Raw genomic sequence first — 55,184 nt, 5'->3', positions numbered from 1 at the left:
CCAGCGTGCCGGCCGCGCGGTCGATCCAGATGATCTGGCCGCCGCCGAGCGGCAGGGCTGCCCGGAGCACGGGGTGGCCGCGCTCCGCCAGCCCCGCCATCACCGCGTCGGGGATGCCGGCCTCCAGCTCCAGGCCGCCGCCGTAGGCGAAGCTGCGGGGGGCGTCGAGGGCCTCCTGCACGTCGAGGCCGCGGTCGAGGATCCCCGACAGGAGTTCCACGTGGCCCATCGCCTGATAGTGGCCGCCCATCACGCCGAACGGCGCCACCGCCCGGCCGTCGCGCATCAGCATGCCGGGGATGATGGTGTGCATCGGCCGCTTGCCCGGGCCGATGCTGTTGGGGTGGCCGCCCTCCGTGCGGAACGACAGGCCGCGGTTGTGCAGCAGCACCCCGCTCTCCGGCGCCAGGATCCCGGAGCCGAAGCCCTGGAAGATCGAATTGATCAGCGACAGCGCGTTGCCGTCCTGGTCGACCACGCAGAGATAGACGGTGTCGCGGTGGGCCACCGCCTCGGCCGCCTCGGGGTAGAGCACCGGTCCGCGCGCCCGGGTCATGTCGATGTCGCCCCGCGCCGCCGCGTGCCACGCGTCCGACAGGAGGTGCGAGACCGGCACCCGCGCGAGGTCGGCGTCGCCGAACAGGGCGTCGCGGTGGTGGTAGGCCTGCTTGCACGCCTCGGCGAACAGGTGGATCCGGTCGAGGTCCGACAGGGCGCCGACATCGTAGGGCTGGAGCACGTTGAGCATCATCAGCGCCGCGAGCCCCTGGCCGGCGGGCGGGCACTCGTAGACGTCGTAGCCGCGGTAGCGGGTGGCGATCGGCGTCACCGTGTCGGCACGCGCCGCGGCGAAGTCGGCGGGCGTGTGCAGGCCGCCGAGCCGGCTGAGTTTTTCGACCATGTCGGCGGCGACCGGCCCCTCGTAGAACCCCCGCGGCCCCTCTTCCGCGATCCGGCGCAGGGTGGCGGCGAGCCGCGGCAGCCGGAACAGGTTGCCCGCGGCGGGCGCGCGCCCCTCCGGCAGGTAGAGGGCGGCGGCGTCCGCGTCGGCCCTGACGCGGGGGGCGCAGCGCGCCCAGTCCCAGGCGACCCGCGACTGGATCGCGAAGCCCTCTTCCGCGTAGCGGATCGCGGGTTGCAGCAAGTCGCCCAGCGGGCGGGTGCCGTGCGCGCGCACCAGCCGGTCCCAGGCCGCGACCGCACCCGGCACGGTGACGGCGTGGGGCGACGTGGCCTCGATCCCGACCCCGTGCTCCGCGTACCAGTCCGGCGTCGCGGCGGCGGGCGCGCGGCCCGAGCCGTCGAGGGCGATCGGCACGGCCGCGCCCGCGGGGGCGTAGAGGGCGAAGCAGTCGCCGCCGATTCCGGTCATCAGCGGGTCGACGACACACTGAACAGCGACGGCGGCGATCCCGGCATCGACCGCGTTGCCGCCGCCGCGCAGCACCTCGATCGCCGCGAGCGTCGAGAGCGGGTGCGAGGTCGCGACCGCGGCGTTGGCGGCATAGACGGGCGAGCGTCCGGGGCGGGAGAAATCTCTCAACGGTCGATCCTCACGGGGTCTGTCCTCACGGGCGCCCGGGGCCGGGCCCGGCGGCCTCGGCCGGCGCGCGCACCTTAATCCCGACGCTCCGCCGCTTCGAGAGGCTTGCCGCCGCCCTCTCGCTCCGCCGCGGGAACGGCGCTACATCCGGGCTCCAGACCCACCGGAGCCCGTCGATGAAGCGTCTCCTCCCCCTCGCCGCCGCGCTGCTCCTGCTGCCGCAGGCCGCCCTCGCCCATCCCGGCCACGGCGCCGCCACGGGGGCGGAGGCCGGCTTCCTGCACCCCTTGCTCGGGGCCGACCACGTGCTGGCGATGGTGGCGGTCGGGCTGCTCGCGGCCCTGCGCGGCGGGCGGGCGCTCTGGGCGCTGCCGGCCGCGTTCCTCACCCTCATGACCGTCGGCGCCGGCCTCGGCATGGCGGGGGTCGCTCTGCCCTACGCCGAGACCGGCATCGCCCTGTCGATCGTCGCCTTCGGCCTCGCGGCGATGGTCGGCTTGCGCGCACCGGTGGCGGCGCTCGCCGCCCTCGTCGGCGGGTTCGCCCTGTTCCACGGCCACGCCCACGGCGCCGAGATGCCGGAGACCGCCTCCGGCCTCGCCTACGGGCTCGGGTTCCTGGCGGCCACCGCGGGGCTGCACGCCGCCGGGATCGGGCTCGGCCTCGCGGGGGCGCGGCTCGGCACGTCCCGGGCGGCGCCCGCGCTCGGGGCCGGCGTCGCGGCCGCGGGCCTCGCGCTGATGGCGCTGCCGGCCTGAACCGGCCCGCCATGGGCGCGGCCGAGGCGACCGGTCTCCCGCGCCTGAGCCTGCGGGTCGATCTCGGGCCCGACCACCGGCTCGGCCCCGGCAAGGTGCGGCTCCTCGAAGGGATCGCCGCGCACGGCTCGATCGCGGCCGCGGGGCGGGCGCTCGGCATGTCCTATCGCCGGGCGTGGTGTCTCGTGGAGGCGATGAACGCCGGCTTCGGCCGGCCGGTGGTCGAGGCGCAGGTCGGCGGCCGGGCCGGCGGCGGCGCCCGCCTCTCCCCCTTCGGCGCCGAGGTGGTGGCGCAGTACCGGGCGGCCGAAGCCGCGGCGTCGGCGGCCGCGGCCCCGTTCCTCGCCCGGCTCGTGGATCTCGGCGATTGACGCGTCCGCTGGGCTGGCCCGGCGCAGTGCCAAACCGGGATCCGCTTCGGCGAGGATCGCCCCAGACCACTGGAATCGCAAAAAACATCCTTCGCGGATGCCGGTCCCCGGTTCTGCGCATCGCGCCCTAATGGAGCGGATACCGGCTCAGCAGATCCGCGGTGCGCTGGACGGTCCTGTCGTAGCGGCAGGCGTACTGCGCGCCGGTGGCGCCGCTGCCGCTCGCCCACTCGCTGAGGATAAGGTCGCCGCAATCCGCGTCCCGGAATGCGATCCAGGCGCGCTGCGCCGCGGCGAGCTGGGCCTTCCAGGCGGCCTTCGCCGCCGCGTCCATCCCGCGGTCGTCGCCGTCGATCACCGCGAGCGCCTTCCGGTAAGCGGCGTTGAGCCGCGCGTCGGCCTCGTCGAGGGCCCGGTGCAGGCAGGCCTGGGTCGCGGGCGTCGAGGTCTCGTTCAGGCACAGCTTGGCCGAGGGCTGCTCGGCCGACGCGGCGAAGGCGGCGACGCTCCAGGCCGCGCACGCGCCCAGGAGGCGGCGGCGGGCGCGGCGGGAGGTGTGCAGGCGGGATGGATGCAAGCGGGAAAAGTGCGAGCGGGCGGCGTGCAGGTTGGCGGGCATGCTGGTCCGTCCTCGATCGGGCTGGCGTCCGGCGGGGCGCCGCGGTGTCCCGCGGGTCGGCCGGCGCGGGGGACCCTAGCGACGCTCCCGGAATCTCCCGTTACCGCGCATCCGCCTCCACACCGGCGGGACGGCGGTCGCTTCGGAGGCCGGCGGTGCCCGTCGCGGGGAGGGCGGAACCGATCGGGGCCCGCGGCGTACACGGGGGCACCCGCACAGGCCCGCGCCGCCCAACAGGCCCGCGCCGCCCGGAGGACCGGATCCCATGACACGCATCCCGACGATCGCCCTGACTGTCATGCTCGCGCTCCCCGTGACCGCGCGGGCAGCGCCGCAGGTCGAACGCCTGCGCGGCACGATCGCCGCGGTCGAGGGCGCCACGGTCACCCTCAGGACCGCGGACGGCCGCGAGGACCGCTTCACCGTGGCCCCGGACGCCCGTATCTCCTGGGTGGTGCCGTCGAGCCTCGACGCGATCCGGGACGGGGTGTTCATCGGCACCGCTACCCGGGACGAGCCGCCGGTGGCGCTGGAGGTGGTGCTGTTCCCCGAATCGATGCGCGGCACCGGCGAAGGCCGCTACCCGTGGGACGCCATCGCCGATCCCACGGCGGGGGGAGCGCGGGTGAGGAGCACGATGACGAACGGCCAAGTGACGGCGGACGTGCGCTCCACCGCCCCCGACATCGCGCCGGAGGCGGGCCCGCGGGTGAAGAGCACCATGACGAACGGCACCGTCACGGCGCGCGGCGGCGGGGCGGAGCGCACGCTGACCGTCGATTACGGCAAGGGGCAGTCGATCCAGATCCTCGTTCCGCCGGGGGCGCCGGTGGTGACGTTCGAGCCGGCCGATCGCGGGGCGATCACCGCGGGCGCGAAGGCATTCGTCGTCGTGGCGCGCGAGGACGGGCGTGCGACGGCCAGGCGCATCGCCGTCGGGAAGGACGGCCTGACGCCGCCGATGTGAGCCGCTCCGGCGGGCTGGGAAACCGTCCGCCCGGCCCGCGGAGCGGCGGGTCCGGCGATTCGCCCGACCGCCCGCGGCCGGACGGTTTTGCACAATGCATCGGAAGCATTCGGCCCACCGCCGCGACCTTTCCACCGCTTTCACAGGACGGCGGCGGCTATAGGCCGTGCAATTGTTGCGGCCCGGCAACATCGCATCGGAACCGCCGCGCATCCCGCAAATCTGCGTTGCCCCGCGAAACCCGTTCGCACATGGTGAGCGTGCACGGGGGCATCTCCAAACAGAGAGCCCGCATGAGCCTGCCGCCAAGACGCAGGCCGCAAAACGGAATGCGCGGCGAGACTCGGACCAACCGGGCACGACCGCACTCACGGGTCTCGAAGCTTTGGAGAATTCGATGAAGCTCTTGAGGAGCTCGCTGCTCGGTTCGGCCGCCGCCTTCGCCGCGGTCGGAGCAGCCCACGCCGCCGACCTGCCCGTCAAGAAGGCGGTGCCGATCGAGTACGTCCGCATCTGCACCGCCTACGGCGCCGGCTTCTTCTACATCCCCGGCACCGACACCTGCATCCGCCTCTCCGGCCGCGCCCGGTTCGAGGGCGGCTACCAGACCGCCTACACCCGGCAGTTCGGCCAGGGCGGCGACACCGCCGGCTACCGCGGCCTCGCCCGCATCAACGTCGATGCCCGCACCCAGACCGGCTACGGCACCCTGCGCGCCTTCCTGCGCATCGAGGTCGCCTCCCGCACCGGCGGCCCGTACGGCGGCGGCACGTCCGGCACCCAGCAGCGCATCGCGCAGGCCTTCCCGGGCCTCGGCGTCGATCAGTTCGGCCGCTCGCAGATGTACGTGAACGCCGACAAGGCGTTCGTGCAGTTCGCCGGCATCACCGCCGGCCGCGCGTCCTCGTTCTTCGACTTCTACGCCCACGACTTCGAGTTCACCGCCGCCACCGCCGGCTCGGACATCGCCTCCACCAACCTGCTGGCCTACACCGCCACGCTGGGCAACGGCTTCTCCGCCACGCTCTCGGTCGAAGACCCGGTCTTCCGCCGCAGCGGCCTGTTCTCGCCGACCGTCAACGCGAACGCCGTCGCGACCAACGCCGCAGTCGCGAACTTCGGCATCACGAGCTCGCCGATCCCGGTGATCACCGGCTACAACGCCGCCGGGTTCCCGTCGCGCTTCAACTTCGTCGACGGCATCGAGAAGAGCCGCCTGCCCGACTTCGTCGGCGCCCTGCGCTACGACAGCGCCTGGGGCTCGGCCCAGCTCTCGGCCGCGGTGCACGAGCTGAACGCCAACAACGTCCAGAACAACGTCCTGGGCTTCGTCCCCGGAGCGGGCCTCGGAACCGCCGCCACCGCGGCCAACGGGTCTCAGCTCGCCTTCCCGCACACCCGCACCGATTACGGCTGGGCGGTGCAGGGCGGCCTGAAGGTCAACGCGCCGTTCATCGCCCCGGGCGACACCTTCTACCTCCAGGCGGCCTACGGCGAAGGCGCGCAGCTCTACACCGGCTACTCCTCGTACTCGGGTGGCTACATCCAGAACTCCGCGACCATCCAGGGCCAGAAGTTCCAGCAGTACTTCGCGGACGCGACGGTCAACCCGATCACCGGGCAGATCCAGAAGTCGAACTCCTTCACGGTGTCGGCGGCCTACCTGCACTACTGGGCTCCGGAGTGGCGCTCGGCGGTGTTCGGCAGCTACGGCGAGATGGACTTCGGGGCCGGGGCCCGCGCGGCCCAGGGCCTGGTCTTCAACGTCATTAACCCGAACAACTCGTTCGCCGCGAACGGCATCGGCTTGCCCGGCACGCGGTTCTACCAGCTCAGCCAGGCGCTGCGCGACACCTACCAGTTCGTGGCGGGCGCCAACCTGATCTGGTCGCCGGTCAAGGACCTCGATATCGGTGTGGAAGGCCTCTACACGCAGATCGGCGTGCAGCGCGGCCGGGTGATCGACCTCGACAAGGATCCGACCGCCTACAGCCGCGTCGCCGCGATCAACGCCGGCGGCCTCGTGCGCACCGCCACCAACGACGGCGTCAGCCAGGTCCGCATCCGCGTCCAGCGCGACTTCTGATCGCCGAAGCGGCCCCGGGCACGAAGCTCCGGGGCCCGAAGCGACCTCCGTCCCTCGCGGACCTCAAGGGCCCGGCCTCAGCGCCGGGCCTTTTTCGTGCTCCGGACCGCACATCCGCGCGGGCAGAGGCGGGGGCAGACCGGCGGCTGATGCAGGCCCGGTGCGCGGACCGACGAAAACGTGAAGCCGCCGACCCTACAGCCGGGGGCCTTTGTCCCGCGCCTCGCGTTGCCGCCGTCCGGATGCACTGATACCCCGGGCGCGAGATCACTCTATCGCCGGCCGCACCCGCCCGGAGGACAGGGCGGGACCGTTCCCGCCAGCCCCGGGCGGTGCGTCGACCAGGACTGAGCGGCCCGCGAGAGGCCGCCCCGGGAGGACGTCGATGACCAGCTCCGCCTCGACGACGGGTGCAACGCCCCCGGACGCCGTCCCCGCCGAGCCGCGGGCGCGCCGCTTCTGGCCCGAGGGCTGGTGGCGCCTGATTGACACCAAGATCGGCATCATCCCGCTGCCGATCTACGTCATCGTCGCCATCCTGATCACCGTCCTCGTCCAGGAGGGCGAGATCAAGCCCGACGGCCCGACGATGATCGCGGTGCTGATCATGGGCGGCTTCACCTGCGCCGAGATCGGCAAGCGGATCCCGATCCTGAAGAACATCGGCGCGGGCGCGATCTTCGCGACCTTCATCCCGTCGGCACTCGTCTACTACAAGCTCGTGCCGCCGCAGATGGAGAAGGCGATCATCGACTTCACCAAGTTCACGAACTTCCTCTACATCTACATCGCCACGATCATCGTCGGCTCGATCCTCGGCATGGACCGCGAGGTGCTGATCAAGGGCTTCCTCAAGATCTTCGCGCCGCTGGCGATCGGCTCGGTGGCGGCGGGCATCGTCGGCACCCTGGTCGGGACCCTGCTCGGGATCGGCGCCTACAAGACCTTCTTCTTCATCGTCGTGCCGATCATGGCCGGCGGCGTCGGCGAGGGCGCGATCCCGCTGTCGATCGGCTACGCGACGATCCTCGGCTCGCAGCAGGGCGTGGTGTTCGCCCAGGTGCTGCCGCCGGTGATGCTGGGCTCGCTCACCGCGATCGTCCTCTCCGGCACCCTGAACTACGTCGGCAAGAAGGTTCCGCACCTCACCGGCAACGGGAAGCTGCAACCCGATTCCGAGGAGATGAAGTCGAGCGACGCGCAGGCCAAGGCCGAGGCCGCCCGCGGCCAGATCGACCCGGCGACCGTCGGCGCGGCGGGGCTGACCGCGATCACGCTCTATCTGCTGGGCGTGATGTGCCACCACATCTTCGGCCTGCCGGCGCCGGTGGCGATGCTGTTCCTGGCCGTGTTCGCCAAGCTCGCCAGCGCCGTCTCGCCCCACCTCCAGGCCGGCGGCTTCGTGGTCTACAAGTTCGTGCAGATCAGCATGACCTACCCGCTGCTGTTCGCGATCGGCGTGGCGCTGACCCCGTGGGCCGAGCTGATGGCCGCGTTCACGCTGGTGAACCTGATCACCATCGTCGCCACGGTCTCGACCCTGATGACGGTGGGCTTCTTCGTCGGGCGCGCCATGGGCATGTACCCGATCGAGACCGCGATCGTGAACGCCTGCCACAGCGGTCAGGGCGGCACCGGCGACGTGGCGATCCTCACCGCCGCCGACCGCATGGCGCTGATGCCCTTCGCCCAGATCGCCACCCGCATCGGCGGCGCGCTGACCGTGACCGGCACGCTGATCGTCATGAAGTGGATCGGCGCCTGAGCGGCGGGGCACCTGCTCCGGTGCCCCAGCCCCTCAGGCCTCGCCGCTACCGGAGGCTCCGAGCCCGCCTCGCTCCCTGATGCGCGATGCAGGACGCGCCGCGCCGCCGGGCAATCGCCCGGACGGAGCCTTCGCATGCGCGTCGTCCGGACCATCGGTGCCGCACCACGGGTCGGCCGCCGCACCACGGGTCAGCCGCCGCACCACGGGTCAGCCGCCGCACCAAGCGTCTCGCCGACCGCCCTCGGCCTCGCCATCACCTGGGCCTTCGTCGAGGCGATGGGCGGAACCTTCACGGCGGCCAAGCGGGACGACCGCGCCGGGGCCCGCGTCACCGTCGCCCTTCGGTCCCGGCCGGTGACGCGCTTTCGAAGGCTGCCTGAATCCGCGTGGCCGGACGCCGGCTTCGGGTGAAGCCGCGCGTTCTCCGCCCTGTCACCGGAGAGGCATCGCGCCCTATTTCAACTGAAAATTGGATCAATCACAAAGACAATCTTTGGTTAAAATATCGTCAACGAAGATTTAAGATGTCGATTTTAGAACTAAACTGACCTTAGCAGTCATCATGAGGTGGTCATGTTCCTTGCAACCCGAAAGAAAAGCGACCGCATCGCCACCGAGTCGGCCGGCACTGTGGACTTCGAAGCCGTGCTCGACGCGCTTCCGGTCAATGTCCTCGTCCTCGATCCGGTCACGGCCACCGTGACCTACGCCAATCGGCACAGCGTGCAGACGCTGCGCGGGCTTCAGGCCTTCCTGCCGTCGACCGTCCGGCCCGACGCCATGGTCGGGACTTCGATGGACGTGTTCCACAAGAATCCGAACCATCAGCGCGGGATCGTCTCCGACCCGTCGCGTCTGCCCTGGCGGACCAAGATCCGGCTCGGGCCCAAGACACTCGACCTGCACGTGTCGGCGGTCCACGCCGCGAGCGGCGCCTACGTGGCTGCCGTACTGTCCTGGGCCGAGGTCACGGCGCTGGCGGACGCGATCACCGCCTTCGACACGACGATCCAGGGGGCCTTCGATCAGTCGGCGCGAGCGACGCAGGGGATGCGCGGAGCGGTGCAGACCGTGCGCGAGAGCACCGACGAGACCTCCACGGCGGCGGCCGGCGCCACATCCGGCGCGGGATCCACGAGCGACAATGTGCAGTCCGTCGCCGCCGCCGTGGAAGAGATGACGGCGGCCAACAACGAGATCTCGCGCCAGATGGCGGAGACCAGCCAAGCCACCCAGCGTGCCGTGGTCGAGGCCGCTCAGGCGCGCACCAGCGTGCAGGCCCTCGCCGACATCTCCCAGAAGATCGGCACCGTCGTCAGCATGATCTCGGCGATCGCCAGCCAGACGAACCTGCTCGCGCTCAACGCGACGATCGAGGCGGCCCGGGCGGGCGCGGCGGGACGCGGCTTCGCGGTGGTCGCCGCCGAGGTCAAGGAACTCGCCAGCCAGACGACCCGGGCGACCGCCGAGATCTCTCAGCACATCGCCGGGGTGCAGGGCGCGACGGCGGGCACGGTCCAGGCGATCGACCGCATCGCCGACGCGATCGGCATGGTCGATCACAGCGCGGCGGCGGTGGCGGCCGCCTCCGAGCAGCAGGGTGCGACCGTCGCGGAGATCGGCCGCAACGCGCGCTCGGCCTCGGACCAGACCGCCGTCGTCGGCCAGAATATCGGTGCGGTTGCGACCTGTGCGCGGCGCGCCTCCGACTCCGCTGAGGATGCGCTCGCGGCCACCGCGCGCCTCGAAGCGCAGATGGAGGCGATCACCGCGGCCGTGGGCGCCTTCATGATCGAAGTCAAGAAGATCTGAGCAGGCTCGCGTCTGCACGCCAACGCTTCACCCACTTGGATCTTTGGCGCGTCGCAGGTTTTCGACGTCGAACCGGCGACCACTTCGGCGAAACCTGCTTGGATGCTCTCCGCCGAGGCGGTTACCGGTTCGGCGAAAGAGCGCGCGTCGGAGCGAGGGCTTATACCGACGGCGGCTTACGCCGACACGTTCGCCCATGTGCGCGCTGTGATGGCGGTGACGGTGTCTGGCGTGGCGATGAGGCAGTTCCACGTCTCGCAGCACGCCTCGACGATGTCCTCGTCGGTTTCGTAGAGGCGATGGGCGAGCGTGTTGCGACGCAGATACTGCCAGATCCTCTCGACCGGATTGAGTTCGGGCGCATACGGCGACCCCTTCCGCGTTGTAGCAGTGCACCCGGTCCCGCAGCGTCTGTCGCGGCATCCCGGTACGCTCGGCCGCCTGCGTGGGCGTGCAGCCCTGTAGACTGGCGGCGATCGCCAGACGGCGCCGGGCTCGGGCAACGGTGCGACCGGAACGCGCCGCCCGGTGCAGATCCGCGGCCGTCCGGTCCGGGCGTGTGATCGCGAGGGGCATCGCATCGCTCCCGCCGCTCAGCAGGACAAAGCCAATCCCGGCAGACCCAGCGCCTCACCTCAAACGAGCCACACCCAGCCGCCTTGGGTATCTGGTGCCAGCCACGTGGGACCGGTGCGCGGGCTGACCATGCTGGACCCGGGCAGCTTGGCCCGCAGAGGACAGTATCTTTATCCTATCGTATCGACAGCATGAGTCGTCAAGCTGCTTTCATGCTACAATCACCGTGTCAGACAGGGATTTGAATAAAGCATCAACGAGCGCTCTTTTGGCGCCTTGGCGATACAAAATTCCTATATCACGCATGAAACAGGTTTTGCTTACAATAATCTTGCGGATTGGCCTTTGATCGTTGGTGTAGAACCCATAATCAGGCAGGAGTGAAATTCCAAGGCCCTGGGACACCAACATGACGATGGTTTCCTGCGCGTCCATCTCGAACAGTTCCACAGGCGATATGCCAACGTGATCCAAAAAATCTGTCACGATCGTTCCTGTCGCCGAATTTCTGTCCATTCGGATCAAGGGTTTGGATGAGAAATAGTCTGTAACATTCTCGAAATCGATATCATGCGGGCTGATCAATGTGAGCGGCTCGCGCCGAACGAGGTGCCATCCGACGCCCTTAGTCAATAGAAGTCGCGGCTTGACCGTGATGGCGCAATCGATCTCGTTCAGTTCCAGCATGCGCTGAAGGTGCGAAGATGTGCCGGGCACAATATTGATGGCGATTTCGGGATAATGCTCTGCCATCATTCGCAATCCAGACGGGACGATTGAGATCAGCGCCGTAGAAATCGATCCGATTCGCAAGCTGCCGCGTAGCTGATTGAGCTGCACGACCTGCTTGAGATCGGACACCCGAGCCAGAATATCTCTCCCCGCACCTACGACTGCGAATCCCTCGCTCGTGAGCGCCACGGATCGCCCCTGTCGTTGGATCAGGCGCACCCCAAGCTCCCGCTCCAGGGCCCGGATCTGCTCCGTCACCGCGGCATTCGACAGGTTCAGCGCTCGAGCTGCGGCGGCCAGCGATCCCGTGTCGGCGACGGCGCAGAGCGTCGCTAGAAAGCGCGTGTTCAAACGTCGGATTTCCCTTCATCTGAAGAAGGAAAAGCGCGGGTTTTCCTAAATTCGCAAGTCGGTAAGTTGCCCCTGCAAACCCACAGAGCGGAAATCATGCATCTTACGATGGTCGCTCAGAGTGCCTGCCGGGTCGCGCTGATCAATTCGATCGGGAATCTCGGCGGGTTCATTGGCCCCTACGTGGTCGGCTGGATCCGGCAGGAGACGCACAGCTTCGAGGCCGGCTTTCCTACTTCGGTGGTCTCGCGCTCGTCGCCGCGGTGGTGACGCGGATCGTCGTGAACGCCCGCTTCGGCGAAGCCCGCAGGATCGCGGCGCAAATCCGAGCCGCATGAGACCCGATGCTCAGTGAGGCCGGCCTTGGCGATCCTTGCGCAAGGGCCGACCCGTCCAGCCGACCCGAAGCTCCAAACCCGTAGAGAGAGAGCGAGACCATGACGATGTTGTCAGGTGTGATCGCCGCCGCGACGACACCCATCGACGCGCGCGGGGAGATCGACCCGGATCGGCTGGTCGGGCATTGCGGATGGCTCCTCGAAACCGGAGGCTGCGACGCGGTCAACCTGTTGGGGACGACCGGCGAGGCGACCTCCTTCTCGGTGCGGCAACGGCTGGCCGCGATGACGACGATCTCGCAGTCCGGCTTGCCGATGGATCGCTTCATGGTCGGGACGGGCGCGGCCGCCATCGCCGACGCGATCGCCCTGACCCAGGCGGCCGACGATCTGGGTTTCGCTGGCGCGCTCCTGGTTCCGCCCTTCTACTACAAGGGGGTGGGGGAGGGCGCGTTGATCGGCTACGTCCAACGGATCATCGACGCGGTCCGACCCGGCAAGGCAGGGCTCTACCTGTACCATATCCCGCAATTCTCCGGCGTCCCTTACCCCATCGATGCCGTGGAACGCTTGGCGGACGGGAACCCGGACATCCTGCGGGGGGTGAAGGACTCGTCCGGCGACCTGTCCTACGCCAGGGAACTGGCGCGCCGCGTTCCCAAGATCGCGGTGTTCCCCTCGTCCGAAGGCACCCTGGCGTCCGCGGACGAGCACGGATTTGCCGGGTGCATCTCCGCGACGACCAACGTGAACGGCGCACTGGCGCAGGTGGCGTGGCGGTCGCGGGGGACGGCGGCGGGCCGCGAGGCCGGCGCCGAGGCCCTGGCCGTCCGCGAGACCCTCTCGAAGTTTCCCCTGGTCCCCGCGGTGAAGTGGGCCGTTTCGACCATTCATCATGACCCGGTCTGGAAGCAGCCGCAGCCACCGCTGGTCTCCCTCACGCCCGATCAGGGGAGCGATCTGGAACGTGCTCTGTCGGCGTTGAAGTAGTCGTATCGCTCGTGGTCAAAGACGCGTCTGCTATGTTCGATCGCGGCGCGTGATGCCCTGAGTCGGCAGAGATCCCACGGGCTGCCAGCGTCCACGACGTCCAGTGCTTCGGCCACGCCGCCCTCCAGGGTCATCTTCCAGATCCTGAATGCGGTCGTCGCCGCGGACCGTCACCCCCTTAGAGCCGTTCCCGATCGCGTTGCAATCGTGCTCGACTCCAAGTCCTTGTTTTGACGCGCTCTCTTTCGCCGAACCGGTATCCACTTCGGCGGAGAGCGCTCTAATCGCCTTCTGGTGCTGATCGAGTCTCGACCCTAGCGCCGGTCATGGGCGAGGGCAGCCCAAGCGAGTTCAGCACCAGGCGCGTGAGGGTCGAACGGGCGGCCTCAAAATCCTGCGCTGCGAGCGGCTTGCGATCGAGGATCAACTCCATCTGTGCCGAGAAGTCGGCATATGATTGGGTGGATGCCCAGATGATGAAGAACAGGTGCTCGGCGTTGATCCTGTCGTCGTCCCGCGAGCCCAGCAAACGCTCAAGCGTGGCTATGTCTGCACGAAGGGCGGGGACGATCTTGGATTTCAGCTCGTTCCCGTAATTTCGCGCGCCGCCAATGATCTCGAGCGCAAAGACCCTGGACCCCTGCGGACGGCGCCGGGAAAACTCCAGCTTGGCCTCGATGTACCTTGAAATCGCCTCCTCGGGTCGACTGGACGTCGCGGCGAAATCAATCATACAGCCAAGCCAGTCCTCAAGCACATCGTCGAGAACGGTCCTGTATAAATCGATCTTGTTTGGGTAATAGTAGAGTAGATTTTGCTTCGATATCCCGGCCGCCGCGGCGATCACCGCTACGGAGCTTCCGCCGAAGCCGTTCATCGCGAACGTCTCCTCTGCCGCGGCGAGGATTCTCCTCTCGAGGTCGTCCCTGAGTTGGGCCCGACGCCCGACGAACGGCCCGGCGGCCACGGAGGCACTATCCTTCGACGTGAGTTCACGGGCGCGGATCGAGTCAGGATCGCCGCCCGCGGTCGCTCGGTCACCTGGCTTCGGCTCATGCATCATCGGCGCGTCCTGGCGCACCGATCCGAGCGCGCCACACTGGGTTTGAACGATCGGGTCGTGGGGACGACGTCTGGCGCCCCAAGTCAACCTCGGCGGTGATCGGGCCGCATCGCGGGTTCCGCCGGTCGCGATCTCGTGCACCATCACGTCTCTGTTGTCGGGTAGAGTTTGCGGAGCTTGATGCGGGCATCGATGGTGGTGAAGCGCCAGTGAGGACCGGTGCCTGCGGTGTTGCGGCGCTGCTGCCAAGCGGCGACGTGACGGGCCGAGGTGTCTTTTCGGGCGATGCGCTCGGGTAAGTCGCGGCGCAGCAGGTGACACTCCCATACACCTTAACGTTCAGTCGCGGCGGCAGAGACATGTCCCCCTTCCGCCACGATCTTCCGCGTGAAGCGTTGTCCGTAGCGGCCTTTTCTAAATTAAAAGTGCAGCATAGATCTGATTACGGCCGCGGCAATGGCCTGTTGCGGGATAAATATTAAACACATGCGCCATTAACAGATCAAATTATATTATAACATCAAGAAAATACCCAGGATTGTACATCGGTAATGTTGCAATTATAGGTTTATAGTTCTATTTTACCTCAAAATTAAGACTTGCAGCCTAACAGTACCTCAGGAGGCGCCAGAACATGGCGAGGATCGAGGTGCGGTCAGCAGCGCGGGCGTATTACGGTCATCTATCGCCATTTTTGTTTAGCCTATGCTTTGCCGGTGCACTTCTCGTCGAAGGAATGTCATTCCTGTTCGGGTTCAAGACCCAGGCCCTGAGACCGGCATCGGTTCTGGCGCTGATCGTCCTGTGTCTCACCCTCAGATTGCCAACCTTCCTCAGGCGGAGACCATGGTTGGTCGTGCCAGTCGAGACCTTCGTGGCCGTGGTCGTGATCCTCGACATCACCTTGATCCTACCCTGGCAAGCTCAAGCGTTTGCGCTGCCTCTGGTCGATGATTTGATCCGGACCTTGGACTTGGCGGTGGGTTTCGATCATGTCGCCTGGATGGCTTGGCTCAATCGCCGGCCGGATATCGTGCAGGTTTTTACAATATGCTATAAAAGCATGATACCGCAGACTATTGTGATCATCGTTTTATGTCTCGTGACTGGCCGAGTTCGACGCCTTGACAGCTACCTCTGCGCCTTCGTCCTCGCCATCTTCCTGACCTCGGCCGTAAGCATCCTGCTGCCGACCCGCGGCATCGTCGCTATCCTCGACCCAGCGCTTCGCGGCACCGTGGCGTGGCCCTTCGCGGCGACGGATGTCGCGACCTACGATGCTCTTCGATCGGGCGCGCTGCGTGACCTGTTCGGCGTGCCGACCCTCGGCATCGTCTCGTTCCCGAGCTTCCATGCCGCATCGGCTGTGCTGGGAGCGTGGGCGTTCTGGCTCTGGCCGGCGACGCGTTACCCTGCCCTCGCCCTGAACCTCACGATGGCTGTCGCCAGCATCGGTTGCGGCGCCCACTATCTGATGGACATTCTGGTCGGCTTCTGCATCGCCATCGGCTCGATCGGACTGGCCGTGTACGGGTCGGACCTGAGCTATACTGCTTTCTCCAAATTGGCACGTCGCCTCTTCACCCGCGGCGCGTTTGACGGTTGGGTGCGGATGGGGGGCGGCGGCGCATCGAGAGCGAGGACATGAACGATCGTGCCTCGGCATGTCCGCTCATGACCAGCCGTGGGCGAAATCCTATCTCCGCATCGCCCATCGACTCGATCGCCGCCCGGAACCAAGCGCTGGATGCCCTGCGTGGACTGGCCGCCTTGGTCGTCGTGCTACACCACTTCTGCTGGAGCTACGAGGTCCGCGTCGGCCCACACAACACTGACCTGCCAAGCTTGGTCCACGGTCACTTCGCGGTCGAACTCTTTTTCATCCTCAGCGGGTTCGTGATTGCACCCGTGCTGGAGCGCGCGAGGTCGCCTACCACTTTCGCACTCCAGCGCGCGGCGCGACTCTACCCCACTTTTCTCGTCTGCTCGGCCCTGACCCTCGTCGTCCTCGCCGTAGATAACCGCCTCTTCCTTGCACCCCTTCACGTGCTCGGCGGGCTGACCATGCTCGGCCGGATGTTACAGATGGCGCCGATCGATGCGCCGCACTGGTCTTTGAGCTACGAAGTGCTTTTCTATTTGCTAGCGGCCTTCGTGCTCAGGCGCGCACCGGAAAGAGCCTGCGCGATCTGGCTCGCGGCCATCTTCCTAGGAACACTCGTCCTGCCTGATTGGGCTCTGCGGTTCGCGATACTGCTTCAACTGCCATACGCCGTCCTGTTCATCATTGGCATGATGCTGTCGCGGTTGGTGATGGGACGGCTAGGGCTTCTGGGATTCGGTACGCTGGCCACGGCGCTCGGACTGACCGGCCTTGGGCCGGTCGTCGACTTGGGCGGCCTTGGAAGCGCGGGTTACGTCGTGTTGATCCTAAGCTTCTCCGGGATCGTTTGGGGAGCGGGCAAAGGATATCTGCGTTGGATCGCGTGTCGGCCCTTGGTTTTCCTTGGAGCGATCTCATATCCACTTTATCTGTCGCACTACAGCATTGGGCATGTCATTATCCGGTGTCTTGAAGCGGAAAACTGGTCCGCTCTTTCAGCGACCGCAGCCGCGCTCATGATGGTCGTCATCATTGCCACGATTATCCATTACGCTGTCGAGGTTCCGGCTCAGTTCGCCATCCGGCGTATCTGGGCGACCCACATCTGCCGCAGAGCGCAAGCGACAGCATAGACATCTCCCCAAGCTATGCTCATCTGATCTCAGAGTCTTTAGTGGAATATTATTCGTTCTGGATCATCGGATCGTTCTGCGGTGAATCTGGATGCTTTCGGTGGGATTCAGGGGGCCGCCCGTTACCGCCTCGCTCGCGAAGCCTACGTAGCCGAGCCCCGTCTTGGACGGTTTCGACCGGCACGCGGTCTCTGGCACCGGCATGGACCGCCAGAGCCCCCATGCCGCCCGCAGGTGCTGCTCGCCGCCGAGCCGACGACCGCGCTCGACGTCACGGTGCAGATCCCGGTTCTACGGCTGCTTCGCGAAATGCAGCGCGACCTCGGGCTCACGATCGTCATCGTCACGCACGACCTCGGCGCGTCGGTCGAGGACCGCATCGCTGTGATGTAGGCCGGCAAGATCGTCGAGACCGGCACGGCGCGTCAGGTGGTGCTCGATCCGCACCATCCCGACACGATCGGCCCGCTGCGCAGCCGCGCCGAGGCGCACTGCTTCCTGGCGGAGGATCGCTGCCACGCCGAGCGGCCGTCGACAGGTGAGATCGTAACCGGCCATCGGGCCGCGCGCTGGCGGCTCGATGCAGCGGCGGCCGCCCATCGCGCCGGGCCGATGCCGGTGCGCGCGGTGGAAGCGCAGCCGGCCTGACGGGCTGCGACGGCGCGTCCGGAGCGTGCTGCCTTTCGCGGAGACGGCGGCACGCTCCAGGATATCGCTTCACGCTGCCGCGCGCGCGGCGAGGTAGCGACGCCAGCCACCGAACCGCGTGATGTCCGCGGCGCCGTCGATGCCGGCGGCTTCGACGAGGAAGCCCTTCGGGCGTGTGCCGTCCGCCAGAACGAGGGTTCCGATCCCCAGAGGTGCCGGGATTCCGGCCACGAACGCACCGAAGCCGGCTGCCGGCAGCGCCCACACCTCCGCCTCGATAGCCGCGCCGGTGCCGGCGGCGACACGCAGGAGGCCCGGCCGCTGCGGCGGCCCGCCGGACAGGGCGTAGAGCCGGTAGTCGCCTCCGGTCTCGGCGGCGCGGATGAAGCGGGCGCCGCGCTCGGTCAGTTCCCGGTTGAGGGGCAGGCCGGAGAGATGCGCGCCGACGACCGCCAGTTCGATCTCGTCCGGCCGAGCTCGTGCAGGCGCCGCTTCCGCCGCGGGTACGGGGGTCGTGCCCGCGCCGATGCCGGGGGCGGCCGCAGCCTGCAGGCGCGCGCCGAGCACCGCAAGCAATCCGTCACCGCCGCGCGGCGCGAGCAGGGTGATTCCGGCCGGGAGGCCGTCGGACCGGAAGCGGCCCGGCACGGCCAGCGCACACCAGTCGAGCAGGTTGACGAAGTTCGTGTACGTGCCGAGTTCGCTGTTCGGCCCGATCGGGTCGGCCTCCAGGTCGGCACAGGTTCGCGGGCGCGGATAGGTCGGCACGGCGATGACATCGACCCGATCCCAGACCCTGTCCGTTGCGCGCCGGAGCTCCGCGAGGCGGTAGAGGCCCGCGAAGGCGTCCGCCGCGCCGTGACGTTCGGCGGAGGCGATGACCGCCCGCGTGATCGGGTGCAGGATGTCGGGCCGCGTCTCCATCACGGCGCGGATCGCCGCGTAGCGCTCGGCGACCCACGGTCCGTCGTAGAGCAGGGCCGCCGTCGCGAACATCGGCGCGAGATCGACGGGCTCGGTCAGGCCGGCAAGCCCTTCGAGGTCGGCGAGCGTGGCATCGAAAGCCGCCTCCGACAGGATGTCTCCTCCAAAACGGCGGCTGTTGGTGTCCGGAACCCCGAGGCGCAGTCCGGGCGGCAGGCCGGCGGGGGCGGATGCGACGGGCAGCGCACGCGACCAGGGATCGGCCGGATCGTAGTCGGCCATGACGCGGAAGGCCGCGTCGGCGTCGGCCACGGTGCCGGCGAAGACCGAGAGCGTGTCGAGCGTCCGGCAAGCCGGCAGCATGCCGCGGCTCGACACCGCCCCGAGCGAGGGCTTCAGGCCGACCACGTTGTTGAGCCCGGCCGGCACCCGCCCCGAGCCCGCGGTGTCGGTCCCGACCGCGAAGGAGACGATGCCGTGGGCGACCGCGACCGCCGAGCCGCTGCTGGAGCCGCCGGGCACGATGGCCGGATCGATCGCGTTGCGGGGCGCCGGATGGGGGGTGCGCAGGCCGACCAGCCCGGTGGCGAACTGATCGAGATTGGTCTTGCCGATCAGGATCGCGCCGGCGGCGAGCAAGCGCGCGACCGCGGGCGCCGTCTCGGACGGCATGTAGGCGAAGTCCGGACAGGCGGCGGTGGTCGGCAGGCCCGCGACATCGACGTTGTCCTTGACCGCGAAGGGCACGCCCCAGAGCGGCCTGCCCGCGGGATCGAAGGCCCCCAGCGCGGCGGCCGCGGCCAGCGCTTCGGCCTCCGGCACCAGGGTGATGAAGATCCCGGGATCGTCGATTGCGGCGAGGCGCCGGTAGACCGCGGCCACGGTCGCGCGCGGATCGTGCCCGCCGGCATAGGCCGCGTGCAGGGCGGGGATCGTCGGGAATGGCGGCACGGCGGCTCCTCGCTCGGGGGCTTGCGGCGCGCAGATCGCGCGCATGGATCGTCCCGGCATCCCCGTCCCGGCCGGGACCGGTCGGTCCGGTCTCAGGAATCGTCACCCGTGCCGAGATACCAGTCGAGGATCTCGGCGCCCTGCATGAAGGCCACGTCCGTCCGCGCGATCAGCGCGTCGAGGAGCCGTTCGAGCAGGCCGATGCGGTGGGGCACGCCGGTGATGTAGGGGTGGATGGCAAAGCCCATCACCTTGGCGCCGCCGAGCGGTCCGTCGCCCGCCGACTCCTGCGAGAGACGGTCGAGGTTGGCCAGCGCCCGTTCCACGAACTCGTCGGCCCGATGGTGCTGGATGGCGAGCAGGGGGATGTCGTTCAGCTCCACCGAGTAGGGGAGGGCCACGAGCGGGCCGGAGCGCGTGGCGACCCGGCAGGGCCGGTCGTCGACGACGAAGTCGCCGACATACGCGATGCCGGCCGCACGCAGGTGGTCGGGCGTGTCCAGCGTCTCCGTGAGGCCGGGCCCGAGCCAGCCGCGCGGAGGGGCCCCCGTAAAGCGCGCGACCGCCTCGACGGCGCGGGCGATCATCTCCGCCTCGTCGGCGACGCGGTGGGTCGGCACCTGATGGAAGCCGTGGGCCATGAACTCCCAGCCGGCGTCCCGCGCGGCCTGCGCGACCCGCGGGTAGGCGGTGCAGACCGAGCCGTTGATCGACAGGGTCGGGCGGATGCCGCGGGAGGCGAAGGCGTCGAGGAAGCGCCAGAAGCCGACCCGCATCCCGTACTCGTGCCACGCCCAGTTCGCCAGGTCCGGCAGCAGGCTCGCCGCGGTCGGCGGAACCAGGATCTGGCGCGGCATCGGGTGATCGATCAGCCAGTGCTCGACATTGACCACCGGCCACACGGCCACGCTCTTGCCCCCGGGCAGGACGAGGCGGGGGCGGTCGATCGCCGCCCGGTAGGCGAGCCGGTTCTCGGGCCGGCGCGGATCGTCGGGGGCTGTCTCCATCGCGCCGCCTCCCTCACGCGGCCTTGGGCGCATGGTGGCTGTGGAGCTGGGCCGCCAGCATCCGGCGCAGGTCGTTGAAGGCGGGGCTCGACACATCGCGGCGGCGCGGCAGGTCGATGGCGTGGACCGCCTCGATGCGGCCGGGGCCCGGCGACATCATCACCACGCGGTCGGCCAGGAAGATCGCCTCCTCGATGGCGTGGGTGACGAACAGGACGGTCAGCCCCGTGCGGGCCCAGAGGTCGAGCAACTCGTCCTGGAGGCGCTCGCGGGTCATGGCGTCGAGCGCGCCGAAGGGCTCGTCCATCAGCACCACCTCGGCCTCGTTGGCGAGCACGCGGGCGATGGCGACGCGCTGCTTCATGCCGCCCGAGAGCTGGTGAGGGTAGGCGTCGGCGAATTTCTGAAGGCCGACGAGGTCGATGTAGCGCGCGGCCGTCTCGCGCACCTCGGCGGCAGGCCGCCCGCGCGACTTCGGACCGAAGCCGATGTTGTCGCGGACCGACAGCCAGGGAAACAGGCCGTAATCCTGGAAGACCATGCCGCGGCTGGGGCCCGGCCCCGGGATCGGCTTGCCCCACATCAGCGCCGCGCCCGAACTCGGCGCCTCGAAGCCGGCGGCGATGCGCAGCAGGGTCGACTTCCCGCAGCCCGAGGCGCCGAGCAGGCAGACGAACTCGCCGCGCGCCACGGTGAGGCTCGCTCCGCGCAGAGCCTCGGTGATGCGGCCTTGCGCGGCGTAGGTCTTCGAGACCGCGCGCAGGTCGAGGATCGGGATCGTCGGCTCAGCCATCGTCGTCAGCTCTCCTCGTCAACCGTGGGACGGGCTCCAGGCGAGGAGTCGGCGGCCGAGCATCATGACGAGCCAGTCGGAGACGAAGCCTGCCACCCCGATCACGGCCATGCCGCAGATCACGATCTCCGTGCGCGAGAGCTGGCGCGCCTCCATGATGATGGCGCCGAGCCCGGTCTGAACGCCGGTCATCTCGCCGACCACGATCACCACCCAGGCGAAGCCGAGGCCGAGCCGGAGGCCGGTGAAGATCGACGGCAGCGCCGCGGGCAGGACCACTCGGACGAACTGCGCCGGCCCGGTGCAGCCGAGCATGGACGCCGCCTCGAACAGGCGCGGCTCGACCGAGCGCACCCCGAACACGGTGTTGACGAGGATCGGGTAGAACGCCCCCAGAAACACGAGGAAGAGGGCCGATCGCGGCCCCAGCCCGAACAGGATCATGGCGAGCGGCAGCCACGCCGTCACCGGGATCGGCCGCAGGATCTGCAGCAGCGGATCGAGGAGCGCCCGCACCAGAGGTACGCGCCCGATCAGCAGGCCGAGTGGCAGCGCCGCCGCGGCGGCGAGCGCGAAGCCGCCGTAGACGCGGCCCAAGGAGGCCGAGAGATGCGTCCAGAGCGTGCCGCTGAAGGCGTCGTCGTTGATGCCGCCGACCGCGAGGTCGCGCAGTTCCTGCCAGACTTCGGCGGGCGGAGGAATCAGGCTGTAGGGCCGTCCCGCGGTGGCGAATTGCCAGACCAGGCCGAGGGCGGCCGGCACCAGGAGGGCCAGCACCGGGCCGCGCAGGCGGTCGAGGCCGTGGCCGCCGCGCCGCGCCGCAGACGCGTCGGACGAGGACGTGCCGGAGACGGGCGCCGGCACGGCCGCCGGCAGGGCGCCCGCCTCGATCCCCGCGCTCACGCGCCCCTCATCGCATCGACGAAGCGGGTGTCGATGAAGCCGGGCTCGGGCAAGCGCTTGATCTGCTTGAGCACGAGCATGTGCTCGGCATAGGCCCTGGCCTGCTGAACCTCCGTCGGTCCGAGCTTCCAGGTCAGCTCGACGTTGGGGGCCGAGAGTTCCAGCGCCTCGCGCTTCTGGCCGAGCTTGGCCACCGCCATGGCGATCATCGCCTCGCGGTTCCCGGCCGCGAAATCCGAGGCCTTGCGGTGGATCTCCAGCATGGTCCGCACCACGTCCGGGCGCTCGGCCAGGGTGTCGCGGTGGGCACCGAACACCATGTTCAGCGCGCCCATCTCGGTGCCGTAGGGATATTCGACGAGCTGGCCGACGCCCGAGGCGAGGCTGACGCCGGGGCCGGGCTCGGCGCCGACATAGGCGTCCACGTCCCCCCGCGCGAGCGCGATGTGCATCTCGGAGAAGGAGACCCGGACCGGCGTGATGTCCTTCACGGACAGCCCCTCCATGCGCATCCGCTCCAGGACGAAGACCTCCTGGGTGCTGCCTGGCCAGATCGCGACCCGCTTGCCGCGCAGGTCCTTGATGGCGCGGATGTCGGAATCCTTCTTCGCGATCACGGCCATGCCGCGATTGCAGGTGGAGGCGATGACCGCGATCGGCTCGCCGGCCGCGGCGCCGAGCGTCGCCGCCGCGATGCCGAAGGTGCCGAAATCGACCGACTTCGTGACGACCGCGTTCTTGCACTCCGTCGGGCTCTCGAAGGGCACCACCTCCACCCGCACGCCCTCGGGCGTGAACCGCTCGTAGAAGCTCGGCGCGATCGAGTGGATCAGCTTGAGCGATCCCATCCGGATCGTGACGGGCGCGCCTTGCGCCCGCACGGCGCGGCCCGGGAGCGGCGCGAGGAGGCCGGCCCCGAGACCAGCGAGAAGGGTGCGGCGACGGATCATCGGAGGGCTCCTGCAAGTCCCGATGCGCCGGACGTTATCGATCCCCTCTGTTGCGGACGAGTGCTCGTTTTCGAGGTGGCCGTTGCGTTTCGGGCAACAGAGCTTAGGATCGCGGCGTGAAGCATCTGCGCAGCCTGAGCTACGTCGCCGAGGTCGCCCGATCCGGCTCGATCCGGCGCGCGGCGGAACGGCTGAACATCACCCCGTCCGCGCTGACGCGGCAGATCCAGGACATCGAGTACGAGCTCGGAACGCCGATCTTCGAGCGGCTCGCCCACGGCATGCGGCTCAACGCGGCGGGTGAGCTCCTGGTCCGACACATCCGCGACCAAGCGGCCGACCTCGACCGGGTGCGCTCGCAGATCGCCGACCTGTCCGGTGTGCGGCGCGGCCACGTCGCGCTCGCTTGCAGCCAAGCCTTCGTCACGCAGATGGTGCCGGAGGAGGTGGAGGCCTATCGCGCGCGGTTCCCCCAGGTCGGCTTCACGGTCCAGGTCCGCGACCACGTCCAGGCGGTCGCGGCGCTTGCCGCCTTCGAGGCGGATCTCGCCCTGGTCCTTCAACCGCCGCCCTCGGCGGAGCTTCACCCGCTCTACTCGGGTCAGCAGACGCTGTGCGCTCTCATGCGCGTCGGCCATCCGTTGGCGATGGACACGGGGCCGGTCCGTCTGCGCGACTGCCTCGTCCACGCTTTGGCCCTGCCCGACCGCTCGCTCGCCATCCGCCATCACATCGATCACGCCCTCGCCCGCCGGGGCGTCGAACTGCACTCGACGGTCGAATCGGGGTCGCTCGAATTCCTGCGCAACCTCGTCCTGCGGGAGGATGTGGTCAGCCTTCAGATTCCGATCGGCATCCCCGACGATCCGCGCCTGCATAGCCGTCCGATCGATACCCGCGACCTCGCGCCGATGACGATGATCGTCGCCCAGTTGCGCGGACGGCTCCTCTCCGTCGCCGCAGCCAAGTTCGCCGATCAGCTCGTGGCGCGCCTGAATCGGCAGGCTCTCTCGGAGCTCGGTTGAGGCGATAGGCGGAGGCCGGATCGTCGCGGACGTGAGGATCGGTTGAGGCCGGCGCTCGCTTCACGCATCAGGCGCTGGACGCCTCGGAGAGGATCGGAAGAGCGCATTGGGAGGGGAAATCAGAATTTCCCGATGGAGGGAACGCATCGTCACCCCTTGTCGTCCCGCTGTACCCGGTGCCGTGCCGCCGCCGTGGTCGACCGCGCGTGCCCATCGGCCGCCGTGACGCGGATCGGCGTCTTTCGTTCAGCGCGGGGCTGGACCAGTTGCGAAGGGCGCTGGGATGGGGTGGGTTCAGCAGCGCGGCTCGCGAGCCGAGCCCACCGCATTGGACAACCCTCCCGATGTCGAACAATCCCCCTGACGCATCGCACGCCTCGACGTTGCAGCCCGACGGGGCATCACCCAAGCCCGCCCCGCATCTGCCGAGCTTCGCACTGCCGGCCGGTGCGTGCGATTCCCACTGCCATATCTACGGACCGTTCGACCGTTACCCGCTGCCCGCAGACCGAACCGTCACACCGGACGAAGCCCCCGAGACAGCGCTCCACCGCCTGCACGACCGGCTCGGCTTCGCCCGCGCCGTGATCGTCCAGAGCCAGGGATACGGCTTCGATCACCGCCTGATGCTCGACACCCTGGCCGCCGGGCATGGTCGCTACCGCGGCGTGGCCCTGGTTCGACCGGATACCGCGCCGGCCGATGTCGCCCGCCACGCTGCGGCCGGCGTGTGCGGTGCGCGCTTCGACGTCATGGCCCCGCTCGACAGGCGGCCGTCCGATGCGGCGATCCGCGACGCGGTCCGTCTGATCCAGCCGCACGGCTGGCACGCGCAGATCCATGTGGGTGGGACCCGGCTCGTCGAGACCGAAGGATTCATCCGTGCACTGGAGGTGCCGGTCGTCATCGACCACATGGCGCGCCACGACATCGCCGAAGGGCCGGATGGTCCGGCCGCCAGCGCGATGAAGCGGCTCCTCGATACCGGCAGGGTGTGGTTGAAGCTGAGCGGACCGGAGCGAATCTCCAAGACCGGCGCCCCCTTCCAAGACGTGGTCCCTCTCGCGGCCGGGCTTGCGCGACACGCGCCCGAGCGCGTCCTGTGGGGCAGTGACTGGCCGCATGTGAACCTGCACGGACCGATGCCCGACGACGGCGATCTGATCGACTTCATCGCTGCGGCCGTTCCCGACCCGGAGGCGCGCCGGCTCCTGCTGGTCGACAACCCGGCCCGCTGCTTCGGCTTCGTCTAGGCAGAGGCTCCATCGCCGCCCACCTTGCTCCCAGCCGCCGCGCCGTTCCCGGGCAGCCTCTTCGTCCGCCACGGCCGCGACGGCTGTGGGGGACGAATTGCTCGTCCGGCAACTCGGCCACCTCGACACCCGCCCCTGCGACCGCCATCTTGGACGCATGAAGACCGTCGCTTGCCTCGCCCTCATCGTCGGAACAGCCGGTGCCGCGGCCGCACAGGGCTACGGGGCCCGAGGCCCTTACTCGAACGGCGGCGCGATCATCGTGGACCAGAACGGCGGCTACCACGGGAACGCGAACAGCAACCCCTATGACCCGAACAGCGTGAGCAACCCCTACGGGCGGTACGGCAACCGCTACTCGCCCGACAGCATCAACAACCCCTATGGGGCAGGCAATCCGTACAACGGGAGCCAGTACCGCGTGCTGGGACGGTAGAACCGTGCCCGGGCACCCCGGCCGGACCGTCGCCCCGAACTGAGGAGCCCGCTCCCCCGGGGGTGCACACGACCGTCATCCAACGGTGGACCCATGCATCGGCGGACCTGCCTCGACGCCTCAGACGTGCGCCTCCTCATGGCCGCGGGACGCGCGGAAGCCGAACGACGCGGCCTTCCGGTCGCGTTGGCGGTGGTCGACGAGGCGGGCGTTCTGCTCGCGCTCGAACGCCTCGACCGCGCGCGGCTGCACACCCCGGAGGCGGCCTGGCTGAAGGCGCGGACGGCCGCGATTACGCGCACGTCGACCCAGGATCTCCAGGACGCGATACAGGCGAACGCGGCGCTCCTCGCCTTCCCCGGGCGCCTGCCGTTGACGGGCGGCGTGCCGCTGCGGGTCGGCGAGGAGATCGTGGGTGGCGTCGGTTCATCGGGTGGCGAGCCCGAGGACGACCTGGCCGTGTGCCACGCCGTGCGCGCAGCGCTCGGCCGGCTGCCCCTGGCTGGCTGAGCGACGGTGCGTGCGGCCGGGCGGATGGCACCTCGTCGGTGGCCCTGCCGCGTCTGGCTTGCTGGCTCTCGTGTCACGCCGCCGCTGCGCCTCCGCCTGTGCCCAGAGGGCCAAGATGGTGGAGCCCGACAGCAGGGCGATGGTACGTGCCTCCTAGTCGGCGGGGCGGATCGTGAGACGCTGTCTGATGCGAGGCCTGATCTCCTCGCCGCGCGATCCCTGTCTCTCGTCGCGATTCCCCCCCCGACTCGCCGAAACCGGACGCGGCCTGACGGAGGCCGGAGCGGGATCCGGTTACACACCGGCCACAGCAGCGGTCTCGCAATGCTCGTCGTAACCTTCTCGTGAGATGAAGGTCGCCTGCTGAGCCTGGACGCTGACATGCGGCTGCGCACCCTCCTCGCCCTCGTCTTCGCCGCAAGCGCGGCGGTCCCGACGCTCGTCGGCACGTTGGCCGTGTCCCACTTCGTCGCCGCGCGTGCCCAGATCCGCGCCGAGGCGCGGGTGGCCGACCTCGCCGACCACCTGCGCCAGATCATCGACGCCAACATCGCCGAGCGCCTCGGCGACATGACGGTGCTCGCCTCGGTCGCACGGACGACGGCGATGACGCCGGAATCCCGCCGCGCTTGGGTCAATGCTCTGCGCCAAACCTATCCAGCCTACGCCTGGATCGGCTTCACCGATCGCGATGGCCGCGTCGTCGCCAGCACGGACGGCCTGCTGGAGGGCCAGAGCGTCGCGGCACGACCGTGGTTTCGCGGCGGCCTCGATCGACCCGCCGTGGTCGACGTGCACGAAGCCGCTCTGCTCGCGCAGAAGCTGCCCGCGCTTCCCTACGGCGAGCCGAAGCGCTTCGTCGATGTCGCCGTCCCGTTGCGCGACGCGACCGGGGCGACGACCGGCGTCGTTGGCGGTCATCTCAGTGTTCAGTGGATGCGCGAGATGAGCCGCGCGGCCATCGCGTCGGCACTGGCGCGCGATCCCAGCGTCGAGGCGCTGATCCTGGCCAGCGACGGCACCGTCGTCCTCGGGCCCGGTGACCGGCAGGGCGAGCGCCTTCACGCCGACCTGCCCTCGCTCTCCGCTCTGGCGGGCGGTGCCGAGGAGGCCACCGCCCGCGGTGCGTGGCCGGACGGCCGCGACTCCGTCACCGGGGCGAGCCGCGCGCGTGCCTCGGTCGAACGGCCGACGCTGCCGTGGACGGTGATCGTCCGTCAGCCGGTCGAGGTCGCCCTGGCGCCGGCCCAGGCCATCATCCTACGGCTCGCGCTCGGGGGTGCGGCCTTTGCCCTGCTGTTCGCGCTGCTGGGCTGGTGGGCAGCCGAGCGCCTCGCCGCCCCACTCCGCGCCCTGGCGAGCGCGGCCGATGACATCGGCGACCGGCCCATCGAGGCGCATCTGCCCGCGCCGCGCGGCTACGTCGAGATCGCCGCGCTGACCGGCGCGCTGTCCGGGCTGCTGGCACGTCTGGGCGAGCGGGACCGGGCGCTGGCGGAGGCGAACGTCGACCTGGAGCGGCGGGTGTCGGAACGGACCGTGGAACTCGCCGAGGCGCGCGACCGGGCGGAGGCGGCTCAAGCGAAGGCCGAGGCGGGCGAGCGCGCCAAGAGCGCGTTCCTGGCCACGATGAGCCACGAGGTCCGCACGCCGCTCAACGCCATCAAGGGCTTCGGCGATCTGCTCGGCGAGGATGGGAGCCTTACGCCGGGCCAGCGGCGCTGCGTCCATCAGATGCAGGTGGGGTGCGACGTTCTATCGGGCGTCGTCAACGACATCCTCGACTACGCGCGCGTCGAAGCCGGAGGCGTCGTCCTGGAGGCCGCGCCGTTCGCGCCGCGCGCCTTCGTCGAGGAGACGGTGGGGCTGGTCCGTGGCTTGGCCGAGCGGAAGGGCCTCGATCTGCGGGTCGAGGTCGCGGAGCCGGACGAGCGTCGCGTACTCGGGGACGTGACGCGGCTGCGGCAGGTCCTGCTCAATCTCGTCAACAACGCCGTGAAGTTCACCCCGCGGGGCTCCGTCACCGTCGCGCTCACGCTGACGCCGACGGCGGACGGCATGACCATGCGCGTGGCGGTGCGCGACACCGGCATCGGCATCTCCGCCGACGCGCAGGCCCGGCTGTTCGAGCGCTTCGTCCAGGCCGACAGCAGCACCACGCGGCGGTTCGGCGGCACGGGCCTGGGTCTGGCCATCGCCAAGGGGCTGGTCGAGGCGATGGGCGGCACGATCGGGCTGGAGAGCCGAGAGGGCGCCGGCTCCACCTTCTGGTTCAGCGTGAGCCTTCCTCTCGCGGAGGCGGATGCCCCCGCCACCGCGGCTTCGACCGCCGCGCCGCCGAGCGGTTCGGCCCGTCCGCAGGCCGCACGGCGGACGCACTTGCTGCTCGTCGAGGACGGCGAGATGAACCGCGAGGTCGCGCAGGCGATCTTGGAGCACATGGGCTACCGCGTCGATCTGGCGTGCGACGGCCAGGAAGCTGTGCGCATGGTCCAGGGCTGCGCCTACGATCTCGTGCTGATGGACGTCGAGATGCCGGTGATGGACGGCATGACGGCGACGCGGCGCATCCGCACCCTCGACGGTCCGGTGCGGCACATACCGATCGTGGCGATGACGGCGCACATCCTGCCCGAGCAGGTGGCAGCGCTGCGCGCGGCGGGCGTGGACGACCATGTCGGCAAGCCCTTCGATCGAAAGCACCTGCATGCTGCAATCGAACGGCACCTCGCTTCTGCGGCGCGGCAGAACACGGCAGCGGCGTAGGTGTGCGCTAAGCAGGTTTCGCCGAAGTGGTTGGCGGTTCGGCGTCGAAAACCTGCGATCCACCAAGAATCCAAGCAGGTTCGTGGTGGCGTGCCCACGGTACACGACGCGGCGAGCGGAGGGGCGTTTCCGACCCTGTCCCTCATCCTGAGGTGCCCGCACAGCGGGCCTCGAAGGAGACCTCCAGGGATCGCGCGGCTGGCTGGAGGGCTCCTTCGAGGCCCCTTGCCGAGGCAAGGGGCACCTCAGGATGAGGGGATTGGTAGGATCGGCCGACGTAAACTCCAATCTGTCGTGTACCGTGTGGCGTGCCAACGCGAACCTGCTTAGGCCTCGGGACGCGGTAGGTCCGCCCCGTTCTCGGTCGGCGTGCCGTCGCAGCCATCGACGGTGAGCCTGCCGCACCTTGCCTTGACCCGGGTGTGCGAGGCGCGGCTCGGTTCCTCTCCAGCGGACAGCCGTTCCGCAAGATCACACCACAGCCCCAGGGCGAAGGGCTTGCAGGGCCGTCGCACCGGACTGTTGCGGCTGCCGGGACTGAGGGCTTCACGCCTGCCGACTGACAGCCCTTGAACGCGACCTGCTCATAACCATCTCCTCACCATCCAGTTGGATGGCGAGAGGATGGTCATGGCGGATAACGTCCATCAGTTGCGGCCCAAGCTGCCCGACAGCGAGAAGATTACCCTCAACCTCGGGTTCGTGGACCTCGGCCATATCGACCTGATGGTCCGCGACGGCTTCTACGCCAACCGGGCCGACTTCATCCGCACCGCCGTGCGCAATCAGATCGAGCGTCAGGGCGATGCGGTGAAGCAGTCCGTCGCCCGCAAGCAGCTCAACCTCGGTTTGGCCCACTACACCCGGCAAACCCTCGAAGCTGCCCGGGACGCCGGCACGCCGCTGCACATCCAGGTGCTCGGACTGGCCAGCATCGCACTCGACGTGACGCCCGAACTCGCGCGCGCCTCGATCGCTTCGGTCGAAGTGCTGGGTGCCTTCCAAGCCAGTCCCGCGGTCAAGGCGGCGCTCGCCGACCGCACCGCCTGACGCACCCACTGAACACGCTTTTGCGGAGAAGGCCGGGCATCCCGCGCCGTCCGTCTCGCGCCCAGGATCATCCCAGATGACCCATTTCCCGAAGATGGACTTCTCGAAGTTCGCCATGCCGAAGGTCGACCCGGCCCGCACCGCTCAGGTGATGGCGGCGATGGCCAAGCTCCAGAAGCGCCAGGCCGCGGCCTACGCCAAGTGGGCCGACGCGAGGCGCACGACGATGCACGAGACCTCTGCCACCGCCGAGGATGGTGTCATCGACATGGTCGCGCCCTCGACACCCGGTGGGTCTTGGACGGCGCCGGGCCCCTCCAGCGGAAGGCCCGAGCCATCCGCCTTCACCGGCTCCCAAGGCGACATCGCGGGAGACGTGATGCGCACGATCCGGGAGTCGCTGGCTAGAGCCGGTCTCGGTGAGGGCACCGGTGGGATCCCCTGTGCCCCTGTGCCTGCGCCGACGCCGATCCCGGATGGGGCGCGCTTCGAGGAGCGCACGTACAGCGATGCGGTTGGCAGCCGGCGCTACAAGGTCTACGTCCCGAGCGGCTACGCCGGGCAGGCGCTGCCCGTGGTCGTGATGCTGCACGGCTGCACCCAGGATCCGGACGACTTCGCGCGCGGCACGCGGATGAACGAGGTCGCGGAGGAGCAGACCTTCCTGGTGGCGTATCCGGAGCAGCCGCGGTCGGCCAACATGCAGCGCTGCTGGAACTGGTACGAGCCCGGCGACCAGCGGCGTGAGGGTGGCGAGCCGGCGCTGATCGCCGGCATCGCCCGTCAAGTCGTGGCGGAGTTCTCGGCCGATGCGAGCCGGGTCTACGCAGCGGGTCTGTCGGCAGGCGGGGCCGCCGCGGCGATCCTGGCGACCACGCACCCCGACGTGTTCGCGGCGGTGGGGGTGCATTCCGGACTGGCCTGCGGCTCGGCCCGCGACGTGCCATCGGCCTTCGCGGCCATGAAGGGCGGCGGCACGGCCGGTTCGGGTGGGACGCAGCACCGCGTTCCGCTCATCGTGTTCCACGGCGACGGCGACCGCACGGTGCATGCGGCCAACGGGTATGAGGTCGCCGCCCAGGGGCTGTCCGGTCCGGGCCTGACGGAGACTTTTGTCGAGGATCGGACGCCGGACGGCGTCGCCTACACCCGCACGGTCCGCAGAGACGCATCCGGGCGGGCGGTTCTGGAGCATTGGGTGCTGCGCGGCGGCGGCCATGCTTGGTCGGGCGGCAGCTCGGCCGGCTCGTTCACCGACGCGCGGGGACCGGATGCCAGCCGCGAGATGGCGCGCTTCTTCCTCGCTCATGCGAACGCCGCGGATTCGGTCCTGCCTTGATCAGCACGCGGGGGGGCGACTCCAGAAACCCGCTCCCCGAGTGCCCCTTGAAGGCGTTCGCCCTTCGGATGTAGCCCGAGCACGGTCCGCGGATCGCGGTGGCCTGCCCGACCCAGAGCGCCGCCACCCAAGCGACGCCTTCGTCCAGGGGATCAACCCTTGAAGCCCGTCGTGCAGGGCTTGAGGGACAAGGCCCTGGCCGCGCCGTTCAGCGAGAACGTTGCGCTTCGTCCGTCCGCGAGGGTGACGACCATGGTCGTCGCTTTGCGGAGCTTGGTCCACATCATCCGAAAGTTGTCCGAGCAGGCGCGGCAGTCGGTCGGGATACCGCCCTGCGCGTCGGTGTTGAGATTGAACTTGTCCTTGTCCAAAGCGACAACGACGCCGGTATTCGGTCGCGGTGCCTTTCCAGCCAATTCCACGTAGATGCTGGTCTTCTTCGGCTCGCCCTGATCGGATGCGCTCTCGTCGCAACTGATGATGAAGCTGTTGCCGAGCCCGCTGCGCACGGTGTGCTCGACGTAGCCCTGCCCCGCCCCCACGGTCCAATTGCCGAATTCCTGGGCCGAGGCTTGGCCGAGCGAGCCGCAGGCGGCTGCCAGCACGCCGGCGCCGAGCATCATTCCGAGACGTCGCATCGTTTCACACCCCCAGGAACCGGGCCGAGCTTTCGCTGGGCCGCACGTGCAGATACAGGCCCGTCGTCGCCACCGGGGCATGCCCAAGCGTGGCCTGACCGCGATGAATCGGTGCCGCACGGTCGAGCGCGTGGCTGGCGCGGGCGTGCCGCAGCCAGTGCGCCGAGGCCGCCGGAGGCAGGCCGGCGCGGGCCGCGGCCGCCTTCACGACCCGATGGACCGCGCTCGGATCGAGAGCCCCGCCCTTCCGTGATCGAAACACCGGCGCATCCGTCTCCGCCTCGCAGGGCCGCCAGCATGTCTCACGTCGAGGCGGAGAGCAGCACCGCGCGTCTTCCCGCCCTTGCCGAACACCGTCGCCTGCCCGGCCTCATCCCGGGCCGCGAGATCCCGCCAGCGCAGGCCGCCTCTATCGAGCCTCGTCAGCAGCACCCGGTTTCGCGGGTTGGGCCGCTGTCGGATCATCAGCAGCGCGTCGCCCTCGGCCATGATGCGCTTCGCCTAAACGCCATCTGTCAACGAATAATCGTTCCGGTACTTGTTCAAATCCTTGTAGAGCGGCGCGAGATAAATCGCATATCGAAGATTATTCACGTCCGTCGCAGCCGGCATGATATTGAGGTTGGTGCCGGCCATGACATGGCCCGCCACGATATTCGCCGCCAGGAAGATGCTGCTCTCGTCGGGGTCAACGCGAAAAAGACCTGCGCTTATCAGCGGCTGAAGATAGGTGAATTGCGCCGTGTAGGCGCACAATTCATCGATGACGGTCAGCGTCTTGCTCTTATTGACATCGATCAAGGCGTGCGTGCATTCATGAACGATCAGGCTTTTTTCAAACAAATTGAGGCCAAAATTTACGGTGGGAAACGATAGGCTGTTTTTCTTTGGATCGTAACTTGCGCCGGCATCCTTGTCCTGCTTCTCGACCTTGATATGGATTTTGTCCGACGCCACAAGTTTTGCTACGGATCTTAGGCCAACGCCCGTTATGGTGGTTCCTTCGATGTTGAAATTTATGCTGTCGCAATTTTCGGAGCTGCAGATATCGAATATTCGTTGGCGCAGTTGTTGTTCCTCTGAAGAACTCATTGCTTGCGCTCCAACCGAATGATTCGCGGGCCATCCTCGCTTGAAACATCCTCCATAGGAAGTCGGCGTCCTGAGGCCTGCTGCCGTTTCCGATTGAACCGGTGCTGCCTTCGCGCCATGCTGGAGGGGACATGACCGAGCCCCCTGACGACAACCTCGACCACTACGCCCTGGGCTTCTACGCGCCCGGCAAGGGCATCGGGCGCGAGGCCTGTCCCTACGCCGAGGGGATGCAGGCGCGCGATCTGTGGCTCGCCGGGTACGATGCCGCCGTCCGGGGCGAGGGGCTCGAGGACCGGTCCGAGCGAGAGTGACCGGCCTCGACCCATCCGGCATCTCGCGGATCCGGAGGGGCGAACTGACGGAGACCGCATTGGCTGTGATCCCTGACCGCGAGATCGAGGAGTCGCCGCTCGGCGGCCGGATCACGCGCGACGGCTGCACCGTCACGGTCCACATCGTCCGCTTCGCCGACTCCGACGACGAGCGGACGCTGGAGGTGGTCGATCATGACGGTGGCAGCACCGTATGGACCGCGCACGTCCAGCACGACCACGACGCCTGCGAGGCGTTCGAACAGGCGGCGACCGCGGACGGCATGGCCTCGTTGTCCGATGACGGACCGGTCCGGCACTGACGTGATCCGTCGCGAATGACCGGGAAACCCATGAATACGGACGCCGTCGAAGGACTGAAGCATGCCCGCGCAGCTCTGGCGCGTCAGCGCGACGCGCTCGCCAAGCGCATCGGCGCGATCGCGCTGGCGCCCGTGTCGATGGCCGAGGATCTGACGCGGGTGCTGATCGCGATCGAGGCCGTGGACCGCGCTCTGGCAGATGCCGGCCACCCGCATCTCGACGTGGAGGGTTGAGTCCCTTCCTCGCGGCGACCGGCGTGCAGGAGCGGTATCGCGACACCCGCGAGCGTCAAGGCTGTGCTACGCTCGCGCCATGCTCGGCCTCTCCCACCCCCGCGAAATCGCGCTGTTCCTGGTACTGGCCGCGATCATCCTCTCGGCGGGGGCGTGGGCTCTGAGATCGGTCGTGCCGGGTGCCGAGGCGTGGCTCGTGGATCGCGCCAGTCACGCCGCCCTCGATATCGGTCTCGTGGTGATCCTGATGGCGATCGGGCTCTGGTCTTGGCTGAGTCACCGCAACGCCGACGGGCGCGTGCGGTAGAGCCGCAACCCGGCTCGACCCCGCCCCGATCTGCTCACGGGACAGGGGAGCCTCCGATCTCACCCGTGACGAGCCGGTAGCCAACGCGGCTCAGGCGCAGGCGGGACGCATGCGATCGGCAACGGCATCGCGCGTGTCTTGGCCGTCTTGGGGCCGTGCCCGACCGCGCGGCGACCGGGGACAGCCCAGGCGCCTTGCTTCGGCGCGGGCCCGCCGTGCCGAGACGCAGGTCCACCTCACGTGTCGCCCCCGCGCCGTCCCGGCCCTTGCGCTCCCGCGCAAACCCGCCGATGAGGGCGCAAAGCCCGAGGGGCGGCGAGACGGGGAGTTGCGGGATCCGATGGGCGAGGCGGCGGACACGGCGGGCACGGAACTCGGCACGGCGGACATCCAGACCCTGCTGGAGCTGCTGCCGCACCGCTACCCCTTCCTGATGGTCGACCGCATCGTCGAGATCGACCGGGACGAGTCCTGCGTCGGCATCAAGAACGTCACCGCCAACGAGCCCCAGTTCACCGGCCACTTCCCCGGCCTGCCGGTCTTCCCCGGCGTGCTGCTGATCGAGGGCATGGCCCAGACCGCGGGCGCGATCTGCTGCCGCCACATCCGCACCGACGAGCTGCGCACCAAGCAGGTCTTCTTCATGACCATCGACAAGTGCAAGTTCCGCAAGCCCGTCGTCCCGGGCGATCAGGTGCGGTTCCACATGAGGAAGCTCAACCAGCGCCGGACCATGTGGTGGTTCCGCGGCGAGGCCCGGGTCGACGGCACGCTCGTCGCCGAGGCCGAGATCGGTGCGATGCTGGTGACGGAGTGAGCGGCCGGTGAGCGCCCCCGTCATCCACCCGAGCGCGGTGGTCGAGAGCGGCGCCGCGATCGGGGACGGGGCGCGGATCGGCCCGTTCTGCCACGTCGGCCCGGAGGTCGAGATCGGGCCGGAGTGCGAACTCGTCAGCCACGTGGTGGTGGCCGGCCGCACCCGCATCGGGCCCCGGACGAAGATCTATCCCTTCGCCTCGATCGGCCACCCGCCGCAGGACCTGAAGTACCGCGGCGAGTCCTCGACGCTGGTGGTCGGCGCCGAGTGCCTGATCCGCGAGGGCGTGACCATGAACCCCGGCACGGCCGGCGGCGGCCTGGAGACCGTGGTCGGCGACCGCTGCGCGTTCCTGGCCAACTCGCATGTCGGCCACGATTGCCGGGTCGGGTCCGGCGTCGTCTTCTCCAACAACGTCATGCTCGCCGGCCACTGCACGGTCGGCGACTTCGCGATCCTCGGCGGCGGCGCGGCGGTGATCCAGTTCGCCCGGGTCGGCGCCCACGCCTTCGTCGGCGGCCTGTCGGGGCTGGAGAACGACTGCATCCCCTACGGCATGGTGCTCGGCAACCGGGCGCACCTGTCGGGGCTCAACATCATCGGCCTCCAGCGCCGCGGCTTCGCCCGCGAGGACATCCACACCCTGCGCCGGGCCTACCGCCTGCTGTTCGCCCCCGAGGGCACGCTGATGGAGCGCGTCGAGGACGTGTCCGCAACCTTCGAGGCCCATGCGGGCGTGGGCGAGATCCTCGATTTCATCCGCGCGGGCGGCAAGCGCTCGATCTGCACCCCCCGCGAGGCCCCGACTCCGGTCGGCGCCGCCTGATTTTTTTTCGGATGATGGCCGACGCCGCGGGCACGCTCGTTCTGATCGCCGGCGCCGGCCGCCTGCCGGAGCTGGTGGCGAGTTCGCTCGACACAGCCAGAAAGCCGGTCCGGGTGATCGCCCTGCGCGGCTTCACCGACCAGGCCCTGCGGGCGCGGGCGGACGCGACCGTCGACCTGCTCGACCTCGCCGCGATCCTGAAGCTGCTGCGCGCCTGGGGGCCGGCGACGGTCGTGCCGGCCGGCGGCGTGGCGCGGCCGAGCCCGGCGGCGATCCTCAACGCCGGGGCGGCCCTGCGCAACCGCGCGGTGCTGCGCGAGATCGCGAGCGGGGGCGACGACCGGCTGCTGCGGGCGGCGCTGACCCTCGTCGAGGAGCAGGGCCACCGGGTGATCGGCGTGCACGAGGCCGCGCCCGACCTGCTCTGCCCGGCCGGCACCCTCGGGAGCCGCGCGCCGGATGCGGAGGCAGACGCCTCGATCCACACCGGCCGGGCGGTGCTCGCGGCGCTCTCGCCCTACGATCTCGGCCAGGCGGTGGCGGTGGCCGGGGACCGGGTGCTCGCGGTGGAGGGGCCGGAGGGCACCGACCGGATGCTCGCCCGGGCCCGGGCGCTCGGCCGCAGGCCCTTCGGCCGCGGGCGGCCGCTGCCGGCCACCGTGCTGGTGAAGGCGCCGAAGCTCGGCCAGGACCTGCGGATCGACCTGCCGGCCGTGGGGCCCCGCACGGTCCGGAACGCCCGCGCCGCCGGCTGCGTCGGCCTCGCCCTCGAAGCCGGGGGCACGCTGGTGATCGACCGCGCCGCGACCGCCGCCGAAGCCGACCGCCTCGGCCTGTTCCTCGTCGGCTACGCGGCGCCATGAGTTCCAAGAAGATCTGGCTGGTGGCGGGAGAGGATTCCGGTGACCAGCTCGGTGCCAAGCTGATGCGGGCGCTGCGGGCCGCCGAGCCGGAAATCGTGCTCGGCGGGGTCGGCGGCGAGGCCATGGCGGCGGAAGGCTTCGCCTCGCTCTTCCCGATGGAGGACGTGGCGGTGATGGGCTACCTGCCGGTGCTCGCCCGCGCCCCGACCCTGCTGCGCCGCATCCGCGAGACCGTCGCCGCCGCGGTCTCAGCCCAACCCGACGTGCTGGTGATCATCGACAGCCCCGGCTTCACCCACGCGGTGGCCAAGCGCGTGCGCCGCGCCGCCCCGGGCATCCCGATCGTCGACTACGTGTCGCCGAGCGTCTGGGCGTGGCGGCCGTGGCGGGCGAAGGGCATGCGCCCGTTCATCGACCACGTGCTGGCGCTGCTGCCGTTCGAGCCGGAGGCGCACCGGCGCCTCGGGGGGCCGCCCTGCACCTATGTCGGCCACCCGCTGATCGAGCGGTTCTCGGACCTGCGGCCCGACGCGGCGGAGCGCGCGGCCCGGGAGCATGCGCCGTTCCCCCTCGTCGTCCTGCCGGGCTCGCGCCGCGCCGAGATCGAGCGGCTGATGCCGGTGTTCGGGCAGGCGCTCGGCCGGATCGCCCGGGAGGTGCCGGTCTCGGTCAGCCTCCCGGCGGTGACGCGCCACCGGGCGCTGATCGAGCGGCTGGCGCTGGGCTGGCCGGTGCCGGTACGGATCCTCGCGGGCGAGGGGCCGAAATACGCCGCCTTCCGCGGCGCCCGGGCGGCGCTCGCGGCCTCGGGCACGGTCACGCTGGAACTGGCGCTCGCGGGCGTGCCGATGGTGGTGGCCTACCGGGTGTCGCGGGCGGAGGAATTCATCGCCCGCCGGCTGATCCAGGTGCCGAGCATCGTGCTGCCGAACCTGATCCTCGACCAGAACGCCATGCCGGAATTCGTGCAGGCCGATTGCACGCCGGAGACGCTGGCGGGCGCCCTGCTGCCGCTGCTGCGCGGCGGCCCGGAGCGCGACGCCCAGGCCGCCGCCCTGGCGCGGATCGATGGGCTCATGCGGCTGCCCGGCACCGACACGCCGAGCCGGGCGGCGGCGCGGATCGTGCTCGCGGCGGCGGGGGAGGGCTGAGGGGTTGATGGACGTACTCTCCTCCCCACAAGGGGGGAGGGGAGCGCGCCGTGGTTCGGGGGGCTCGATGCCGAACCCGGCAGGCTGCGTCAGCCACGCGCACGTGTCGCGGCCGGAAGCCGGTGCCGCGGCCCGGCCTTCCACCGCGCGTTCAGCACGATCCCGAGGGTGTAGAGGCACGCCGCCGCGTAGTAGGCGGCGAGCCCCGGCAGCACGGCGGGCCACGCGGCCGCGACCCAGGCCGGGCGCAGGCCGTTCTCGACGCCCTGCCATTTCCAGACGAGGAACAGGAAGCCGGCGAGCGCGGCCCAGCCGTAGACTGTCGCCGCGAGCAGGAGGCCGTGGAGGATCGCCATCGCCCGTCTCCGCAGGATGCCGCCGCGCTCCTACCGGGCTCGCGCGACGCTTCGACGACGGGCCGCCTCACGCCCCCGCGGCGGGGGGCGGGAGCGGCCGGGGCGGGGGCTGGTCGTCCGCGCCGGTGCCCAGCGCGCACTGGACCATGACGCTGTCGCTCCAGCGGCCGAACTTGTAGCCCACCGCCGGCAGGTAGCCGACACGACTGAACCCGCAAGCCTCGTGCAGCCGCAGGGAGGCCGCGTTCGCCGCGTCGATGTAGCCGATCATCTGCCGGTAGCCGCCCGCGGCGCAGGCCTCGATCAGGGCCGGCAGCAGCAGCCGGCCGATGCCGGCGTGCAGGTGGTCGGGATGCACGTAGATCGAGTGCTTCAGGGTGAAGCGGTAGGCCGGCCGCTTGCGGAACGGCACGGCGTAGGCGTAGCCCGCCACCGCGCCGCCCCGCTCGGCGACGAGGTGGGGCAGGCGCTTGCTGCGCATGGTCTTGCGCCGCCGCTTGAGGTCGTCGGGCAGCAGGCGCTCCTCCTCGAAGTCGCCGGTGTCGCCGACCCCGCGGCGGATGTGGTGCTCGTAGATCGCGATCATCGCCGGCACGTCCGCGTCGGAGGACGGTCGGATCACCACGTCCGGGCAAGGGACCCGCGTCGCGCCCGCCGCCATCAGGCTCCCTCGCGGGCGACGTAGGTGTGGAAGCGGATCCGCCCGTCCGAGCCGACCTCGCGGTAGACGCCCTGGATCTCGGCCTCGAAGCCGGGGAACAGGTTGGCCGAGGCCTCGAACATCGTGAAGTAGTCGAGCATCGGCTTGGCACGCTCGTCCAGCCGCTCGCCGGGCAGCACCGTGCCGATGCCGGGCGGGTAGACCAGCATCAGGGTGGTGGCGATCCGCCCCGCGGCCTCGCTGATCGGCACGTAGTCGACCCGGTTGCGGGTGAGGAGCTGCGCCGCGCGCTTGGGCGGCATCACCATCTCCGGCAGGTGCTCGGGCATGAACTGCTTGCGCTGGAGCGCCGAGGTGCCGTGCTCCCGGTGGAAGGCGTGCAGGTCCGCGCAGAGGTCGCGCAGCCGCACCCCCCGGTAGCGGTTGGGCCGGCGCCGGACGAACTCGGGCATGGCCTCCTCCAAGAGCACGTTGTCGTCGTGCAGCCGCTTGAAGGCGACGAGGCCGGAGATCAGCGTGCCGGCCTTGGAGGACTCGACGCCCGGGGTCAGCAGGAAGAGCAGCGAGTTCAGGTCGTTCTTCTCCGCGACGATCCGGTTCTCGCGCAGGTACTGGGCGACGATCGGGGCGGGCACCCCGTGCTCGGCGTAGGCGCCGGTGTGCCGGTCGAAGCCGGGGGTAAGCACGGTGAGCTTGTTCGGGTCGGTGATGGCGTAGCCCGGCGCGACGCGGGTGTAGCCGTGCCAGCGCGCGCCCGGGGTCAGCTCCCAGTAGCGCGGGTCGGCGGCCAGCGCGTCGGTCGGCACCGCCTCCCAGGCGCAGTCCGCCCCGTCCGGGCCGGTCACGGTGTCGGGCACGAACGGGTCGAAGAACCAGCGCCGCTCGGGGGCGGCCTCCCGCTCCTCGAATTCCCGCCGGATGGCGCGGACCTTCTTGCGCCACTCGATGCCGAGCCGGATCGTGTCGTCCCACAGCACCATGCCGGAGCGGCCCTTCATCATCTGGGCGCCGACGTCGAGGGAGGCGAACAGGGGGTAGAACGGCGAGGTCGAGGCGTGGACGAGGAAGCTCTCGTTGAGGCGCTTGTGCTCGACGCGCCGGGTCTGGCCGCGGATGTGGCTGTCCTTGGTGTGGATCTGCGAGGCCTGGGAGAAGCTCGCGAGCTGCTTGTGGGTCGATTGCGTCGCCACGATCCCCGGCGAGGTCTCGTCGAGCCCGGTCAACCCCATGGCGAAGCGGCCCGCGTAGAGCGGGTGGAACTTCATGAACCCGGCCCAGGCCTCGTCGAACAGGATGTAGTCGCACAGGTGGCCGATCCGCGCGACGATCTCCCGCGCGTCGTAGATCGTGCCGTCGTAGGTGCACTGCTCGATCACCGCGACCCGGAACGGCCGCTCCCGCCGCCACGCCTCGCGGTCGGTCACCAGCGGATTCTTTCGGATTTTCTCCCGGATGCGGCCCTCGTCCAGGGCGTCGTGGTAGATCGGTCCGATCAAACCGTAGGCATTCCGATCCGTTTCCAAGAAGATCGGGATGCCGCCGCCGAGGAACAGGGCGCCGTGATGGGCGGCCTTGTGGTTGTTGCGGTCGAACAGCACGAGGTCGTCCTCGGCCACCAGCGAGGACAGGACGATCTTGTTGGAGGCCGAGGTGCCGTTGAGGACGAAGTAGGTCTTCTCCGCCCCGAAGATCTGCGCCGCCTCCTTCTGCGCCTTCAGCGCCGGGCCCTCGTGAGTGAGCAGGTCGCCGAGGTCGAGGACGGAATTGTCGAGGTCGTCGCGGAAGATCGCCTCGCCCAGATGCTCCACGAAGATCCGGCCGATCGGCGAGCGATTGTAGAAAATGCCGCCGTTGTGGCCGGGGCAGGTCCAGAGCTGGTTGCCCTCCTCGGCGTAGTCGACCAGCGCGCCGAAGAACGGGGTCTTCAGGGTGTCGGCGTACTGCGTCACCCGGCTGACGAGGCCGCGGGCGATGAATTCCGGCGTCTCCTCGGCGAGGAAGATGTAGCCGTCGATGAAGTCGAGCAGTTCGACGGGGATGTCCTCCAGCCGCTTGCGGCGGACCATGATGACGATCGGCATCTCCAGCCCGCGCTTGCGCATCATGTCGATCAGCGCGGCGGCCTTGCCGTCGAGGCCGCGCTTGCCCCAGTCGACCACGAGGCAGCCCACCGCGGCGTCGGTCTGCACGGCGATGGCCGCGTCCTCGACGCGGCGCGCCCGCACCACCTCGAAGCCGCGGCCCTCCACCGCGGCGACGATCTGGTCGACGCGCGCGCCCTCCAGGTCGCCCGGGTCGAAGGCCGGGGTGCACATCAGGACGGTGAAGCGGCGATGGAAGTCCAAGGGGCTCTCCGGACTCTCGGGACAGGCCGTGCCTTTCGGGCCGCATTCACGACGATTCGATGACGCTCCGGTTGCGGGGACGGGCGCGGACATGCGACGCCGGATCGCGGCCGCGCGGGCGTGCCCGCGGCGTCGATCGTGGACGGTTCTCGGCCCCCGTGCCGGCGGGCGTTTGCAATTCTCGCCACCCTTGGACAAGACTTCGTCGCCCTCGCCATCCGCGCGCGACACCGAGACGGGCCATGTCGACCTCGTATGCTGTCGCGGCGCAAGCGCTCGCGCTCCTGCTCGGCGGCGCGCTCCTGGCCGGACCCGCGCGCGGTCAGGAGGCGGTCGAACGGGCGGTCGACGAGGCCGTCGGGCGGGGCTCCGAGCGGGCTGCCGGGCGCCCCGGCCGGGTTCCGGGGGCCTCCGCCGGGCCGACCGCTTCGGGCTCGTCCCGGCCGACCCGGCGCGCGCGGCCGGCCGAGGCGCGCCGGGCGGCGCGGCCGCGCCCCGCCACGCTGGTCACGCGCCGAGAGCTCAACGAGCGCGCCGTGCAGACGCTGGAGCAGGCGGTCGCCTACACGCCGGAATCCTCGGTCGACACGAACCCCTACGACCCGCGCGGCGACGGCATCGACATCCGCGGCTTCGATACGACCTACAACGCGATCTACCGCGACGGCCTGCTGGTGAGCGCGGCCAACCTCGCGGTCCCGCGCATCGAGCCCTACGGCTTGGACAACGTCGCGGTGCTGCGCGGACCGGCGGCGGGGGTCTACGGCTTCAACTCGCCCGCCGGCATCCTCAACGTCACCACCAAGCGGCCGCAGTTCGAGCCGTTCGGCGAGGTGCAGCTCCAGGCCGGCAATTTCGGCCGCTACCAGGGCAATTTCGACGTCGGCGGCCCGGTCGCGGGCTCGGACGGCACCGTGGCCTACCGCCTCACCGGCGTCCTGCGCGAGGCGGGCACGTTCATCCCCGGCGGTCGCGACGACCGGGTCTACATCGCGCCGGCGGTGACCTGGAAGCCGGACGCCGACACCACCCTCACGGTGCTGGGCGAGTACCTGAGCGCCCGGCTGCCCAGCAATCCGAGCTACTTCTACTACCGCGGCTACGACGTCTCGCGGATCTACCAGGGCGATCCGGGCTTCGGCACCTTCCGGCAGGACCAGTACCGGATCGGCTACGCGCTGGAGCATCGGTTCGCGCCGGACCTGATCGCCCGCCAGAACGTCCGCTACCTCGCGCTCAACAACGACTTCGCGGCCCTCTACACCTTCTACAGCGACGACGAGGGCGTCCGGCGCGGGACCCCCAGGGTCGAGCGCTACGGCGCGCAGTACCGCAACAACTTCGCCTCGTTCACGGTCGACAACCAGGTCGAGGGCCGGATCGAGACCGGGCCGGTCGGGCACACGGTGACGGTCGGCGCCGACTACACGCACTTCGACTTCAAATCCCGGATCGGTTCCCTCGACACCGCGCGGCGGGCGCCGCTCGATCTCCGGGCGCCGGTCTACGGCCTGCCCGTCGCGCGGCCGGCGCTGGTCGAGCGCGGCCTCCAATCCTACGACCAAGCCGGGGTCTACCTGCAGGAGCAGGCGAAGTGGGACCGCTTCGTCCTCACGCTCGGCGGCAAGTACACGTGGCTGTCCTCCCGGACGACCCCCGTCCGCGACAACCGCGCCGGCGAGCCCTCGATCGTCGAGCCCGCGACCGAGCAGACCAAGGCGTCCTTCACCTACCGCGTCGGGCTCAACTACCTGCTGACGCCCGACATCGTGCCGTTCGTCAGCTACGCCACAACCTTCGCGCCGCAGCCGGGCTTCATCGCCCTGGTGCCGGTCCCGCCGGTCAAGGGCGACCAGCTCGACGGCGGCGTGAAGTTCGCCATCCCCGAGGCGAACATCACCGGCAGCGTCTCGGGCTTCAACATCAACCAGGACCTCCGGATCGAGCGCAACCTCAGCCAGGTCTTCTTCCAGTTCGCGCCGGGCAACGCCGTCGCCCGCGGCGTCGAGGCGGAGATGACCGCCGCCGTCGCGCCGGGCACCAGCCTGACGCTCGCCTACCGGCACCTCGACCTGCGCTACACCGACCAGGACATCGTCCTGCCGGACCCCCGGTCCGGCGGCCTGCGGACGGTCCGCAGCCCGGTGGACGGCAACGTCGTGGCGGGCGTGCCCGGCGAGACCGTCACGGCCTTCGGCACCTACCTGTTCCCGACCTCGTCGCCGCTGTCGGGCCTGACGGTCGGGGGCGGCCTGCGCTTCTTCGCGGCGAGCTTCGCCGACGACCGCAACCTCGTGCGCAACCCGACGGTGACCCTGTTCGACGCGGTGGTCGCCTACGACCTCGCGGCCCTCGACCCGCGCTACAAGGGCCTGCGCGCCCAGGTGAACGGCTTCAACGTGTTCAACCGCGACTATACGATCTGTCAGACCGTGTTCTGCTATCGCGGCGCGCCGGCGACGGTGATCGGCTCGCTCGTGTATCGCTGGTGAGCGCCGGCGCTGCCCGGCGAGCGCCGGCGGGGAGAGGGCGATGGACGGATCGGGGCCGGACGCGATGCGGCGCGCGATGACCCGCAGGGCGTGGACCCGGCGGCACCGCGTGACGCTCGCGGTCGCGATCGTGGTGATCCTCGGCGCCGGGGCGCTCGCCGTGGCGTCCCACACGCTGCTCCGCCTGCTCACGCTCAAGATCGCCGTCGCGCGCACGAGCACCGAGGATCGGCAGGCCGCCACCGCGCTCCTCCAGTTCTTCGCGGCCCAGCACCCGCAGGTGCGGATCTCGCCCCTGTTCGAGCCCGACCGCCTCACCGCGGCCGCCGCCCTCGACCGCGGCGACAGCCAGCTCGCCCTCCTGCGCAGCGACGCCTCCGCCCAGGACGGCCAGACCCTCGTCATCCTGCGCCGGGACGCGGTTGTCTTCGTCGCCCCCGGCGGCAGCCACGTCGACAGCGTGACCAAGCTGCGCGGCGCCACGGTGGGACTGCTCGACGGCCGCAAGCTCGACGCGCGGCTGCTCGACCTGATCCTCAAGCATTTCGGCATCCCCCCCGACAGCGTCCGCCGGGAATTGCTGACCGTCGACCAGCTCACCGAGGCCGCGCGGCACCGGCGCGTCGACGCGGTGTTCGTGGTCGCCCCGCCCGCCTCCAAGCTGTGGCTGTCGCTCTACACCGCCCTGCGCAAGGGCGCCGGCCAGCCCAAGACCTTCGAGGTCGACGAGGCCGCGGCCATCGCCCGCGAGCATCCGGTGCTCGACACGATCGACGTCCCCAAGGGCACCTTCGCGGGCTCCGTACCGGCCCCGTCGGACGACATCACCACCCTCTCGGTCAGCCACCGGCTGATCGCGCAGAGCGAGATGCCGGACTGGCTCGCGGGCGAGATCACCCGCGAGGTCCTCACCGGTAAGCCCCGTCTCGTCGCCCTCGACGACGACCTCGCCGGGATCGAGGCGCCCGACACCGACGACAAGGTCCAGGCGCTGCCGATCCATCCGGGCGCCGCCGCCTACCTCACCGGCAACATGCCGAGCCTGTCGGACCAGGCGCAGAACGCCGCCTACTGGGTCGGGCTGATGGTGAGCGCCGCCGCCTCGCTGAGCGCGGCCGCCGCCGCCCTCTACCAGCGCTACCGCCCGCAGGAACCGCCGGGCCGGGTCATGCGCCTGCTCGAGATCTGGCTGTCGGTCCGCGGTGCCGACGCCGCCGCGCTCGATACCCTCGAATCCGAGACCGACGCCCTGGTGGCGGAGACGATCCGGACGCACGCGCACGCCCACGAGCGGACGGAGAGCCCGGAGTTGCGGCTCGTCACGCTGCTCGTCGTCCACGTGCGCGAGGCGATCCAGCGCCGCCGCGGGCAAATGCGGGAGACCGGGCGGGCGTGAGCGCCGCGCCTCAGAGCAGCCCCTTCTCCCGGAAGTAGCGCAGCGCCCCGGGATGGAGCGGCGCGGTCAGCCCGTCCGTCACCATGCGCCGGGGATCGAGCGCGACGAGCGAGGGGTGCATCGCCCGCAGGTCGTCGAGGCGCTCGAACACCGCGCGCACCATGCGGTAGACGACCGCCTCCGGCATCTCCGCGGTGGTCACCGCCACCGCCACGACGCCGAAGGTCGCGATGTCGCGCTCGATCCCCGGATAGGTGCCCCGCGGGATCACGATGGGGGTGTAGGCCGCGGTGTCGGCCACCAGCGCGCGGTCGGCCTGCGAATCCACCGAGAGGAGATCGCCGCCGCAATGGTCGATCGCGTGGCGGAACGGGGCGAAGGGCGCGCCGACCAGCATGCCGACCGCCTCGACGTCGCCCTCGCAGAACGCCTGGACCTGATCCGACGTCGGCAGGTGCAGGACCTGCGCGAACGACGCCTCGGTGAGGTCGTGCCGACGCATCAGCGCCGCGAAGACCTCGTTCAGGACCGAGCCGTTCGGGCCGGTGCTGATCTTGCGGCCCCGGAGGTCGGCGAAGCCGTCGAGGCCGAGGCCGCGCGGGACGAGGAGCTGGAACGGCTCGCCGTGCAGGGAGAACAGGGTGCGCAGCCTGCCGTTCGCGCGGCCCCGGAACGAGCCCGTGCCGTGGACGGCGTGGGCGAGCACGTCGGACTGGACCAGGGCGGCGTCCAGGGTCCCGGCGCGCAGGCCCGCGACGTTGACGGCGGAGCCCTCGGTCATCATCGCCCCGCAGGGCAGCACCGGCTCGGCGGCCCGGCCGGGCTCGGCGGCACGCTTGTCGCGCTCGACGAGCCGGCAGATGGCGTTGCCGACCCGGTAGTAGATCCCCGTCACGGCGCCGGTGCCGATCATGATTCCGCCGGAGCCCTCGGCCTCGGCGGCCGGCGCCCGCGAGGGGACGCAGGCGAGGGCGGCGCAGGCGAGGGCGACCCGGGCCAGGGTGGCCCGGACGAGGCGCGTGCGGGTCACGACTGGAACATCTCCCGCATGAGCTGCATGCGATCGCTCAGGCCGACATCGCCCCGGGTCTCCGGCGAGGCCTTGGCGAGCACTCGCGCGGCGGCCTCCTCGCGGGCGGTGAGGATCTGCTCGATCTCCCGGGCCAGGGCGAAGTCGGCGAGGCAGATCTCCCGGAAATCGGCGAGCGGGATCGCGACGACTTCGAGTTCCGTGGCCGCCCGGAAGGCGAACGGCGTGCCCCGCCCCTGGAACAGCGACTTGGCCATCACCGCCTGCCCCGGCTCGAACCCGTGCAGGACGATCTCGTGCCCGCCCGCCGCGAACACCGCGCTCGCCCGCCCCGAGACCAGCACGTAGACGTCGCCGGTGACCGCCCCCTGCGCGACGATCGTCTGGCCCGCCCGGTACTGCTCGACGCGGGCGTCGCGCGCGAGGCGCTCCAGGCCGTCCGGGTCGAGCCGGAAGGCGCCGACCCGGGCCAGGGTCTCGGCCACCGCCGCGGCCGGCTGGCGGGCCGGGGGCGGCGCGTGCTCGGCCGCGCCCAGGGCGCCGGTGAAGGTCAGGCCGGCCCGCTGGGCGGCGAACCACAGGTCGGTCAGGTACTCGCTGCGCACGCCGGCGAGCTGACGCGGGTCGGTGGCCCGCACGCCGATGCTGTACTCGATGCCGCCGTCGTCCAGCGCGTTGACCAGCGCGACGGGGGGCGGGACGAGGTGGAAGCCCCGGGTGGTCCGGGCGACCTCGGTCATCAGCGTCACGACCGCGTCCGGCGAGGTGCCGTAGGGGAAGCGGACGGTGGCGGGGAGGGTGGTGGTCTCCTTGCCCAGGGTCAGGACCCGCACCGCCTGCTTGCTGATGACGCCGTTGGGGACGTAGAGCACGTCGCCCGCGCTGGTGCGGATCTTCACCGCGCGCCAGTTCATCGCCAGCACCTCGCCCTCGTCGGTGCCGTACTTGATCCAGTCGCCGACGTGGATCTGCCGGGCCGAGACCAGGGCGATCCCGGCGAAGATGCTGCCGAGCGTGTCCTGGAGCGCGAGGCCGAGGACGACCGAGCCGACGCCCAGCGCGGTGAACACGCTCGACACGTCGACGCCCCAGGTCCGCGCGACGACGATCGCGGCTCCGCACAGCACCAGCACGAGCCGCGTCAGGTCGAGGAGCAGCCGCGGCAGCCTGACCCGCCCGGCGAGCTGCGCGTCCTCGCCGAACAGCAGGCCGTTGAGGAAGGCGATCGCGGCGTTCAGCACCACGATCGACAGGGCGGTGTCGGCGAGCTTGACCGCGAGGTGGTCCTCGCCCAGCCCCACCACGATGCGCAGCAGTCCGTCGACGAAGGCCAGCGGCAGCACGCCGTGGCGCAGGATCGCGAGCGGCGTCAGGTACGGGCTGTCCGGGTTCCGGGCCCGCAGCCGGTCGAGCGCCTCGCCGGTGGCGATCACCAGGACGGGGAAGGCCGCGAGCAGCAGGACGGCCCAGACCGTCCAGTTGCCGGCGGGGATCGGGGCGGTGGTCGTCGGCATGGGCGGCGCTCCGTCCGGGGCCGGCTACTGGGCCGCCTCGCGCGGCGCCTCGTCCGCGGGCGGGCGCCGCGCCGCCTCGCCGGCCGGCAGGATCGCGGCGCGGCCGAAGCAGGCGATCTCGCCGACCGCCGACTCGGCCGCCGGCCGGGGCTCGAAGCCGCTGTCGGTCCCGAGTTGGTTGAAGACCGCCGCCGTGATCCGGATCTCGTCGATTCCGGCGCTCTGGAGCAGGCCCCGCACGACGTTGAGCGGCTTGCCCCAGACGTCGTAGACGAAGCGGCTGCTGCCCACGAGCCCGGCATGGACCTCGCCGGAGGCGACCGCGGCGCGCATGGACAGCTCCAGGCCGTGCTCGGCCGCGATCAGCCGGATCTCCCCCGCGACCGCGTCGGCGAACTCGATCGCCCGGGCGGCGTGGTCGAGGCGCGGCACCGTCAGCCCGCAGGCGGCGAAATAGTGCTCGCCGATGTTCTTGACGGGCTCCATGCCGTGGTGCTCGGCGAGCGTGTCGATCCGGTCGAGGATGTCGTTGAGGAGCTTGACGCTCTCGGCGCCCTCCATCGGCTCGATCGCCTCCACGAAGCCGACGACGCTGACGCAGACCAGCGTCACGTCGGGCAGCGTGTCGACGATCTGCTCCTCGCCGGCCCGCAGCCGCTCGGCGACGACCTCGGGGAAGACGCGGGTGAGCAGGCCGGCATAGGCCTTGTTCTTGGCCTCGATGATCGCGTCGCGGTCGCGGATCGCGTCCGCCATGGTGTTGAAGCTCGCAGCCAGCCGGCCGAACTCGTCGGCGCCGAGCACGGGGACGTGGACGTCGGTGCGCCCGGCCTTGATCGCCTCGGTCCCGGCGATCAGGGCGTTGATCGGGCGCTCGAACCGCCCGGCGATCCACACCGCGAAGCCGGTGCAGACCAGGGTCAGGATTCCGGCCAGCACCAGCCCGGTGCGCTTGAGGGCGTCCAGGGGCGCGAGGATCTCCTCGCGCTCGATGTTGGCGTTGAGCACCCATTTGAGGTCGGGGATGTCGAGGGGGGCGTAGGCCTGGAGCGACTCGCCCCCGCGGGAATTGAGGGCCGTCACCGTGCCGGTCTCGCCCAGCACCGCCCGGCGGACGCCCTCGGTGTTCATCCGGTAGCGCAGGACGGCGGTGCCGTTCCGGCGGATCGCGTCGATCTCGGCGGGCCGGTAGCCCTGGCCCCCGGCGGTGGCCAGGAACGCGTCGGGCCGCTCGATGAAGATGCGGTGGTCGTTGCGCAGCAGGTGCTCGGCGCCGGTGACGTAGGCGAAGCCCGTCTCGCCGAGCCCGTCCTCCCGCCAGCTCCGGTCCCCGCTCATCGCGGTGTTCAGTTCGTCGACGGACAACTCCCCGATCAGCACGCCGATCAGCCGGAAGTTGACGTAGATCGGCGTGCCGATGAACAGCGACGGCGCCCCGAGCGAGGGCATGTAGAAGTCGTAGTCGACGATCCCGACATAGCCCTTGTGGTGCCGGTCCATGATCTGGCGGTACAGGCGCGCCATGTTCGTGGTGGCGTACGGGCCGTCGATCAGGTTGGTGCCGAAGTCGACGTCCTTGTCGACCGAGTAGACGATCTGCCCCTTGTCCGAGACGAGGTAGAGATCGCTGATCTTCAGGCGGTCGACGAGGTCGCGGAGCCAGCCGTGGTAGGTGAAGTGGGCGAGCGTGTAGGGATTGCTGACCGGGCTGTCGAGGAGCTTGGCGCGCTCGCTGCGCGGGTTCGGGTTCTCGACGATGAACAGCGACTGCGCCTCGGCCGCCCGGTCGCCGTGGGGGATGAGCTGGTCCGCGGTGATGTCCTCGAAGCCGGGGATCTTGTTCAGCCGCGGCACGAAGTCGTCGCGGTAGAAGGCGGCCAGCGCCTTGGCGCGCTCCGGGCTGAGCTTCTGGCGCCCGAGCTGGTTGAACCCCTCGGTCAGCGCCTGCGCCGCGGACGCGACGCCGAGGTCGTCGCCGAAGGACGAGAAGGTGCCGCGCAGGGTCCGGAAATAGGTCTCGATCTGCTGCTTCTTCGAGGCGCGGATCGCGGTGAGTTCGGCGAACGCCTGCCGGGTGAGGCCGTCGGCGGCGGTCGAGTAGCCGATCACCGCCATCAGCGCCATGCTCAGCAGGCTGAGCGGCAGGATCATCAGCAGGATCTTGGATCGGAGCGAGAGGCTGCCGATCCGCGGGCGCGACGCATTCACCGGTGGTCTCTCGATCGTCGCCCTGGCCCGGTCAGCACCGCACTCTGCCGGGATCTGTACAACCGAACGGTTAACCGAGCGCCCGGCCGGCGGCCACCCGCGGCGGCATGCGGGGATTCCGCTGGCTCTGACAGACCGGTCCCGATTGAAAGCGCCCGGAGCGCCGATCGCGGCGGGCGGGCGGCATGACCGGCGCTCCGGGAGGCGACGGCGCGCCGGGCGTCTCGACCCGGGCGGCCACCGCCATCGTCGTGGCCGACATGATCGGCGTCGGCGTCTTCACCAGCCTCGGGTTCCAGGTCGCGGGCATCCCGTCCGGCTTCGCGCTGCTTCTGCTGTGGTTCGTCGGCGGCGTCGTCGCCCTGTGCGGGGCGCTCTGCTACGCCGAGCTGGCCACGCTGTTCCCGCGCTCGGGCGGCGAGTACAATCTGCTCACCCGGCTGTACGGTCCGGCCGTCGGGTTCATGGCGGGCTGGATCTCCGCCACCGTCGGCTTCGCCGCGCCCGTGGCGCTCGCGGCGATGGCGTTCGGGCAGTACGCGCAGTCCGTCCTGCCCGGGGCGCCGCCGCTGCCGCTGGGCCTCGCGGCCATCTGGATCGTCACGGCGGTCCACCTGCGCGGGGGGCGCCACGGCAGCCGGTTCCAGGTCGGGTTCACGGCCCTGAAGCTCGCGCTGATCGCCGCCTTCATCGTGGCGGGCTTCGCCCGGGGCGGCGCCCCCGCGATCGGCTTCGCGCCGGAGGCGTCCGACCCGGCGCGGATCTTCAGCGCCGCCTTCGCGGTGAGCCTCGTGTTCGTGATGTACGCCTACGCGGGCTGGAACGCGGCCACCTACATCGTCGGCGAGCTGGCCGATCCGCCCCGCAGCCTGCCCCGGGCGCTCCTCATGGGCACGGGGCTCGTGGTCGTCCTGTCCATCGCGCTGAACGCGGTGTTCCTGTACACGACGCCGCTCGCCGACCTCGCCGGGCAGATCGACGTCGCCCTGATCAGCGGCCGCCACGTCTTCGGCGAGGCGGGCGGGCGCCTCGTCGGCGCGCTGATCTGCGCCGGCCTGATCCCGACGATCAGCGCGATGACCTGGATCGGCCCGCGGGTGGCGGTGGCGATGGGCGAGGACACCCCGCTCCTGCGCCCGCTCGCGCGCCGCGCGCGGAGCGGCGCCCCCGTGCCGGCGCTCCTGCTCCAGGGGGCGGTCGCCAGCCTCCTGCTCCTGACGCAAAGCTTCGAGGCGGTGCTGGACTTCATCCAGTTCAGCCTCCTCCTCTGCTCGTTCCTGACCGTGCTCGGGCTGATCCGGCTGCGCCTGACCCGGCCGGACCTGCCGCGGCCCTACCGGGCCTGGGGCTACCCGCTCACGCCGCTGATCTTCCTCGCCGTGACCCTGTTCATGCTGGTCCACCTCGTGGCCGTCCGCCCCGTCCAGTCGCTCGCCGGCCTCGTGCTGATGCTGGCCGGCCTGCTGCTCTACGCCCTCGCCCGGGCGCGCGGCGCGGCGGCGCCCCCGCGATAGGACGCGCCCCGACCGGTCACCGGGCAGCGGCGCGCGTCGCCCGCAGCACGTCCAGGCGGTACTCGGCGGTGCGCGCCTGCGTCAGCACCCGCGCGAAGCCGCGGGCGCCGGTGATGAAGCCCTCGGCGGCCTCGTCGCCGGACAGCGGGTAGTGCGTGACGCCGAGCCAGTGGACCAGGACGATGTCCGCCTCGGGCAGCACCGCGCCCTCGACCCGCGCGACGAGGCGGGCGAGGTCGGCGCGATCGAGGTAGTAGGCCACCTCCGAGATCACGATCAGGTCGAACCGGCCGTCGGGCCACGCGCCGGGCACGGCGGCGAGCAGGAAGCGCGCGTTCGGGCAATCGGCGCACCGGGCGCGCGCGGCCTCCAGCACCGAAGGCACCACGTCGAGCCCGATCAGCGCGTCGCACCGGGGGCAGAGCTGACGGGTGAACACGCCGATGGAGCATCCCACATCGAGGGCCGAGGCGTAGTGATCCCGCGGCAGGGCGGCGAGGGTGGCCGCGTACTTGTCGCGCTCGTAGGCGCTCGACGCGAAGCGCCAGGGATCGCTCTCGTGGGCGTACATGCCCGCGAAGTAGTCGGTGTCGAGGGACTTCGCCCGCCGCCCGCTCGGGGTCTCGGCCGGCGCGCCGGACCCGGCGTCCGCCCCCCGCATCCCGAGGAGCGCCCCCGCCGCTGCGCCGCTGCCCGCTCGGAGCAGGCGGCGGCGCGAGGGTCGCTGGCTGTCGCGCACGATCGGTCCCCACGCATCCGGAGAAGCACAGGGGCAACCGGCCCTCACCGGGCCGGTTCCGGCATGCTCCGGTCCGCCGGCCCCGCGCCCGGCGCGGCCGGCTGACTCCGGGCGCACGCCATGCGGTCGCCATCGCCGGAATCGATCCGGAGCGCGTCGACGCCCGCACGGCTACCATCCGCGCGGCCGGGGTCGATCTGCCGCCCGGCGCCAGCGGAAGGGCTATGCCGTGACCATGCTGTTCGAGATCTCCGACCGGGCGGATGCCGCCGATGCCGCCGCCGTCGCCGACGGATTGCTGCGCTTCAACGAGAGCGAACTCGGGCCGTCGGGCATGCGGGCGCTGACCATCCTTGTGCGCGGCCCCGAGACAGAGGTCGGGGCCGGTCTGATCGGGCGGACCGCGTTCGGCTGGCTGTTCATCGAGAAGGTCTGGGTGGGCGAGACCTTGCGCGGACGGGGCGTGGGCCGGGCACTCGTGGACCGCGCCGAGACCGAGGCGCGCGCCCGGGGCTGTACCGACGCGTGGCTGGACACGTTCAACCCGCAGGCCCACGACCTCTACCGGCGGCTGGGCTACGAGCCGTTCGGGCAGATCGAGCGCTACGTGGGGGAGCGCACGCGGTTCTTCCTCCGCAAGGTGCTGCGAGAGGACCGACGGCCCTGACGTTCCGTGGTCGGGCCCACTTCACCCCACAACGCGCGCCTCTCACACGAAGTGCGCCGGCAGCGCCGCGACGCGCGCGCACTCGACCAGGGCGAGCGCGAGGCCCGACAACAGGGCGGTGGCGATGACCCGGTCCATCGCGGTCATGCCCTTGGTGATCATCGTGGTGGCCATCGTGCGTTCCCTCGCCCGTGCGGCCGCCGCTCGGCCGTCATGGGCGACCGTATGGTTAAGCTCGGTTTCGCGCGGATTGCGTCGCGTGTTGCGTCGGGTCGTCCGCGTCGGCCGGGCCCCCAACGGAGAGCGGCGCGGCTCTCGCCCCGCCGCTGATCCGTCGGATCCCTGGCGTCACAGGCCCAGCAGCACGTTGGCCGAGCCGATCGCAGTCACCGCGAGGCCGCCCGCGAAGACGGCGATCATCGCGTAGGAGAGGCTTTTCAGCATCACGGCGCTCGCCTCAGCAGCGGTTCCCGCCCGCGGTCTGGCCGTACTGCTGGACCGGGAAGTTCTGCTGGCGGGCGTTGCCCTCGGCGGCCGAGCTCATCGGGCAGGTGACCGGGTTGCGGTCGTAGAGCCCCAGGGGAGCGTCGAACGAGCCGGTGGTCTCGACATCGTAGGGGCCGTAGCCCGTCCAGGCGGGACCGGTGAAGGCCATGGCGGACGAGATCGGAGCGACGCCAAGGACGAGAGCGGTGACGACGGCGGCGATACGGGTCTTCATGGTCTGGTTCAGGCTCCTTTCCGCAGTACAGACCGGGTGTTCCGGCTTATTTCCTCCTGCGTGACCTTGATATGGGGATGGATTTCTCGCCACGACGTGCCCTTGCGCACGCGACGTCCTGGATTAAACTGGGTGAAGGCGTCGCCGCGATCTGGTGCGGTCAGGCCGCCTTCGATCGCTTCCATCTTCAGCCGGCAGGGCGACGATGCGGATGATGGGGGTGGTGACGCCGGTCGCGATCTCGCTCACCGGCGATCGATCCGCCGCAGATGGCACACCTTCACCCGGCTGCCGCGGCCATCGGCGCGCCAAGCACAGCCGCTTCGGGGCGGGGTCCGATCGTAGAGGTGGATGACGGCCCGGCGCTTACGGGTGAAGGTCTGATGCGAGAAGTCGTGCCCGCCGATATGGACGCCGCGGCCGAAGCGGACCTCGGCCTGCGCCGGAGGAGCGAGGGCCAGCGACAGGATGATGATCGAGAGGGTCGGGCCGACGAAGCGCATGGGTGTGTCCTGGGTCCCGGGCGGCCGGAAGCGACCCCGCCATCATAGCCTGGGCGCCGTGACGACGACCGCCGCGGTCCCACAGCCGGCCGAGACGAAGGTCCCACCGACGCAAACACGCTGAACTGGCTTGAGATGATGGCGCCCGCTGGCGCTCCCAAGGGGAATCGAACCCCTGTTTTCGCCGTGAGAGGGCGACGTCCTAGACCGCTAGACGATGGGAGCTTTCCTGCGGCGCGGCGTTGCTATAGCCACGGGCCGACGGGGGCACAAGGGCCTCCGGCACGATTATCGGGCGGGGCGCGGGAATTCGGGGTGGCGGCTGAGGGACCCGAGGGCGTGCGCGCCGGGATCGTCGCCGACGGCGGCCGGCTCGACCGGGCGCTCGTCGCCCTGTTCCCGGACCTGTCCCGGGCGCGCCTGCAGGATCTGGTCCGGGCGGGCCACGTCCGGCGGGACGGCGCGGTGGTGCGCGATCCCGCCCTCAAGGTCGGCGCCGGCGCCCGGCTCGACCTCGACCTGCCGCCCGCCGCCGATCCCGTTCCCCTGGCCGAGGCGGCGGAGCTGGCGATCGCCTACGAGGACGACGACCTCGTGGTGGTCGACAAGCCGGCCGGCCTCGTCGTCCATCCGGCCCCGGGCCACGAAGGGGGCACCCTCGTCAACGCGCTGATCGCCCATTGCGGGGCGAGCCTGTCGGGGGTCGGCGGCGTGCGCCGCCCGGGGATCGTCCACCGCCTCGACAAGGACACGAGCGGCCTGATCGTGGTCGCCAAGAACGACGCCGCCCATCGCGGGCTGTCCGCGCAGTTCGCCGACCACGGCCGCACCGGGCCGCTGGTGCGCGCCTACAGCGCCCTGGTCTGGGGCCTGCCGCAGCCGCGCGCCGGCACGATCCGCGCGAGCCTCGCCCGCGCCCGCCACAACCGCGAGAAGATCGCCGTGGTGTCCGACGAGGCCGGCCGCCACGCGGTGACCCACTACGCCGTCGCAGAGGCATTTCCTGAGACCGCCCCGGAAGCGTCCCTCGTGCGCTGCCGCCTGGAGACCGGGCGCACGCACCAGATCCGCGTCCACCTCGCCCATCGCGGCCACCCGCTGCTCGGAGACGCCGTCTACGGCGCGGCCTTCCGCACCAAGGCGGCGCGGCTGCCGGAGCCGGCCAGGGCGGCGCTCGCCGCCCTCGGGCGGCAGGCGCTCCACGCCGA

55 protein-coding genes, 1 tRNA gene and 1 pseudogene (2 of these 57 cut by a window edge) are annotated in these 55,184 nt (G+C 70.3%); 32 read left to right on the top strand and 25 right to left on the bottom strand.

Annotated elements, in window-relative coordinates; all coding sequences use genetic code 11:
* Positions 1–1,543: the 5' portion of a gamma-glutamyltransferase family protein gene (locus Q8W71_RS04790; RefSeq protein ID WP_305524191.1), read on the bottom strand. 47 nt of this gene lie to the left of the window's left edge; the window shows 1,543 of its 1,590 coding nt (coding positions 1–1,543); it begins with the start codon at positions 1,541–1,543; the stop codon falls past the left edge of the window.
* 176 nt (positions 1,544–1,719) lie between these two features.
* Here Q8W71_RS04790 and Q8W71_RS04785 point away from each other — a divergent pair, with 176 nt between their 5' ends.
* Together Q8W71_RS04785 and Q8W71_RS04780 are read left to right on the top strand one after the other, a co-directional pair.
* Positions 1,720–2,301 carry a HupE/UreJ family protein gene (locus Q8W71_RS04785; protein WP_305524190.1) on the top strand — a complete coding sequence of 194 codons (582 nt, stop codon included), beginning with the start codon at positions 1,720–1,722 and terminating at the stop codon, positions 2,299–2,301.
* Between the two features lie 11 nt (positions 2,302–2,312).
* Complete coding sequence (locus Q8W71_RS04780) at positions 2,313–2,672, top strand: winged helix-turn-helix domain-containing protein (protein WP_305524189.1); 360 nt, start codon at positions 2,313–2,315, stop codon at positions 2,670–2,672.
* A 127-nt stretch (positions 2,673–2,799) separates the two neighbouring features.
* Here Q8W71_RS04780 and Q8W71_RS04775 read toward each other — a convergent pair whose 3' ends face one another.
* Positions 2,800–3,291 carry a lysozyme inhibitor LprI family protein gene (locus Q8W71_RS04775; protein ID WP_305524188.1) on the bottom strand — a complete coding sequence of 164 codons (492 nt, stop codon included), beginning with the start codon at positions 3,289–3,291 and terminating at the stop codon, positions 2,800–2,802.
* Between the two features lie 265 nt (positions 3,292–3,556).
* Here Q8W71_RS04775 and Q8W71_RS04770 point away from each other — a divergent pair, with 265 nt between their 5' ends.
* The 5 genes from Q8W71_RS04770 (at position 3,557) to Q8W71_RS04750 (ending at position 9,924) form a co-directional block, all read left to right on the top strand.
* Positions 3,557–4,258 (top strand): metal ABC transporter permease, encoded by a 702-nt coding sequence (locus Q8W71_RS04770; protein ID WP_305524187.1) that lies wholly within the window; start codon positions 3,557–3,559, stop codon positions 4,256–4,258.
* Between the two features lie 397 nt (positions 4,259–4,655).
* On the top strand, positions 4,656–6,344 hold the full coding sequence (locus tag Q8W71_RS04765; RefSeq protein ID WP_305524186.1) for a porin: 1,689 nt from the start codon (positions 4,656–4,658) through the stop codon (positions 6,342–6,344).
* A gap of 385 nt (positions 6,345–6,729) precedes the next feature.
* Complete coding sequence (locus Q8W71_RS04760; protein WP_305524185.1) at positions 6,730–8,109, top strand: 2-hydroxycarboxylate transporter family protein; 1,380 nt, start codon at positions 6,730–6,732, stop codon at positions 8,107–8,109.
* A 135-nt stretch (positions 8,110–8,244) separates the two neighbouring features.
* Entirely contained in the window at positions 8,245–8,523 is a 279-nt protein-coding gene (locus Q8W71_RS04755) for a hypothetical protein (RefSeq protein ID WP_305524184.1), read from the top strand.
* 162 nt (positions 8,524–8,685) lie between these two features.
* Positions 8,686–9,924, top strand: coding sequence for a methyl-accepting chemotaxis protein (locus Q8W71_RS04750; protein ID WP_305524183.1), 1,239 nt, complete (start codon positions 8,686–8,688; stop codon positions 9,922–9,924).
* Between the two features lie 27 nt (positions 9,925–9,951).
* Here the strand turns inward: Q8W71_RS04750 and Q8W71_RS32875 are convergent, their stop codons facing one another.
* Positions 9,952–10,500, bottom strand: coding sequence for a helix-turn-helix domain-containing protein (locus Q8W71_RS32875; protein WP_370875337.1), 549 nt, complete (start codon positions 10,498–10,500; stop codon positions 9,952–9,954).
* 210 nt (positions 10,501–10,710) lie between these two features.
* Positions 10,711–11,583 (bottom strand): LysR family transcriptional regulator, encoded by an 873-nt coding sequence (locus tag Q8W71_RS04745; protein WP_305524182.1) that lies wholly within the window; start codon positions 11,581–11,583, stop codon positions 10,711–10,713.
* Positions 11,584–11,691: 108 nt separating this feature from the next.
* Between Q8W71_RS04745 and Q8W71_RS04740 the strand changes: the two genes are divergently transcribed.
* Positions 11,692–11,853 (top strand): hypothetical protein, encoded by a 162-nt coding sequence (locus tag Q8W71_RS04740; RefSeq protein WP_305524181.1) that lies wholly within the window; start codon positions 11,692–11,694, stop codon positions 11,851–11,853.
* Between the two features lie 167 nt (positions 11,854–12,020).
* The gene (locus Q8W71_RS04735; RefSeq protein ID WP_305524180.1) at positions 12,021–12,911 is read left to right on the top strand and encodes a dihydrodipicolinate synthase family protein; all 891 of its coding nucleotides are present in this window, start codon (positions 12,021–12,023) and stop codon (positions 12,909–12,911) included.
* Positions 12,912–13,191: 280 nt separating this feature from the next.
* On the opposite strand, the gene Q8W71_RS04730 is transcribed toward Q8W71_RS04735, so the two are convergent.
* Positions 13,192–14,118, bottom strand: a complete 927-nt coding sequence (locus Q8W71_RS04730; protein ID WP_305524179.1) for a TetR family transcriptional regulator C-terminal domain-containing protein — start codon at positions 14,116–14,118, stop codon at positions 13,192–13,194.
* A 490-nt stretch (positions 14,119–14,608) separates the two neighbouring features.
* Here Q8W71_RS04730 and Q8W71_RS04725 point away from each other — a divergent pair, with 490 nt between their 5' ends.
* From Q8W71_RS04725 to Q8W71_RS04715, 3 genes and pseudogenes are all read left to right on the top strand, one after another.
* Positions 14,609–15,622: a phosphatase PAP2 family protein gene (locus Q8W71_RS04725; protein ID WP_305524178.1), complete on the top strand. Its 1,014-nt coding sequence runs from the start codon at positions 14,609–14,611 to the stop codon at positions 15,620–15,622.
* A complete protein-coding gene (locus tag Q8W71_RS04720) occupies positions 15,619–16,710 on the top strand; it encodes an acyltransferase family protein (protein WP_305524177.1) in 1,092 nt (363 codons plus the stop codon). The genes Q8W71_RS04725 and Q8W71_RS04720 overlap by 4 nt, the downstream gene beginning before the upstream one ends.
* Positions 16,711–16,932: 222 nt before the next feature.
* Positions 16,933–17,358 (top strand): annotated as a pseudogene (locus Q8W71_RS04715) (ABC transporter ATP-binding protein); the annotation flags it as partial.
* Between the two features lie 69 nt (positions 17,359–17,427).
* Here the strand turns inward: Q8W71_RS04715 and atzF are convergent.
* From atzF to Q8W71_RS04690, 5 genes are read right to left on the bottom strand one after another with little or no spacing between them, the layout of a single operon-like run.
* Positions 17,428–19,278 carry an allophanate hydrolase gene (gene atzF, locus Q8W71_RS04710; protein ID WP_305524176.1) on the bottom strand — a complete coding sequence of 617 codons (1,851 nt, stop codon included), beginning with the start codon at positions 19,276–19,278 and terminating at the stop codon, positions 17,428–17,430.
* A 47-nt stretch (positions 19,279–19,325) separates the two neighbouring features.
* A complete protein-coding gene (locus Q8W71_RS04705; protein ID WP_305524175.1) occupies positions 19,326–20,240 on the bottom strand; it encodes a polysaccharide deacetylase family protein in 915 nt (304 codons plus the stop codon).
* Positions 20,241–20,253: 13 nt separating this feature from the next.
* Entirely contained in the window at positions 20,254–21,033 is a 780-nt protein-coding gene (locus tag Q8W71_RS04700) for an ABC transporter ATP-binding protein (RefSeq protein ID WP_305524174.1), read from the bottom strand.
* Between the two features lie 18 nt (positions 21,034–21,051).
* Positions 21,052–21,936, bottom strand: coding sequence for an ABC transporter permease (locus tag Q8W71_RS04695; RefSeq protein WP_305524173.1), 885 nt, complete (start codon positions 21,934–21,936; stop codon positions 21,052–21,054).
* On the bottom strand, positions 21,933–22,886 hold the full coding sequence (locus Q8W71_RS04690; protein WP_305524172.1) for an ABC transporter substrate-binding protein: 954 nt from the start codon (positions 22,884–22,886) through the stop codon (positions 21,933–21,935). The genes Q8W71_RS04695 and Q8W71_RS04690 overlap by 4 nt, the downstream gene beginning before the upstream one ends.
* 116 nt (positions 22,887–23,002) lie before the next feature.
* On the opposite strand from Q8W71_RS04690, the gene Q8W71_RS04685 reads away from it, so the two are divergent.
* The 7 genes from Q8W71_RS04685 (at position 23,003) to Q8W71_RS04655 (ending at position 31,265) form a co-directional block, all read left to right on the top strand.
* Entirely contained in the window at positions 23,003–23,911 is a 909-nt protein-coding gene (locus Q8W71_RS04685) for a LysR family transcriptional regulator (protein WP_305524171.1), read from the top strand.
* Between the two features lie 344 nt (positions 23,912–24,255).
* On the top strand, positions 24,256–25,164 hold the full coding sequence (locus tag Q8W71_RS04680) for an amidohydrolase family protein (RefSeq protein ID WP_305524170.1): 909 nt from the start codon (positions 24,256–24,258) through the stop codon (positions 25,162–25,164).
* A 157-nt stretch (positions 25,165–25,321) separates the two neighbouring features.
* Positions 25,322–25,600 carry a hypothetical protein gene (locus tag Q8W71_RS04675; RefSeq protein WP_305524169.1) on the top strand — a complete coding sequence of 93 codons (279 nt, stop codon included), beginning with the start codon at positions 25,322–25,324 and terminating at the stop codon, positions 25,598–25,600.
* A gap of 93 nt (positions 25,601–25,693) precedes the next feature.
* Complete coding sequence (locus Q8W71_RS04670) at positions 25,694–26,110, top strand: GlcG/HbpS family heme-binding protein (RefSeq protein ID WP_305524168.1); 417 nt, start codon at positions 25,694–25,696, stop codon at positions 26,108–26,110.
* Between the two features lie 381 nt (positions 26,111–26,491).
* A complete protein-coding gene (locus Q8W71_RS04665) occupies positions 26,492–28,876 on the top strand; it encodes a hybrid sensor histidine kinase/response regulator (protein WP_305524167.1) in 2,385 nt (794 codons plus the stop codon).
* Between the two features lie 630 nt (positions 28,877–29,506).
* Complete coding sequence (locus tag Q8W71_RS04660; RefSeq protein WP_305524166.1) at positions 29,507–29,926, top strand: CopG family transcriptional regulator; 420 nt, start codon at positions 29,507–29,509, stop codon at positions 29,924–29,926.
* 76 nt (positions 29,927–30,002) lie between these two features.
* Entirely contained in the window at positions 30,003–31,265 is a 1,263-nt protein-coding gene (locus Q8W71_RS04655; protein ID WP_305524165.1) for an extracellular catalytic domain type 1 short-chain-length polyhydroxyalkanoate depolymerase, read from the top strand.
* A 152-nt stretch (positions 31,266–31,417) separates the two neighbouring features.
* On the opposite strand, the gene Q8W71_RS04650 is transcribed toward Q8W71_RS04655, so the two are convergent.
* From Q8W71_RS04650 to Q8W71_RS04640, 3 genes are all read right to left on the bottom strand, one after another.
* Positions 31,418–31,888, bottom strand: coding sequence for a hypothetical protein (locus Q8W71_RS04650; protein ID WP_305524164.1), 471 nt, complete (start codon positions 31,886–31,888; stop codon positions 31,418–31,420).
* A gap of 19 nt (positions 31,889–31,907) precedes the next feature.
* Positions 31,908–32,165, bottom strand: coding sequence for a tyrosine-type recombinase/integrase (locus Q8W71_RS04645; RefSeq protein WP_305524163.1), 258 nt, complete (start codon positions 32,163–32,165; stop codon positions 31,908–31,910).
* A 239-nt stretch (positions 32,166–32,404) separates the two neighbouring features.
* Positions 32,405–32,995, bottom strand: a complete 591-nt coding sequence (locus tag Q8W71_RS04640; protein ID WP_305524162.1) for a hypothetical protein — start codon at positions 32,993–32,995, stop codon at positions 32,405–32,407.
* Between the two features lie 131 nt (positions 32,996–33,126).
* On the opposite strand from Q8W71_RS04640, the gene Q8W71_RS04635 reads away from it, so the two are divergent.
* The 8 genes from Q8W71_RS04635 (at position 33,127) to lpxB (ending at position 37,830) form a co-directional block, all read left to right on the top strand.
* On the top strand, positions 33,127–33,309 hold the full coding sequence (locus tag Q8W71_RS04635) for a ribosome modulation factor (protein WP_305524161.1): 183 nt from the start codon (positions 33,127–33,129) through the stop codon (positions 33,307–33,309).
* Entirely contained in the window at positions 33,306–33,632 is a 327-nt protein-coding gene (locus Q8W71_RS04630) for a hypothetical protein (protein WP_305524160.1), read from the top strand. Before Q8W71_RS04635 ends, Q8W71_RS04630 begins: the two co-directional genes overlap by 4 nt.
* Before the next feature lie 30 nt (positions 33,633–33,662).
* On the top strand, positions 33,663–33,866 hold the full coding sequence (locus tag Q8W71_RS04625; RefSeq protein ID WP_305524159.1) for a hypothetical protein: 204 nt from the start codon (positions 33,663–33,665) through the stop codon (positions 33,864–33,866).
* A 79-nt stretch (positions 33,867–33,945) separates the two neighbouring features.
* A complete protein-coding gene (locus Q8W71_RS04620) occupies positions 33,946–34,173 on the top strand; it encodes a hypothetical protein (RefSeq protein WP_305524158.1) in 228 nt (75 codons plus the stop codon).
* Between the two features lie 340 nt (positions 34,174–34,513).
* Positions 34,514–34,990: a 3-hydroxyacyl-ACP dehydratase FabZ gene (fabZ, locus tag Q8W71_RS04615; protein WP_305524157.1), complete on the top strand. Its 477-nt coding sequence runs from the start codon at positions 34,514–34,516 to the stop codon at positions 34,988–34,990.
* A gap of 7 nt (positions 34,991–34,997) precedes the next feature.
* On the top strand, positions 34,998–35,816 hold the full coding sequence (gene lpxA / locus Q8W71_RS04610; protein WP_305524156.1) for an acyl-ACP--UDP-N-acetylglucosamine O-acyltransferase: 819 nt from the start codon (positions 34,998–35,000) through the stop codon (positions 35,814–35,816).
* 14 nt (positions 35,817–35,830) lie between these two features.
* On the top strand, positions 35,831–36,679 hold the full coding sequence (locus Q8W71_RS04605; RefSeq protein WP_305524270.1) for an LpxI family protein: 849 nt from the start codon (positions 35,831–35,833) through the stop codon (positions 36,677–36,679).
* The gene (lpxB, locus tag Q8W71_RS04600) at positions 36,676–37,830 is read left to right on the top strand and encodes a lipid-A-disaccharide synthase (RefSeq protein WP_305524155.1); all 1,155 of its coding nucleotides are present in this window, start codon (positions 36,676–36,678) and stop codon (positions 37,828–37,830) included. The genes Q8W71_RS04605 and lpxB overlap by 4 nt, the downstream gene beginning before the upstream one ends.
* Before the next feature lie 89 nt (positions 37,831–37,919).
* Here the strand turns inward: lpxB and Q8W71_RS04595 are convergent, their stop codons facing one another.
* The 3 genes from Q8W71_RS04595 to Q8W71_RS04585 all read right to left on the bottom strand — a co-directional run bounded on the left by Q8W71_RS04595 (position 37,920) and on the right by Q8W71_RS04585 (position 41,192).
* Positions 37,920–38,186, bottom strand: coding sequence for a hypothetical protein (locus tag Q8W71_RS04595; RefSeq protein ID WP_305524154.1), 267 nt, complete (start codon positions 38,184–38,186; stop codon positions 37,920–37,922).
* A 67-nt stretch (positions 38,187–38,253) separates the two neighbouring features.
* Positions 38,254–38,847, bottom strand: a complete 594-nt coding sequence (locus Q8W71_RS04590; protein ID WP_305524153.1) for a GNAT family N-acetyltransferase — start codon at positions 38,845–38,847, stop codon at positions 38,254–38,256.
* Positions 38,847–41,192 carry an Orn/Lys/Arg family decarboxylase gene (locus tag Q8W71_RS04585; RefSeq protein WP_305524152.1) on the bottom strand — a complete coding sequence of 782 codons (2,346 nt, stop codon included), beginning with the start codon at positions 41,190–41,192 and terminating at the stop codon, positions 38,847–38,849. The genes Q8W71_RS04590 and Q8W71_RS04585 overlap by 1 nt, the downstream gene beginning before the upstream one ends.
* A 242-nt stretch (positions 41,193–41,434) precedes the next feature.
* Between Q8W71_RS04585 and Q8W71_RS04580 the strand changes: the two genes are divergently transcribed.
* Together Q8W71_RS04580 and Q8W71_RS04575 are read left to right on the top strand one after the other, a co-directional pair.
* Positions 41,435–43,684, top strand: a complete 2,250-nt coding sequence (locus Q8W71_RS04580) for a TonB-dependent siderophore receptor (protein ID WP_305524151.1) — start codon at positions 41,435–41,437, stop codon at positions 43,682–43,684.
* Positions 43,685–43,724: 40 nt separating this feature from the next.
* Positions 43,725–45,080 (top strand): TAXI family TRAP transporter solute-binding subunit, encoded by a 1,356-nt coding sequence (locus Q8W71_RS04575; protein ID WP_305524150.1) that lies wholly within the window; start codon positions 43,725–43,727, stop codon positions 45,078–45,080.
* A gap of 10 nt (positions 45,081–45,090) precedes the next feature.
* Here Q8W71_RS04575 and Q8W71_RS04570 read toward each other — a convergent pair whose 3' ends face one another.
* The 3 genes from Q8W71_RS04570 to Q8W71_RS04560 are packed head-to-tail and all read right to left on the bottom strand — an operon-like array spanning position 45,091 to position 49,832.
* Positions 45,091–46,110 (bottom strand): TAXI family TRAP transporter solute-binding subunit, encoded by a 1,020-nt coding sequence (locus Q8W71_RS04570; protein ID WP_305524149.1) that lies wholly within the window; start codon positions 46,108–46,110, stop codon positions 45,091–45,093.
* Positions 46,107–47,624: a mechanosensitive ion channel domain-containing protein gene (locus Q8W71_RS04565; RefSeq protein ID WP_305524148.1), complete on the bottom strand. Its 1,518-nt coding sequence runs from the start codon at positions 47,622–47,624 to the stop codon at positions 46,107–46,109. Before Q8W71_RS04565 ends, Q8W71_RS04570 begins: the two co-directional genes overlap by 4 nt.
* Before the next feature lie 24 nt (positions 47,625–47,648).
* Positions 47,649–49,832, bottom strand: coding sequence for an adenylate/guanylate cyclase domain-containing protein (locus Q8W71_RS04560; protein ID WP_305524147.1), 2,184 nt, complete (start codon positions 49,830–49,832; stop codon positions 47,649–47,651).
* Between the two features lie 185 nt (positions 49,833–50,017).
* On the opposite strand from Q8W71_RS04560, the gene Q8W71_RS04555 reads away from it, so the two are divergent.
* Positions 50,018–51,346 (top strand): APC family permease, encoded by a 1,329-nt coding sequence (locus Q8W71_RS04555; protein ID WP_305524146.1) that lies wholly within the window; start codon positions 50,018–50,020, stop codon positions 51,344–51,346.
* 16 nt (positions 51,347–51,362) lie between these two features.
* On the opposite strand, the gene Q8W71_RS04550 is transcribed toward Q8W71_RS04555, so the two are convergent.
* Positions 51,363–52,007: an SAM-dependent methyltransferase gene (locus Q8W71_RS04550; RefSeq protein WP_305524269.1), complete on the bottom strand. Its 645-nt coding sequence runs from the start codon at positions 52,005–52,007 to the stop codon at positions 51,363–51,365.
* 313 nt (positions 52,008–52,320) lie between these two features.
* Here Q8W71_RS04550 and Q8W71_RS04545 point away from each other — a divergent pair, with 313 nt between their 5' ends.
* Positions 52,321–52,752 (top strand): GNAT family N-acetyltransferase, encoded by a 432-nt coding sequence (locus Q8W71_RS04545; protein WP_305524268.1) that lies wholly within the window; start codon positions 52,321–52,323, stop codon positions 52,750–52,752.
* Positions 52,753–52,794: 42 nt separating this feature from the next.
* Here the strand turns inward: Q8W71_RS04545 and Q8W71_RS04540 are convergent, their stop codons facing one another.
* The 5 genes from Q8W71_RS04540 to Q8W71_RS04520 all read right to left on the bottom strand — a co-directional run bounded on the left by Q8W71_RS04540 (position 52,795) and on the right by Q8W71_RS04520 (position 54,201).
* Positions 52,795–52,926 (bottom strand): hypothetical protein, encoded by a 132-nt coding sequence (locus tag Q8W71_RS04540; protein ID WP_305524145.1) that lies wholly within the window; start codon positions 52,924–52,926, stop codon positions 52,795–52,797.
* A 283-nt stretch (positions 52,927–53,209) separates the two neighbouring features.
* Positions 53,210–53,473 (bottom strand): hypothetical protein, encoded by a 264-nt coding sequence (locus Q8W71_RS04535; RefSeq protein ID WP_305524144.1) that lies wholly within the window; start codon positions 53,471–53,473, stop codon positions 53,210–53,212.
* Between the two features lie 8 nt (positions 53,474–53,481).
* Complete coding sequence (locus tag Q8W71_RS04530) at positions 53,482–53,658, bottom strand: hypothetical protein (RefSeq protein WP_305524143.1); 177 nt, start codon at positions 53,656–53,658, stop codon at positions 53,482–53,484.
* A gap of 60 nt (positions 53,659–53,718) precedes the next feature.
* On the bottom strand, positions 53,719–53,976 hold the full coding sequence (locus Q8W71_RS04525; RefSeq protein WP_305524142.1) for a hypothetical protein: 258 nt from the start codon (positions 53,974–53,976) through the stop codon (positions 53,719–53,721).
* A 149-nt stretch (positions 53,977–54,125) separates the two neighbouring features.
* Positions 54,126–54,201: transfer RNA gene (locus tag Q8W71_RS04520), tRNA-Glu, on the bottom strand.
* A 90-nt stretch (positions 54,202–54,291) separates the two neighbouring features.
* On the opposite strand from Q8W71_RS04520, the gene Q8W71_RS04515 reads away from it, so the two are divergent.
* Positions 54,292–55,184, top strand: partial view of an RluA family pseudouridine synthase gene (locus tag Q8W71_RS04515; RefSeq protein WP_305524141.1) — the 5' portion only. The gene runs 103 nt beyond the window's last position; 893 of the gene's 996 nt are visible here — the first part of the coding sequence; it begins with the start codon at positions 54,292–54,294; its stop codon lies beyond the right edge, outside the window.

The sequence above is a fragment of the Methylobacterium amylolyticum genome (assembly GCF_030700245.1).
Classification (GTDB): Bacteria; Pseudomonadota; Alphaproteobacteria; order Rhizobiales; family Beijerinckiaceae; genus Methylobacterium.
The sequence above is the reverse complement of the archived record's forward strand: the minus strand, read 5'-3'. Positions and strand labels throughout refer to the sequence as shown.

Excerpts from the sequence above, each read along its gene's own strand:
- Q8W71_RS04625 (WP_305524159.1), top strand. The coding sequence starts at position 33,663 with ATGAATACGGACGCCGTCGAAGGACTGAAGCATGCCCGCGCAGCTCTG.
- Q8W71_RS04640 (WP_305524162.1), bottom strand. The coding sequence starts at position 32,995 with ATGAGTTCTTCAGAGGAACAACAACTGCGCCAACGAATATTCGATATC.
- Q8W71_RS04575 (WP_305524150.1), top strand. The coding sequence starts at position 43,725 with ATGGACGGATCGGGGCCGGACGCGATGCGGCGCGCGATGACCCGCAGG.
- Q8W71_RS04735 (WP_305524180.1), top strand. The coding sequence starts at position 12,021 with ATGACGATGTTGTCAGGTGTGATCGCCGCCGCGACGACACCCATCGAC.
- fabZ (WP_305524157.1), top strand. The coding sequence starts at position 34,514 with ATGGGCGAGGCGGCGGACACGGCGGGCACGGAACTCGGCACGGCGGAC.
- Q8W71_RS04580 (WP_305524151.1), top strand. The coding sequence starts at position 41,435 with ATGTCGACCTCGTATGCTGTCGCGGCGCAAGCGCTCGCGCTCCTGCTC.
- Q8W71_RS04525 (WP_305524142.1), bottom strand. The coding sequence starts at position 53,976 with ATGCGCTTCGTCGGCCCGACCCTCTCGATCATCATCCTGTCGCTGGCC.
- Q8W71_RS04590 (WP_305524153.1), bottom strand. The coding sequence starts at position 38,847 with ATGGCGGCGGGCGCGACGCGGGTCCCTTGCCCGGACGTGGTGATCCGA.
- Q8W71_RS04775 (WP_305524188.1), bottom strand. The coding sequence starts at position 3,291 with ATGCCCGCCAACCTGCACGCCGCCCGCTCGCACTTTTCCCGCTTGCAT.
- atzF (WP_305524176.1), bottom strand. The coding sequence starts at position 19,278 with ATGCGCGCGATCTGCGCGCCGCAAGCCCCCGAGCGAGGAGCCGCCGTG.
- Q8W71_RS04665 (WP_305524167.1), top strand. The coding sequence starts at position 26,492 with ATGCGGCTGCGCACCCTCCTCGCCCTCGTCTTCGCCGCAAGCGCGGCG.
- Q8W71_RS04635 (WP_305524161.1), top strand. The coding sequence starts at position 33,127 with ATGACCGAGCCCCCTGACGACAACCTCGACCACTACGCCCTGGGCTTC.
- lpxB (WP_305524155.1), top strand. The coding sequence starts at position 36,676 with ATGAGTTCCAAGAAGATCTGGCTGGTGGCGGGAGAGGATTCCGGTGAC.
- Q8W71_RS04670 (WP_305524168.1), top strand. The coding sequence starts at position 25,694 with ATGCATCGGCGGACCTGCCTCGACGCCTCAGACGTGCGCCTCCTCATG.
- Q8W71_RS04535 (WP_305524144.1), bottom strand. The coding sequence starts at position 53,473 with ATGAAGACCCGTATCGCCGCCGTCGTCACCGCTCTCGTCCTTGGCGTC.
- Q8W71_RS04720 (WP_305524177.1), top strand. The coding sequence starts at position 15,619 with ATGAACGATCGTGCCTCGGCATGTCCGCTCATGACCAGCCGTGGGCGA.
- Q8W71_RS04605 (WP_305524270.1), top strand. The coding sequence starts at position 35,831 with ATGGCCGACGCCGCGGGCACGCTCGTTCTGATCGCCGGCGCCGGCCGC.
- Q8W71_RS04730 (WP_305524179.1), bottom strand. The coding sequence starts at position 14,118 with ATGGTGCACGAGATCGCGACCGGCGGAACCCGCGATGCGGCCCGATCA.
- Q8W71_RS04770 (WP_305524187.1), top strand. The coding sequence starts at position 3,557 with ATGACACGCATCCCGACGATCGCCCTGACTGTCATGCTCGCGCTCCCC.
- Q8W71_RS04780 (WP_305524189.1), top strand. The coding sequence starts at position 2,313 with ATGGGCGCGGCCGAGGCGACCGGTCTCCCGCGCCTGAGCCTGCGGGTC.
- Q8W71_RS32875 (WP_370875337.1), bottom strand. The coding sequence starts at position 10,500 with ATGCCCCTCGCGATCACACGCCCGGACCGGACGGCCGCGGATCTGCAC.
- Q8W71_RS04555 (WP_305524146.1), top strand. The coding sequence starts at position 50,018 with ATGACCGGCGCTCCGGGAGGCGACGGCGCGCCGGGCGTCTCGACCCGG.
- Q8W71_RS04655 (WP_305524165.1), top strand. The coding sequence starts at position 30,003 with ATGACCCATTTCCCGAAGATGGACTTCTCGAAGTTCGCCATGCCGAAG.
- Q8W71_RS04705 (WP_305524175.1), bottom strand. The coding sequence starts at position 20,240 with ATGGAGACAGCCCCCGACGATCCGCGCCGGCCCGAGAACCGGCTCGCC.
- Q8W71_RS04760 (WP_305524185.1), top strand. The coding sequence starts at position 6,730 with ATGACCAGCTCCGCCTCGACGACGGGTGCAACGCCCCCGGACGCCGTC.
- Q8W71_RS04785 (WP_305524190.1), top strand. The coding sequence starts at position 1,720 with ATGAAGCGTCTCCTCCCCCTCGCCGCCGCGCTGCTCCTGCTGCCGCAG.
- Q8W71_RS04755 (WP_305524184.1), top strand. The coding sequence starts at position 8,245 with ATGCGCGTCGTCCGGACCATCGGTGCCGCACCACGGGTCGGCCGCCGC.
- Q8W71_RS04740 (WP_305524181.1), top strand. The coding sequence starts at position 11,692 with ATGGTCGCTCAGAGTGCCTGCCGGGTCGCGCTGATCAATTCGATCGGG.
- Q8W71_RS04620 (WP_305524158.1), top strand. The coding sequence starts at position 33,946 with ATGCTCGGCCTCTCCCACCCCCGCGAAATCGCGCTGTTCCTGGTACTG.
- Q8W71_RS04530 (WP_305524143.1), bottom strand. The coding sequence starts at position 53,658 with ATGGAAGCGATCGAAGGCGGCCTGACCGCACCAGATCGCGGCGACGCC.
- Q8W71_RS04545 (WP_305524268.1), top strand. The coding sequence starts at position 52,321 with ATGCTGTTCGAGATCTCCGACCGGGCGGATGCCGCCGATGCCGCCGCC.
- Q8W71_RS04595 (WP_305524154.1), bottom strand. The coding sequence starts at position 38,186 with ATGGCGATCCTCCACGGCCTCCTGCTCGCGGCGACAGTCTACGGCTGG.
- Q8W71_RS04765 (WP_305524186.1), top strand. The coding sequence starts at position 4,656 with ATGAAGCTCTTGAGGAGCTCGCTGCTCGGTTCGGCCGCCGCCTTCGCC.
- Q8W71_RS04690 (WP_305524172.1), bottom strand. The coding sequence starts at position 22,886 with ATGATCCGTCGCCGCACCCTTCTCGCTGGTCTCGGGGCCGGCCTCCTC.
- Q8W71_RS04540 (WP_305524145.1), bottom strand. The coding sequence starts at position 52,926 with ATGGCCACCACGATGATCACCAAGGGCATGACCGCGATGGACCGGGTC.
- Q8W71_RS04750 (WP_305524183.1), top strand. The coding sequence starts at position 8,686 with ATGTTCCTTGCAACCCGAAAGAAAAGCGACCGCATCGCCACCGAGTCG.
- Q8W71_RS04680 (WP_305524170.1), top strand. The coding sequence starts at position 24,256 with ATGTCGAACAATCCCCCTGACGCATCGCACGCCTCGACGTTGCAGCCC.
- Q8W71_RS04550 (WP_305524269.1), bottom strand. The coding sequence starts at position 52,007 with ATGCGGGGGGCGGACGCCGGGTCCGGCGCGCCGGCCGAGACCCCGAGC.
- Q8W71_RS04650 (WP_305524164.1), bottom strand. The coding sequence starts at position 31,888 with ATGATGCTCGGCGCCGGCGTGCTGGCAGCCGCCTGCGGCTCGCTCGGC.
- Q8W71_RS04725 (WP_305524178.1), top strand. The coding sequence starts at position 14,609 with ATGGCGAGGATCGAGGTGCGGTCAGCAGCGCGGGCGTATTACGGTCAT.
- Q8W71_RS04700 (WP_305524174.1), bottom strand. The coding sequence starts at position 21,033 with ATGGCTGAGCCGACGATCCCGATCCTCGACCTGCGCGCGGTCTCGAAG.
- Q8W71_RS04565 (WP_305524148.1), bottom strand. The coding sequence starts at position 47,624 with ATGCCGACGACCACCGCCCCGATCCCCGCCGGCAACTGGACGGTCTGG.
- Q8W71_RS04675 (WP_305524169.1), top strand. The coding sequence starts at position 25,322 with ATGAAGACCGTCGCTTGCCTCGCCCTCATCGTCGGAACAGCCGGTGCC.
- Q8W71_RS04660 (WP_305524166.1), top strand. The coding sequence starts at position 29,507 with ATGGCGGATAACGTCCATCAGTTGCGGCCCAAGCTGCCCGACAGCGAG.